This window comes from Sphingomonas aquatilis, from assembly GCF_014196115.1.
Lineage (GTDB): Bacteria > Pseudomonadota > Alphaproteobacteria > Sphingomonadales > Sphingomonadaceae > Sphingomonas > Sphingomonas aquatilis.
The window spans coordinates 284,470-341,025 of the sequence record NZ_JACIDB010000003.1; the positions used below are offsets into that span (position 1 = coordinate 284,470).

Here is a 56,556-nt window from a genome sequence, read left to right on the forward strand (position 1 = left end):
ACCGAATCGAAGCAGACGGTGCCGCACATCTACCTGACGGTGGATATTCAGCTCGATGCGCTGCTGAAGCTGCGCGGCGAGCTGAACGCCAGCCTCGAAAGCCGCGGCGTCAAGCTGTCGGTCAACGACATGCTGGTGAAGGCGCTGGCCCAGGCGCTGATCGCGGTGCCCAAGTGCAACGTCATGTTCACGCCCGACCAGCTGATCAGCTTCAAGCGCGCCGACATCTCGGTCGCGGTGTCGACCCCGTCGGGCCTGATCACGCCGATCGTCGTCGGCGCGGACACCAAGAGCCTGTCGGCGATCTCCACGGAAGTGAAGGACCTCGCCGCGCGCGCCAAGGACAACAAGCTGAAGCCCGAGGAATTCCAGGGCGGCACCGCGTCGATCAGCAACATGGGCATGTTCGGCATCAAGCAGTTCGAAGCGGTCATCAACCCGCCGCAGGGCATGATCATGGCGATCGGCGCGGGCGAGAAGCGTCCGTATATCGTCAACGGCGAACTGGCGGTCGCGACCGTCATGTCGGCGACCGGCAGCTTCGATCACCGTGCGATCGACGGGGCCGATGGCGCCGAGCTGATGAAGGTGTTCAAGGAACTGGTCGAGCGTCCGCTCGGCATGCTCGCCTGACCGGGAAACGCCTGCGATGACGCGTCTGGTTTTCCTGTCCCGCCTGCCGATCTCGCGCGCGGCGATGGAGGTGATCTCCATCGCAGCGGGCCTGATCGCGGCCGTGGCGATGACCTGGGCCGCCGCCTGGTCCTATCCGCTGGGCCGTGATGTGATCTGGTGGTGCGGCGCCGCCGCGATGGTGGCGACGGTGCTGATGGGCATCGGCCCGCTGCGCCGTGCCCGCGCTGCCGATCGGGTAAGCGCATGAACGGCCTGCCGGACGGATCGCCGACGATCCGCGTCACCGCCATGCCTGCCGACGCCAATCCCTATGGCGACATCTTCGGTGGCTGGCTGATGGGACAGATGGACTTGGCCGCCGGCTCGGTCGCCTCGCGCCATGCCGGCGGCCGGGCGGTGACGATTGCCTGCGACGCGATGAAGTTTCACGCGCCGGTGCTCGTCGGCGATGAGGTGTCGGTCTATGCCCGCCTCGTCGCGGTCGGCAACACGTCGATGACGATCGAGGTCGAAGCCTGGCGCCGCGCCCGCCACGCCAACGACGCGTGCAAGGTGACGCAAGCCCGCTTCGTCTTCGTCGCTACGGACACCAACCGCCAGCCCCGGCGCGTCGCGCCGTTGCCGGCGTGATATTCTGATCTCTTCTCTCCCCAAACTCCTTTCCCCAGGGAACGACCATGGCTGACACCTACGATCTCATCGTCCTCGGCTCCGGCCCCGGCGGCTATGTCTCGGCGATCCGCGCGAGCCAGCTGGGCATGAAGGTCGCGATCGTCGAGCGTGAACGCCTCGGCGGCATCTGCCTCAACTGGGGCTGCATCCCGACCAAGGCGCTGCTGCGCACGTCGGAGGTCTATCATTATATGACCCATGCCGACGCCTATGGGCTGAAGGCGGACAATGTCGGTTTCGACCTCGCAAAGATCGTCGATCGCAGCCGCAAGGTGGCGGGGCAGCTCAATGCCGGCGTCAAAGGCCTGATGAAGAAGAACAAGGTCACGGTGGTCGAGGGCTTCGGCACGCTGACCGGCAAGGGCAAGCTGAGCGTCAAACAGGGCGACAAGACCGTCGAGCTGGAAGCCAAGCACATCATGGTCGCCACCGGCGCCCGTGCGCGCGACCTGCCGTTCGCCAAGGCCGACGGCAAGCGCATCTGGACCTATCGCCACGCGATGGTGCCCGAAGTGATGCCGACCAAGCTGCTGGTCATCGGATCGGGCGCGATCGGCGTCGAGTTCGCCAGCTTCTACAACGACATGGGCGCCGACGTGACGATCGTCGAGATGCTCGACCGTATCCTGCCGGTCGAGGATGCCGAAGTCAGCGAATTCATGACCAAGGCGCTGACCAAGCAGGGGATCAAGATCCTCACCAAGTCGGGCCTCGAAAAGCTGGAGCCGGGCGCCAACGGCGTCACCGCCGCGATCAAGGACGCGGACGGCAAGGTCACCAGCACGGAATTCAGCCATGCGATCGTCGCGATCGGCATCGTGCCGAACACCGAGAATATCGGGCTGGAGGCGCTGGGCGTCGAGACGGAGCGCGGTCACATCAAGGTCGACGGTTACGGCCGCACCAACGTCGAGGGCATCTACGCGATCGGCGACGTCACCGGTGCGCCCTGGCTGGCACACAAGGCGAGCCACGAAGGCATCGTCTGCGTCGAGAAGATCGCCGGCGGCTCGCCGCATCCGTTCGAGACGTGGAACATCCCGGGCTGCACCTACAGCCGCCCGCAGGTCGCCAGCGTCGGTCTGACCGAGGCGAAGGCCAAGGATGCGGGCCATGACGTGAAGGTCGGCAAGTTCCCCTTCATCGGCAACGGCAAGGCGATCGCGCTGGGCGAGGCGGAAGGCTTCATCAAGACGGTGTTCGACGCCAAGACCGGCGAGCTGCTGGGTGCGCACATGGTGGGCGCGGAAGTGACCGAGCTGATCCAGGGCTATGTCATCGCGCGCCAGCTGGAAACGACCGAGCACGAGCTGATGGAAACGGTGTTCGCGCACCCGACGCTGAGCGAAATGATGCACGAAAGCACGCTCAGCGCCTACGGCCGCGCGCTGCACTTCTAGGGCGGTAAGACCCCGAGATTTCCCGTCATTGCGAGCGCAGGCGAAGCAGTCCGGAGCCGTACCACGACGCCCTGGATTGCTTCGCGTGCGCTCGCAATGACGACGTCCGTCGATTAATCGCGCTCTGATGGACACGAGGCAATGATCAGGGCGTCCAACGCGCATACCGACCGCGTCACCGCCGCGCGCGTCGCGCTTGCGGTCGCGATCCTGTTCGGCGGCAGCCTCGCGTTGTTCTGGCCGGGCTACGTCTCGTACGACAGCCTCGCCCAATATCGGCAGGCGCTCAGCGGCCGGTATGACGACTGGCACCCGCCGGCGATGGCGCATCTATGGGCACTGTTCGGCGCCCATGGCCCCGCACCAATGCTGGTGCTTCAGATGCTGTGCTATTGGGGTGGCTTCGGCGCACTGGCGGTGACGCTGACCGCGCAGGGGCGGCGGCTGGCGGCGCTCGCGATCCTGGGGTTGGCGTGCTGGCCGGCGCTGCTCGGCTGGCAGGCGGTGGTGCTGAAGGATCTGCAGATGCTCGCGGCGCTGCTGGCGGCGACCGGGCTGGTCGCGACGTGGCGGCTGCGCGGGGTGCGCGTGCCCGCGGCGGCATGGGCGGCGGCGGGGTGTCTGGCGGGCTATGCGATGCTGGTCCGCGCCAATGCGGTATTCGCCGTCGTGCCGCTGGCGGCGATGGTGGCGATCCCGCCGCGCAGGACGGTCTGGCGGCTGGCGGCGATCGCGGTGGCCGTGCCGCTGGTGCTGGCGGCGGCGGGGCCGATCAATCATCGGTTGCTCGACGCGGGCGCGAGCGGGGTGGAGCGGACGCAGGCGATGTACGACCTGTCCGGGATTGCGGTCGCGACCGACGACACGGACACCGGTCTGACGCGGCCCGAGATCGCGACGCTGCGGGCCAGGGCCTGCGTGCGCCCGTTCTTCTGGGACCCGCTGGGCGACGGCGGGCGGTGCGGGGCGGAGACGGCCAAGCTGCGCGCAAAGTCGGTCGGGGCGCTTTACGGCACGCTGGCGCGGGTCGTGCTGCATCATCCGCTCGCCTATGCCGCGCATCGGCTGGCCCATCTGAATGCGACCGATCGCTGGCTGGTGCCGCTGCATTGGTATGGCGCGGCACCGCCCGTGGCGAACGAGCCCAACCCCTATGATTTCCGCGCGCCGGGCAAGGCGGCGGGGCGGTGGCAGCAGTTGGCCGGCGTGCTCGTCGAAGCGCCATTCGGCTGGCCGGTGCTCTGGGCGGTGCTCGCCGTCATCGGGCTGGCCGCGACATGGCGGGCGGAGGAGGCGGCGGGCGGCCTCGCGGCGGCCCTGTTCGCCTCGGCGGTCGGGCAGGAGGCGAGCTTTGCCGTGATCAGCATCGCATCGGACCTGCGCTATCATCTATGGGCGATGACCGCGACGGCGATCGGCTGGGTGGTGCTGGGCCGCATGCCACGGGGCCGCTGGGCATGGGGCGCGGTGATCGTCGTGCTCGTCGGCGGGATCGCGGCGCGCCTCTGGCTGCCGCAGGCGGCGCAGACCTATAGCGGGATGCTCGGCTGACCGCGTGCAACTGGGGCAGCGGGCGATCGTTGGCGGCGCGCAAGGAGAACGATGCGATGGCCGAGGATCACGAACAGATTTACAAGGATTTCAAGGACGTGGTGAACATGGCGCCGGCCGAACTCGAACACTTCCTCGACACCGACGAGAGTAAGCGCGTCGGCTGGAAGGGCGAGGACGGCGAGGGGTCGGGCGAGAGCGTTGGCCACAAATCGGGCAAGCGGATCGTGGCGATCAAGCGCAAGGCCAAGGCGGACCTGACCGACGACGATTATGCCCATATGAAGAAGGTGGTCGCCTATGTCCGCCGCCATCTGGCGCAGGGCGGACCCGACAAGGACAAGGCGCACAGCGACTGGCGCTATTCGCTGATGAACTGGGGGCACGACCCCGAGAAATAGGGTCAGGCGGCGGCCGAGGCGTTCCAGCTGCGCGCGACGAGTGCGCGGGCGTCTTCGACGCTGAGCGGCCGGCTGAAGAAGAAGCCCTGCACCTTGGTGCAGCCCAGCTCTTGGACGAGACGGTGCTCCTCTTCGGTCTCGACGCCTTCCGCCGTGGTCGCCATGCCCAGGCTCTGGGCGAGGGCGACGACGGCGCGGATGATCGCCACCGCTTCCTTCACGCCACTCGACGCGCCCTGCACGAAGCTGCGGTCGATCTTGATCGACGAGAAGCGCGTGCGCGACAGATAGCCGAGGCTCGAATAGCCGGTGCCGAAATCGTCCAGGCTCAGGCGGATACCTAGCGACAGCAGCTGTTCCAGAACCTTCGTCGTGCCGAGCCCTTCGTGCAGGAACACGCTTTCGGTGACCTCCAGCTCCAGCCGTTCGGGGGGCAGGCGCGAATTGGCGAGCGCGGACGCGACGACCGAGACGAACTGCGGGTTCTGCAGCTGGTCCGGCGACACGTTGACCGCGATGCGGACGGTGGATGGCCATTGCGCGGCTTCGGCGCAGGCGGTCCGCACGACCCATTCGCCGATCGGCCCGATCAGGCGCGATTCCTCGGCCAGGGGCACGAATTTCTCGGGCGAGATCAGCCCCAGCTCGGGGTGGCGCCAGCGCAGCAGCGCCTCGAAGCCGGTCAGTCGCCCGTTCCCGGCATCGACCACGGGCTGGTATTGCAGGTGTAGCTCGTTGCGCTCCACCGCCTGGCGCAGCGCCATTTCGAGCACGCGGCGCTCCTCCGCCTGGACGTGCAGTTCGGGTTCGTAGGCGTGGTAGACGCCGCGGCCCGCGTCCTTGGCGCGATAGAGGGCAAGGTCGGCAGAGCGGATCAGCATCTCCGCCGTCCGCCCGTCGCGCGGACCGATCGCCAGGCCTACCGACGCGCCGATATAGAGCGTGTGCGCGTCGATCTCATAGGGCTGCGACAGCGTGTCGATGATGCGGCGGGCGAGCGCCTCGACCGCGTCGATCCGCGTGGCGTCGCGCACCACGACGGCGAATTCGTCACCGCCCAGCCGCCCGCAGACGGTCGAGGCGTCCATCAATTGCGCGAGCCGTGCCGACACGCGGGCGAGCAGCCGGTCACCGATCGGATGGCCGAGCGTATCGTTGACCGCCTTGAACCGGTCGAGATCAATCATCATGAAGCTGCAGCGTTGACCGTTGCGCTCCGCCTCCGCCATCGCCTGGGCCAGCGTTTCGTTGATCATCAGGCGGTTGGGCAGGCCGGTGAGTGTGTCGAAGCGCGCCATTCGGGCGATGCGATCGGCGCTCATACATTGTTCGGTGACGTCGGACCCGACGCCGCGGAAACCGCAGAAGCTGCCCTTTTCGTCGAATCGCGGGCTGGCCGAGACCTGCCACCATCGCTGCTCGCCATTCACCTCGACCGGGATACGCAGGTCGCGGAAGCTCTCGCGCGCCTTCATCTTGGCGGCCAACTCGCGCAGGGCGTCGGAAAAGTGGCCCGTGTCCCATGCCGGCCCGGCGAGGACGCGCAGGAAGGACTGGCCGTTGATCGCGATCGGATCGAGGCCGCAGGCATAAGCGAAGCGTGGCGAGGCCTTGACGATCTGTTTGCCCGCGTCGGTTTCCCACAGCCAGTCGGCGGCGGTCTCTTCGAATTCGCGCAGCAGCAGGCTGACGGTGTCGTTCCGTTCGGCGAGCGCGATCTGGACCGCGCGGATCACCACCAGCGCGCGCGCGCGATGGAGGCAGATGACGATCAGCATGACGGTGAACAGCGCCGTCGCCGCGGCGCCGGTTGGGCTGCCGTCCAACGCGGTACGCAGCGACACCGCGGCGCCCAATCCGCCCAGGAAGGCGATCGTCGCCAGCGCCAGTGGTGCCATCGCCATCGCGCCCGCGGTCATCAGCAGCGCGAGGATCATCCAGAGCGCGTAGGTGCCGTGCGAGCCGGGATCGACGCGAAAGGCGAAGACGGGAACCGCCCAGACGACGGCAAGCGCCACGCCTTCCCACAGCGTGGTGCGGACGTCGCGGGCGCTGGCATAGCCGCCGTCGCGGTGATGCGTGCTCAGGCGGCGGATCGCCACGGCGACCGCCACGATGCCAACCAGCGCGGCCCAGCCGATCAGATACGTCAGGGGCTCGTTACCCGCGAACAGGGGAACGACCAAGGCCGCGCCGATCAGATTCGCGGCGAGCAGGAACAGCGCCAGATGGCGCCCCGCATCGAGCTGTTTGGATCGGATCCGCGCCCATTGCGCGGCATCGGCGCCGTCGGTCAGGCCCAGCAATTGGGCGAATCCGATCGTTTCGGAATCGAGGGTTTGGAGCGGCGCGACTGTCACGCCTGATACGGTAAGGTGTTGAACGTTTACGGATGGTTAGGGCGGCGCCGGTTCGCCGCCCCAATGACCGAATTATGCGGCGATCGGATAGGGTTTGATGTCGCCGCTGAGATACAGGTTGCGCGCCTTCGCCCGGCTGAGCTTGCCCGAGCTGGTGCGCGGCAGCGTGCGCGGCGGGATCAGCTCGATCACGCAGTTCATGCCGGTGACCGACCGGACTCGCTCGCGGATTTCATCGCGCAGGCGTAGCCGCTCGGCATCGTCGCTGCTGCGGCACTGGACGAGGACGGCGGGGGTCTCCTCACCGCCGGGCGTCGTGATCGCGAAGGCGGCGATGTCGCCCGACTTGAAGCCCGGGAGCTGCTCGACCGCCCATTCGATGTCCTGCGGCCAGTGGTTCTTGCCGTTGACGATGATCATGTCCTTGGCGCGGCCGACGATATAGATGTAGCCGTCCGACATATAGGCCATGTCACCGGTATCCAGCCAACCGTCGACCATGCAGGCGTCGGTCGCCTCCTGATCCCGGAAATAACCGACCATGACGCTGGGGCCCTTGCACCACAATTTGCCGATCGCACCGTCGGGCAGGGGCGTGCCGTCCTCTTCGCGAATCTCGACCGTCATGTCGCGCACCGGCTTCCCGCAGTTGACGATGGCGCGGAAGCGCTGCGGGCGCGGGCCGTCGTTGGCGGCGAGCGAATCGCCCCCGCCCGACAGCTGCGTTTCCTCGACCAGCTCGACGCGGATGCCTTCGCCCGGCGGCATCAGCGACACGGCCAGCGTCGCCTCGGCAAGGCCGTAGCTGGGCAGAAAGGCGCTCGCCTTGAAGCCCGCATCGGCAAAGGCATCGACGAACGCCTGCATCACATCGGGGCGGATCATGTCGGCGCCATTGCCCGCGACGCGCCAGCGCGACAGGTCGAAGCGCTCGGCCGCCTTGGTCTGCGACGACATGCGGCGCGCGCAGATGTCGTAGCCGAAGGTCGGCGAATAGGACAAAGCGGTGCCGTCATGGCGCGAGATCATGTCGAGCCAGGCGAGCGGGCGGCGCGCGAAATCCTCGGTCTTCAGGTAATCGGTCGACACCTGGTTGGCGATCGGCGACAGGAAGCAGCCGACCAGGCCCATGTCGTGATACCAGGGCAGCCAGCTGATGCAGCGGTCGGTGCCGTCGATCTGCATGCCGTGGCTGTGCGCAGCCAGGTTGTTGAGCAGCGCATGGTGCGTGATCGCGACGCCGTGCGGGAAGCGCGTCGAGCCGCTGGAATATTGCAGGTACGCGATCTGCTCGCCATGCGCCTGCGGCAGCACGGCCTCCGGTGCCTCGCGGGTCGCGAATTCGGACCAGTCGATGCCGTCCGTGCCCGCCAGCTGCGCGGCCTCTGCCGCCATTGCGCTGAGTTCAGGCGGGAAGATCAGCATCTTGGGGTCACAGCTGGCCAGCTGGACGCGCAGCTGCTCGATATACGAATCGCGGCCGCCGAAGCTGGTCGGCAGCGGCAGCGGCACTGGCCAGGCGCCGGCGTAGATGGTGCCGAAGAACAGAGCGGCGAATTCCGGCCCGGTTTCGGCGACCAGCGCGATACGATCTTCGGGCTGCACCCCCGCCGCGATCAGGCGATAGGCGGCGGCGATCGCGTCGCTGCGCAGCTCGGCGAAGGGATAGGGGCGCGCCAGCGTGCCGCGCGCGTCATGGAAATTCAGTCCGCGCACCCCGGTGGCGGCATAGTCCAGCGCCTCGCCCAAGGTGGCGAAATCGGCGAAGCGGCGCGGCAGCGCGTCGAGCGTCGGGGTAGGGGCCGGTCGGGGAGTCGGCGAAGCCGCAGACTGATCGGTCATCGAAATTCCTGTTCACGCGCCGCTATCACGCGGCTGTCATATCCTGGCGCTTTAACGCGCGATCAACGTTCTCATTCCGTTGCCACTGTGGCAACAACATGGCCATGCCCGCCGAACGTCGCCCTCCGCGCCCGCTGGACGCCGCCGCGCTCGACCGACTGGCGCTGCGCTACGTCGAACGGTTTGCGACGACGCAGGGCAAACTGGCGGATTACCTGCGGCGCAAGGTGCGCGAAAGGGGCTGGGAGGGCGAGCCCGCCGATCCGGCAGCGATCGCCGCGCGCATGGCGGCGCTGGGCTATGTCGACGACCGGCTCTTCGCCGAAAGCAAGGCGGCGGCGCTGGCGCGGCGCGGGCTGGGCGCACGACGGGTCGGCGCGGCGCTGCGTCAGGCGCATGTCGCGGACGTCGCGGAGGATCTGGCGCCCGACATCGCCGCGCGGGCACTGACCGCCGCGCTCACCTTTGCGCGGCGACGGCGCGTCGGACCGTTCGGGCCGGAGGTGGCGGATCGCGCGATCCGTGACCGGCAGCTGGCCGCGATGCTGCGCGCCGGCCATCCGCTCGATCTGTCCCGACGCATCCTGACGGCGCGCGACCTGTCCGATCTGGGACTCGAATCGGACGATGAGGCTGCGGTTCAAGCCTTTTTCTTGCCCTGAGCGGCCTAAAAACCCGCAAAGGCTTTCGTTTCATAATTGCGGCTGCGACGAACCGTGCTAGCGTGTCGGCGACAGGGGTGCAGTGATGCGTGGCGAGCCGCAACGGGAGTGCGACGAGCGAGGCGGCGGGCAGATGCCCGGCGACCGTGATCGTGCGTTCGGGCGACCGGTGGAATCCGAGGATACGATCGACACCGTCGCGCCGGACGCGACGACCCGCGCCGCCGCCGCAGACGAAGGCCCCATCGCGATCGGCGGCGTCGTCAAATGGTTCGACGCGACGCGCGGCTTCGGCTTCGCGGTGGCGGACGATCCGGCCTATGGCGACGTGCTGATCCATTTTTCGGTGTTGCAGTCGCACGGCCGGCGCAGCCTGCCCGAAGGGGCGCGGGTGGAGACGCTGTCGGTGCAGCGCGGTCGCGGCTATCAGGCGCGCGAAGTGATCGGCATCGATCTGACCAATGCGATCGAGGATGCGCCCCGGCCGCCGCGCAATCCCGATCGCGTCGATCCGCTCAGCCTGATCGATGCGGCCGGCGCGTTCGAAGGCGCGGTGGTGAAATGGTTCAACCGGCTGAAGGGCTATGGTTTCCTGGTCCGCGATGCGGATGGGGCGGACGTGTTCGTCCATATGGAAACGCTGCGTCGTGCGGGGCTGGCGGTGGTCGAACCCGGCCAGCGGTTGCGCGCGCGGATCGTCGCGGGCAACAAGGGGCCTCTGGCGGTCAGCGTCGAAGAGGATTGAGCCGATGATCGGAACGAAGGCGCTGGTGGCGATCGTCGCGGCGCTGGGGCTGGGCGCGACCGGGGTCGCGGTGCAGACCGGTGTCTTCTCGCACGATACGGCGGCGAAGGATGCGGCCAAGACGCTGTTGCCGATCACGATCGCCAGCGCCAACGACACGCATAATTTTACGGTGGAACGCGCGGTGACGCCCGCCGAGCAGGAACGCGGGCTGATGTACCGCACCGACCTGAAGCCCGATGGCGGCATGCTGTTCTGGCCCTATCCGCCGGAGGGCGGCGGTCCGCGTCAGGCGAGCTTCTGGATGAAGAACACGCCGACGCCGCTCGACATCCTGTTCATCCGCGCCGACGGCACGATCGCGACGATCGCCGAAAATACCGTGCCCTTCTCCGAAACGCCCGTCCTGTCGCGTGAGCCGGTGGCGGCAGTGCTGGAACTGGTCGGCGGCCGCGCGGCGGACCTCGGCATCGCCGAAGGCGACAAGGTGACCTGGGCGAAGTAGCGGGCTTTCTATCGGTCGAGTGAAAATGAGCGCCTGTTCAGGTGCTCTATCGTCTCGCCAAATCGGTCTTATTAATCTCGAGCAGCAAAAGCCTGCTTATCAAAAATTCCTTCGAATCTAATGCGAGCGCCGGATTTCGGTAAGTACTTCAGCATATGGTAATCGGTCAACAGGGACTCGAGATCTGCCGAGCGGGGTGACAGAGCGTTGTATGCGAGAGACACAAGTTCGCTATTAGTCAATTGTGATCGTAGCAATCTGGTGTACGATGCCTTCTCTTGATCCCTCAGAATAGAATCGTGTCTGACTTTGTTTAAAATTGAGTAGACCAACCGATAATATGGTGCGAATGTGCGCTCGGTATTCATGGTCATGGTTTTTTCATACGCTGCGACAATCTCGTCTCGTGACGCCGTGGGCGGGTTCGTAACAGCCTGTCTGATATGAAAAAGGTGTTCAAGAGTAAAACCGGTAAGCGCATCAATGCCCACCTTTGTTTCTAATCGATGCTGCTTTGTCTTGGGGTTTTGCGCTGCCGATATAAATTGCTTCGAGTGTTTGAAAACAAGTTCGCCCCGCAACTCGCGCATCAATTTTAGCAATTCGAAGAACGTGGCTTCGAAGCGTTGCCTGTGAGCATCTTCGGCTTGAAGGGCCAATGCTCGCTGTTGCTCTGCAAGTGCTGCTTGTTGAAGGACTAGTGTCCGAACGACAAAGAGTGCGCCTGCAAGAGACACAAGCCCATTAAAAGCACCAAATGTATCGCCCCAGCTGCCAGCTGTGCCGACTCCCTCGATCGATTTTCCCGCAAAAAACCTAGCAATTTCTAAGCTGTAGTCCGCGTAGAGACCCCATCCGAAAACGAGGGCCAGCAGCAGGATGATCCAGAATTTTGCGCTCATTGCCCTATTTTCGATATTGTTGCCGGTAAATATGCAACCCGCTAAGTTAGAAATCTATACGAATATTGATTCCCGTCCGTGATGCGGTGGTGCGTCAATCTCCCTAGCTCGAATGTCGTCAGGACAGTTTCAAGATTACCATATCACCTGTTGATGGCTCGCTCGCGTGCGGGTAAGCGCTGAGCCACTATGGGCATCAACCTCAATCCCTTCACCTGGTGGACCGGCGCGTCGTGGGGCACGATGCTCTATGGCCTGCGTGGCATGGCGCAGATGGGCACCGACCAGCTCGGCAACGTCTATTACGAAGGCGGCAAGGACGGCAGCGGCCGCAAGCGGCGCTGGGTGATATATGAGGGTGCGAACGATGCCAGCCGGGTGCCGCCCGAATGGTTCAGCTGGCTCCACCATCACATCGACGACGTGCCCGATCGGGCGCTGCCGCCGGTGCGTGCGTGGCAGAAGCCGCCGATCCCCAACATGACTGGCACGCCGCTCGCCTATCGTCCCTCGGGCTCGTTGGAAAAGGGCGGCAAGCGCGCCGCCGCGACCGGCGATTACGAGGCGTGGACGCCCGAAGGGTGAGCCCACGGATCGGCCGCTGGCTGGCCGCCGGCGTCCTGCTGGTCGCGATCGCGGTGGCCGGCGTCTTCGGCTATCGCGCCTGGCATGGCAGTAACGGCCCGGCGAACCGGACGGTCGCGACGCAAGACCTGCCCGCCGATCCCGCCAAGGGCGACGGGATCGAGACGATCGCCGCCTCCGACACGACGCTACCCACCGGCGGCACGCCGATGGCCGAGCGGGTCGCCGTCGTCGGCCTGCTCAACAAGCGCAACGGCGTCAGCCGCGACCTGACGCTGAAGCCGGGGCAGGCGGTGCGCATCGGCGATGCGATCGTGCGCCTGCGTGCCTGCGAAAAGACTGCGCCCTGGGAGCAGGATCCGCTGACCGGCGCCTTCGTCCAGCTCGACGTGCGCGGCACCGACCGGCACTGGCGTCGCGCCTTTTCCGGTTGGTTGTTCAAGGAACGGCCGGCGCTGAACGTCGTCCAGCACCCCGTCTATGACGTGTGGACCAAGAGCTGCACGATGTCCTGGCCGGAAACCGGCCCCGACACGGTGTCGGCGGCGAGTGGCGGCGCGGCGCGCTCCAGCGCGAAGAAATCGGGCGGTGCGGACGCCGATGCGAGCGAGGGCGACGATGCGGCGCCCGCTGACGAGCCGGTCGCCCCGTCGAGCGCGCCGGCCAGCAACGCGCAATAATCGCTCCGGTCGATCTCCACCGCGCCCAATGAGGCGAGGTGGGGCGTCTGGAACTGGCAGTCGAGCAGGGTGAAGCCGCCGGCCTTCAGACGAGCGACGAGCCAAGCGAGCGCGACCTTCGACGCATCGGTGCGGCGGCTGACCATCGATTCGCCGAAAAAGGCTCGGCCCAGCGCCAGGCCGTACAGGCCGCCGACCAGATCGTCGCCGTCCCAGCATTCGATCGAATGCGCATAGCCCATGCGGTGCAGCGTCACGAACACCTGCTCGATGCCGCTGTTGATCCAGGTTTCCGGGCGATCGTCGGCGCTCTCGGCGCACAGCTGGATCATCCGCTCGAAGGCGGTGTCGGCGGTGACGCGAAAGCGGTCACGCGCGATCGTTTTGCGCAGCGACGCGGAGAGGTGGAAGCCATCGATTGGCAGGATCGCACGGGTGCGCGGTTCGACCCAATAGACGCTGTCGGCGTCGCGGTGATCCGCCATCGGGAAGACGCCCATGGCATAGGCGCCGAGCACGAGTTTCGGGTCGAGCGTCTCCATCGCCGGCCAAGGTGGCGGTGCCAGGGGGCGATGGCAAGGTGGGCCGCTCCGGCCGGACGACCGTCAAGCCCGTACGATCTAGATCCGGGCGACCCGCATCGCGCGTCGGATCAGCGCGCCACCCGCTTTTCGATCGCGCGCCACAGCTCGGCGAAGGCGGTCGCGGCGGCGCTGCGCGGCGCATAGGTGGCGACGGGCGCGCGGTGATCTGCCATCGCCTCGACCGCACTCGCCATCGGGATCGTGGGCCAGTCGGGCTGCGCGGCGAGCGCGGCGGCGTGCAGGCGGCGGCGGCGGTCGACCATCATGTGGACGGGCAGCACCGGCACCTTGCCGCCGAGATGGCGCACCACTTCCTCTGCGGCGCGCTGCGCGAGGGCGGAGGGGATGATCGGCATGACGATCAGGTCGGCGGCGCGGATCACCTGTTCGCTGGTTTCGGTGAGCCCCGGCGGACAATCGAGCAGGACGTGATCGTAACTGCCGAGGTCGGCGACCAGCTTGTCGAGCCGCCTTTTCTTGCCGAGATCGTGCAGGAGCACGTCGAGGTCGCGCAATGATGCGTCGGCGGGGATCAGATCGAGCTTCGCGATCTCGGTCGGCCGGGCGTGGCGCGCGACCTTCGTATCCTTCGTGAACAACGCACGTGCCTGATCACCAGCAGGATCGCGGCCCAGCACCCAGCTGCTCGCCGCCTGGGGATCGAGGTCCCACAAGGCGGTGCGTCGCTTCGACAGGGTGGCGGCGCAATAGGCCAGATTGACGGCCAGCGTGGTTTTGCCGACGCCGCCCTTCGAACTGTAGATCGCGATCGTTGCCATGGGGCGGGATCGTACCGTTCTGGACCCGATGGGGCAATGCGCGATCCGCGTCATGAGGAAAGCTGGGGGCTGGCCCGAGCAAAGGTGCTTTGTCGGGCGCGATGCCGCCCGATACGGGCCGGACGCAAGACGCGGCGGCATCGGGTGGCGATGCGCTGCGTCACCATCCGGATCGGGAGTTCGATATGCTGCGCCGTGCCGTCCTTGGGTCTGCGATCCTGCTTGCCGCGTCGCTTGCATCGTCGACGGGTGGGCGGGCATCCACGCCGGTGCGCAAGACCGTGCCGATCGTTTCGCGGCCCGGCGTGTGGCAGGCGCCGGTGGGTGGGCGACAGGAGCTATTATGGGCGGCCACCGTCCCGCTCGCCAAGCCGGACAGCGGCAATGCGCCGGAGGAAACCGGCAACGGTTCGGCGATCGTCGGCGGGCGGATGTGGCATTGGGCGGGATCGATCACGCGGCCGACGATGACGGTGTTCCGGCCGCAGGGGCGCAACACGGGCACGGCCATGCTGGTGCTGCCGGGCGGCGGCTTCACCGTCGTCGCGATGGACCTGGAGGGGACCGAAATCTGCGATTGGGCGGTGCGGCAGGGGATCACCTGCGCGGTGCTGAAATACCGGGTGCCGCAAGCATGGCCGGTGGTGAACGGCCGGCGGCAGCGGCCCAAGGTGCTGCTGGGGCTGGAGGATGCGCAGCGCGCGATGGGGCTGCTGCGCGTGCGGGCGGCGCGCTATGGCATCGATCCGCATCGCATTGGCGTCATCGGCTTTTCGGCCGGCGCCTATCTGGCCGCGGCGATGAGCAATACCGAGGCGCGGACCTATCCCATCGCCGACGCCGCCGATCGGCAATCGCCGCGCCCCGACTTTGCGGTGATCGCCTATACCGCGCGCATGCTCGACGACAGCAAGGGCCGCAACAGCCTGGAATTGCAGCCATGGGTGACGATCAGCCCCAAGGCGCCGCCGACCTTCATCCTGCATGCGATGAACGATTCTACCGACCCGATCCGCCAGCCCATGGCCTATGCCCTGGCGCTGACCGACGCGGGCGTGCCGGTCGACATGCGCCTGTACGCCAAAGGCGGCCACGCCTTCGGAATGCGTCCGAGCGCCGACCCGGTGACGCGCGAATGGCCGGGGGCGCTCAAGCAGTGGCTGCGCGATATCGGCATGCTGTGACCGGTCCGGCCGCGGATCAATCCTAGAACCGGCTCGCCAGTGTCACGCGCACGTTGCGCGGCGCACCGGGAACGGTCCACACGTTCGCGTACGAACTGGCGATATAATAGGTGTCGAACAGGTTATCGACGTCCGCCCGCACGCTGAGCCGCGGCGTGACGGCATAGCTCAGCGTCGCGCGCGCGATCGTATAGGCGGGCAGGCGGTAGCTGGTGCCGAACGGATCGCCGGCGCGCGTGCCCACATACGTGATCCCTCCGCCCACGCCCAGACGGCCGACCGTCTTTAGCGCGAACAGGCTGCCCGCATGGCGCGGCACGTTCGACAGCGGCTTGCCGATCAGCGTGCGGTCCTGATCGTTGCGGATCGTCGCGTCGACATAGGTATAGGCGGCGGTGACGTAGAGATCGTCGGGGCGGACATAGGTGAGTTCCGCCTCCACGCCGCGCGACCGCTGCCGGCCGATCTGGCTTTTGACGAATGGATCGACCGAATTGGGGTTGAGGACGTTGCGCTTCTCCATGTCGAACACGGCGGCGGTGCCGGTCAGGCGGCGCTGGAACAGGCTGACCTTGACCCCCGCCTCGGTCGAATGGCTGCGTTCGGCATCGAACGTCGCCGTGCCGTCGGACGGGTTGAGCCGCAGCGAATCGCCCCGGCTGGCGTAAAGCGATACGCCCTCCCGGATTTGCCACGAGACTGCCGCACGCGGCGTGACGCCAGCATCGCGCGTGTCGAGTTCGCGGGCGGTCAGCCGGTTGAAGACGTCCTCGCGAAAGCTGTTCCATCGTGCGCCGAGCAGCAAGGTGAGGGGCCCGCGCCGGATGACGTCCTGCACGTAGAGGCTTTCGCTGCGAAACGATGCGGTGCGGCTGAGCGAGGCGGGCGGGGTCGGAAGCGGCTGGCCGTAGACGGGGGCGAACAGATCGATCAGCAGGATCGGCCGCGTGGTCGTGCCGCGTGCGCGATCGAGCCGGAAGTCGAGCGCATGCCGCACGCGATCGACGCCGACGCGCAGGTCGTGATCGAGCCCGAGCAGGCGAAGCCGCCCGGTCAGTTCGGCACGCAACGACAGGTCGTTCCATGCAAAGTCATGGTAGCGTCGGTCGCGTCCGGCGGTGCGCCCGTCGCTTTGCAGACCGCGGGCGCCGAAATCGACCATCGTGCCGAAGCCACGCAGCGACCCGTCGCGCTGGCTGCCGCCCAGCTCCAGGCCGATACCCGATCCCAGATCGGCGAACAGGCTCGCCTGTTGCCACAGGATACGCTGCGTGATGCGGCCGTCCGCCGGCTCGCCGAGGAAGGTGGTGCGATCCATCGCGCGGGCGTTGCCGCCAATGCCGACCACGCCGCGATCGAGCACCGACCGGTTGCGCATATATTCGGCTTGATACAGCAGGCGCAGCCCCGGCGCGGGCGTCCAGGCGATCGAGGGCGCGATCAGGCGGCGCGATCCGCCGACATGGTCGCGGAAGCTGTCATGGTCTTCCATGACGCCGATCAGGCGGACGGACAGGCCATCGGCGATCGGGCCGCCGACGTCGCCCGTCACGCGCCGCTGATCCCAGCTGCCGACCATCGCGCTGACGGCGGCATGCGCGTGATCGAGCGGCGCCTTGGTGACGATGTTGATCGATCCGCCCGGCTCGCCGCGGCCGGACAAGGCGGCGCTCGCGCCCTTCATCACCTCGACGCGTTCGATCGTCGCGCTGTCGACCGGCGGATTATAGCCGAGGTTGCTGCCGAAGCGGTTGATCAGGATATCAGGGCCGGTGTTCTCGTCGCCCGCGAAGCCGCGGATCGCATATTTGTCCCACAGGCCGCCGAAATCGTTCTGGCGGGTGACGCCGCCCGCATAATCCAGCGCATCCTGCAAACGCGTGGCGTTGAGCGGCGTCAGGTCGTCCCCGTCCAGCACGCGCACCGATTGCGGGTAGCGGAGCAGCGGCGTGCGGCTGCCGATGATGCTGGCGTTGGCCGAGCGCGCAGTGACGATGATGTCGGCAGGGGTCTCGGGCGAGGGCGCATCGCCGTCGGTGGTCTGCGCCATGGCCGGCGCCGCAAGCCCGAAGGCGATGGCAAGAACGGACACGGCGACGCGCCGGTCGTGTGCAAGGATCACGCAGCAAATTCCTGGAATCGGCCGGACAGTTCCGGTCTCGACGGCCAGCTACTGAACTTGCGGATCGTTCGCAATAGCAATGTGGGAAGGGTGGCCGTGCGCCGCGCATAAGAAAAGGGCCGGCGGATCGCTCCGCCGGCCCTTGTGAAAAGTCGGTCCGTCGTGGCTTACGACTTGCAGGTCTGCGAGGCCTTGCCCGGCTGCGACACGGTGATGTTCGACGCATTGCCGGTCAGCTTCCAACCACCCTCAGCGGTCAGCGGCTCGCCGGCCTTTTCGGCGGTCAGGCGGGTCGGCGTGCCGGTCTGCGACGTCTTGACGAGGGCGAGCTTGTCGCCGTCGAACAGCGTCACGTACAGCAGGCTGTTGTCCTTGCAGCGGAAGGTCTTTTCCGCCTTGATCGCGGGCGGCAGTTCCACCGGCGCGCGGTTGGCGAGCTGGTTGGCCATCGGATCCGGATTCGAATCCAGCACGTCCGGCTGCGCGGGCTTGGAGTTGCAGGCGGCCAGCGCGAGAAGCGCGGCGGTGGCGGCGAACAGGGGGAGGCTCTTCATAGCGAGGGCACGCTTTGCGCATGCGAAGGGGGAGCGTCAAGGCGATCCGTCGGTTTTGGTCGTTCGGTTGATCGCGCGGCTTTGCGCTTCCCAAGTGCAGCTTTGCTTGTCGCAGGCCCGGCCACGCGCCATCTAGCGGGCATGCATACGACCCCAGACACGCTTGCCCTGATCGGCAACACGCCCCTCGTCCGGCTGAAGGGGCCGAGCGAGGCGAGCGGCTGCGACATCTTCGGCAAATGCGAATTCGCCAATCCCGGCGCGAGCGTGAAAGATCGCGCGGCGCTGGGCATCGTCGAGGATGCGGAGGCGCGCGGCGTGCTGCATCCCGGCGGGACTATCGTCGAAGGCACGGCGGGCAATACCGGCATCGGTCTGGCGCTGGTCGCCAATGCCAAGGGCTATCGCACGATCATCGTGATGCCCGAAACGCAAAGCCGCGAGAAGATGGACACGCTGGGTGCGCTGGGGGCCGAGCTGGTGCTGGTGCCGGCGGCGCCCTATTCCAGCCCCTGCCACTTCGTCCACACCAGCCGCCGCATCGCGGAGGAACGCGACAATGCGATCTGGGCGAACCAGTTTGACAATGTTGCCAATCGCCGCGCGCACATCGTCGGCACGGCGGAAGAGATCTGGCAGCAGATGGACGGGCGGATCGACGGCTTCACCTGCGCGGCGGGCACCGGCGGCACGATCGCGGGCGTCGGCCTGGGGCTGAAGGCGAAGGACGAAAGCATCTGCATCGCGCTCAGCGATCCGCACGGCGCGGCGCTATACGACTATTACGCGCACGGCGAATTGCGCAGCGAGGGATCGTCGGTCGCCGAGGGGATCGGGCAGGGGCGGATCACCGCCAATCTGGAAGGCGCGCCGATCGACACGCAGTTCCGCATCTCCGACCAGGAGGGCTATCACTGGGTTCGCCGCCTGCTCGACGAGGAAGGGCTGTGCCTGGGTCTGTCGTCGGGCATCAACGTCGCGGGCGCGGTGCGGCTGGCGGAGCATTTGGGGCCGGGTAAACGGATCGCGACGATCCTGTGCGACACGGGCTTTCGTTATCTGTCGACGCTGCATGATCCGGCTTGGCGGGCGGAGAAGGGGTTGGCGTAACACTACTCCCCCGTCACCCCGGACGTGTTCCGGGGTCCACCCATCCGCGCGGGGGCGGCCTGCGCCTCGAGCCACTCCCCTAGCCGCGGAGTGGACCCCGGAACGAGTCCGGGGTGACGGGAGAATGGGCGGAAAGCGCCCCCGACTCGCCGCCCAATCGACAAGTGCCCGACAAAGCGGTACAGCCGCACGACAAGATGAGAGCCGTGCGAGACACTCAACAGACGATGCAACGGATCAAGGTCGGCGTGATCGGCCTTGTCGCCGTCGTCATGCTCATCGCGATCGCCACCGCGATTCTGGGGTCGGCAACGCGCGAAAAGCCCATCGCCACCGCCGGATCCGCCCAGGCCGACGTCGTCGCGAATATCGCCATGACCAATGCCGGCGCCGCAGCGGCGGCCGATGCCTCGGGCGAACCACTCGCCGAACTCGGCGTCGCGCCGGCCACGGGCAACGCGCAAGCCGCACGATGATCCATTTTCGGGGAAAACCGGGGACGGCGCCCCGCGCCGGCGGAATCGCACGCCCGTACGGGTGGTTGGCGGCTGTGGCATCCATGCCACCATGGGGGTCTTTCCCGCCCATTTAGCCGCCGTCAGGGGGCTTTTCCCCGCTCATCCCCAAAAATCCCGTTGCATCCCCGGTTGGCTGTTGGTAGCGACAGTTAACAACGGGGCAGGCATCATCGTTTGCGTTTGGGCGCAGATGTATGGGAGGCGGTGAAAATCCGACTTTCCAGACGATGAGCCGTGCGCGTCAGGGTGCGAGACGGGCGTGTTGGAAAGGGGCGACTATCAGGGAAGTGGACTCGCTCTTGTCGATGACAAGGGACGCGTCGCCATCCCCAATGCGCTCCGCCACACGCTGGCCGCCAACGCGCCGCGCGCCGACGGCAAGGACGGCGGCACCGTCATCATCGCTGCGCATGAGGATCAGCCCTGCCTGATCGCCTATGATCCCGCTTATATCGCCGAACTGAAGCGCGAACTAAACGAGCGCGTCGCCCTGTCGCGCGGCGCCGACGGCAAGATCGACCACAATATCAAGCGCGGCGGCGCGAACGGCGAGGCGGTGCCCTTCGACGGCTCCGGCCGGTTCATCATGCCCGGATTTCCGCGCTTCTACGCCAATATCGGCGCGCACGCCTTCTTCTGGGGCACGCTCGACTATATCGAGATCTGGGACCCCAAGACGCTGCTTTCGACGCCGGGCATCGCGCCCCAGATGGTCGCCGCCTGTCGCTATTACTGCCAGGACAAGGGGGTGCCGCTTGACTGACGCGCCCCACATCCCCGTGCTGCTCGACGAAGTGGTCGCCGCACTCGCCCCCGCCCCGGGCGAGGTGATGGTCGATGCCACCTTCGGCGCGGGCGGCTACACGCGCGCGATCCTGAAGACCGGTGCCACCGTCATCGCCTTCGATCGCGACCCCGACGCGATTCGGGAAGGACGGGCGGCTGGTATCGAGGGGTTGACGCTGGTCCACAGCGACTTTTCCGCGATGGAGGCGGCGATCGATGCGCCCGTCGATGGCCTGGCGATGGATATCGGCGTGTCGTCGATGCAGCTCGATCAGGCGGAGCGCGGCTTTTCGTTCCAGTCTGACGGACCGCTCGACATGCGGATGGCGCAGGATGGCCCCAGCGCGGCGGATTTCCTCAACACCGCCGACGAGGATGCGATCGCCGACGTGCTGTACCAGTATGGCGACGAGCCCAAGTCGCGCCGCGTCGCGCGCGCGATCGTCGCCGCGCGGCCGCTGACCCGTACGGGCGAACTGGCGGCCGTCGTGCGCAAGGCACTGGGCCACCGGCCGCACGACAAGAAGGATCCGGCGACGCGGACCTTCCAGGCGATCCGTATCCATGTGAACCGAGAATTGGGCGAGCTGGCCGACGGCCTCGCCGCCGCCGAGCGGCTGCTCAAGCCTGGCGGCCGGCTGGCGGTAGTGACGTTCCACAGCCTGGAGGATCGCATGGTCAAGCGCTTCCTGCGTGAACGCTCGGGCAACACGCCCGGCGGCTCGCGGCATCTGCCGCAGGCGGGCGCGACGCGGGCACCCAGTTTCGCGACCGTCGGCCGCGGCATCCGTGCCGGCGAGGCGGAACTCGCGCGCAATCCGCGCGCACGATCGGCAACATTGCGGACCGCCATCCGGACGGCCGCCCCTGCATGGAATGAAGAGGTGACGGCATGACGGCGGCGTATCGGTTGAAGGGGATCGGATGGTTCGGTGGCTGTGTCGCCATCGTCCTCGGTTTCTACCTGGTCTCGCTGCAGGTCGCGACCGAGCGCAAGAAGCTCGAGAGCATGGATCGCAAGATCGATGCCGCGCAGCGCGATATCCGTGCGCTGGAGACGGAGTTCGAAACGCGTGCCAACCTCGCCCAGCTCGAAAAGTGGAACGGTGAGACGCTGTCGCTCGCCGCGCCGACCGCGGGCCAGTTCGTGACGGACGAGGCGGCGCTCGCCAGCCTCGACGTCAATCAGGTGGGCGTGCCCACGGATGGCAAGTCCGGGATGCAAATGGCGTCGCTGGTCGTGCCGTCGCAGCCGGGCGTCAGCGCCGCCGCGCCCGCCGCCACGCCGGCCCCCGCCGTGGTGCAGGTCGCCGCCGCCATGCCCAAGGCGCAGCGCGCGGTGATCAAGGTCGCCGCCATCGAAAAGAGCGCGCCGATGCTCGCGAAGCTGAACGAGGCGGCCCGCGCCAAGGCGGCGGTGGCGAAGGTGCGGCCCGAAGCGGTCGCGATGCTCGACAAGAAGCTGCTGTCTGACAGCACGCTGGGCGATATCCTTAGCAGCGCGCGCGCCGAGGCCCGCAAACGTTGACCGTCATCGTCGCCCGTCCGGCTCAGGCCCAGCATCGCAGCGCCGGCCAGCGTCACGCGCTGGTCGCGACGTCGCATATGCGGCTGATGATGCTGATGATGCTGTTCGCGGCGGCGGTGGTCCTGATCATCGGCCGGCTGGCGATGCTCGGCATCCTGTCGGGCGGCGAGGCGGCGGCGCGGACGGCGGCACTGGCGGCGCGCGGCGATATCGTCGATCGCAACGGCGCGCCGCTCGCCCGGACGATCGATGCGTGGACGATCGCGGTCCACCCGAACAAGATCATCGGCGACAAGATGGAGATCGCCGCCCGGCTCGCGGCGCTGATGCCCGATCGCGGCGACCAGGCGTGGTTCTATCACCAGCTCACCCGCAATATCAGCTTCGTCTACCTCCAGCGCCGCGCCAGCCCGGCGCTGGTCGAGCAGGTGAATGCAATCGGCGAGCCGGCTTTGGTTTTCGCGCGCGAAACACAGCGCCTGTACCCGCAGTCGACGATGGCGGCGCATGCGCTCGGCTTCCTGTCGACCGACGGCCACGGCATGAGCGGCATGGAGCGCGTGCTCGACGAGCGCCTGCTCGATCCGGCGCAAGCGGGCAAGCCGGTCGCGCTGGCGATCGACGCGCGCGTGCAGGCGGCGATGGAAAGCGAGCTCGGCCGCGCGATGGGCACCTTCTCCGCGCGCGGGGCGGGTGGCATCGTGATGGACGTCCATACCGGCGAAGTGCTCGCGATGGTGTCGCTGCCGACGTTCAACCCCAATCGCGTCGGCATGGCGGGCAGCGAGGAGCTGCGCAACCTCACCACGCAGAGCGTGTTCGAGCTGGGCTCGACCTTCAAGCCGATCACCGTCGCGACCGCGATCGACACCGGCACGATCACGATGAACCGCAAGTTCGACGCGACGCATCCGCTGAAGGTCGGCGGCTTCACCATCCATGACGAGCGCGGCGATCCGCAGCGCTGGCTGTCGATGCCCGAAACGCTGATCTATTCGTCCAACATCGCCACCGCGCGCATCGCCGACGAGGTGGGTCCGCAGAAGATGCAGACGATGTTCCGCAAGCTGGGCTTCGACACCCGGCCCGACATCGAATTGCGCGAAAAGGGCCGGCCGCTGTGGCCGCGGTACTGGGCGCGGACGACGACGATGACGACGGCCTATGGTCACGGCATCGCGGTGACGCCGCTGCATCTCGCCAGCGCTTATGCGGCTCTGGTCAACGGCGGCATCTGGCGCCCGGCGACGCTGATGAAGATCGCGCCCGGCCAAGCCCCCGCCGGCCGCCGCGTCATCAGCGAGGCGACCAGCTACAAGATGCGCCAGATGCTGCGGCTGATCGTCATGCGCGGCACGGGCCGCAAGGGCGACGCGCCCGGCTATCGCGTCGGCGGCAAGACCGGCACCGCCGAGGCGGCGGTCGCGGGCGGCTACGACCATTCGCGCAACGTCGCGACCTTCGCTGCGGCCTTTCCGATGGACGCGCCGAAATATGTCGTGCTCGCGATGCTTGATTCGCCGCAGGGCACGAAGGAAACGGGCGGGTGGAAGACCGCCGCCTGGAACGCCGCGCCCGTCGTCGGCCGCACGATCGCGCGCGTCGGATCGATGTTGGGTGTGGTGCCCGATGCGCAGCGCGATATCGACGTCGCTGACATGATGCCGCTGATCTGGCAGGAGACGCCGCCGAAGCAGGCGAACGGCAATTGACGAGCCGACTATTGAGGAGCGCGACATGAAGCTGGGGACGCTCACCGGCGGGAGTGAAGAGGCGGTGGTCACCGGCTTTGCGATCGACCATCGCAAGGTCGCGCCGGGCACAGTCTTCGGCGCGTTTCAGGGCGCGCGGGTGAATGGCGAAGAGTATATCGCCGACGCGGTGCGGTCGGGTGCGATCGCCGTCGTGACGCGGCCGGGCGTGCCGGTGGAGGGGGCGGTGGCAATCCCGTCCGACAGCCCGCGCGAACGCTTCGCGCAGCTTGCCGCGCAGTTCTTCGCGCCGTTTCCCGATGTCGCGGTGGCCGTGACCGGCACCAACGGCAAGACCTCCACCGTCGAAATGACGCGGCAATTGTGGCGGATGGCGGGCGAGCATGCCGCCTCGATCGGGACGCTGGGCGTCACCACCGCCGACGAGCGCGTGACGACTGGGCTGACGACGCCGGACGTCGTCACCTTCCTCTCCAACGTCGCCGGGCTGGCGCGCGAGGGCGTGACGCATGTCGCCTTCGAGGCGTCGAGCCACGGCCTGACGCAGTATCGCACCGAGGGGCTGCGCGTCGCCGCGGCGGCCTTCACCAACCTCAGCCGCGACCACCTCGACTATCATGGCGACATGGGCGCCTATCTCACCGCCAAGCTGCGGCTGTTTTCCGAAGTGCTCAGCCCCGATGGCGCCGCGGTCGTCTGGGCGGACGACGTCGAATCGGCGCGGGTGATCGATCTCGCCCAGGCGCGCGGCAACCGGCTTGTGACGGTCGGCGAACGCGGTAGCACGCTGCGCCTGGTCGAGCGCGATCCGACCTTGCTGGGGCAGGGGCTGGTGATCGAGGCGGAGGGCACGATACATCGCGTCACGCTGCCGCTGATCGGCGGCTATCAGGCGGCGAACGCGCTCGTCGCGGCGGGACTGGTCATCGCGACCGGCGGCGACGTGACGCAGACGATCGCCAACCTTGCCCGCCTGCAACCCGTACGCGGGCGGCTGGAGCGTGCGGCGATCGCGCGCGGCGGCGCGCCTGTCTATGTCGACTATGCCCACACACCCGACGCGCTGGAGGCGGCGATCGCCGCGCTGAAGCCGCATGCTGGCGGCCGGTTGATTGTGGTCTTCGGTGCGGGCGGCGACCGCGACGCGGGCAAGCGCGAGACGATGGGGCAGGTCGCGCAGATGCAGGCGGACCTCGCCATTGTCACCGACGACAATCCCCGCACCGAGGACGCCGCTGCGATCCGCGCCGCGATCCTGAAGGGCGCGCCCGACGCCCGCGAGATCGGCGACCGCCGCGAAGCCATCGCCACCGCGATCCGCGAAGCCGGCCCGCAGGATATCGTGCTGATTGCCGGCAAGGGCCACGAACAGGGACAGATCGTCGGCGACCTAGTGCTGCCGTTCGACGACGTCAGCGTGGCCCGGGAGTATGCGGCGTGAGGGGCGTGTACTCTTCGTCACCCCGGACTAGTTCCGGGGTCCACTCCGCGGCGAGGGGGATGGCTGGAGGCTCTTGCCCGCCCCTCGCGGACTGGTGGACCCCGGAACTAGTCCGGGGTGACGAAGGAGTTGGGCGATGATGCGTCCCCTCTGGACCGCCACCGAACTCGCCGCTGCCACGTCGGGCACCGCCTCCACCGACTTCGCCGTCACCGGCGTCGCATTCGACAGCCGTGAGGTCGGCCCGGGCGACCTGTTCATCGCGCTCACCGGCGACAGCACCGACGGCCACCGCTTCCTCGATCAGGCCTTCGCGCAAGGGGCCGCCGGCGCGATCGTCTCCGCCGACACGCCCCATCCGCACGTCCGCGTCGCCGATACCTTCGCGGCCCTGAACGACCTCGGCCGCGCCGCCCGCGCCCGCATGAGCGGCGCGGTGATCGGCGTCACCGGCTCGGTGGGGAAGACCAGCGCCAAGGAGGCGCTGTTCGCCGCGCTCGACCGCTCGCTGACCGGCGCGGTGCATCGCTCGGTCAAGAGCTACAACAACCACACCGGCGTGCCGCTCAGCCTCGCGCGCATGCCGCGCGACACGAAAGTCGGCGTGTTCGAGATGGGCATGAACCACGCGGGCGAGCTGTCGCAGCTCACCCGCCTGGTGCGCCCACACATCGCGATCGTCACCGCCATCGCGCCTGCCCACACCGAATTCTTCGCCGACGAGAGCGCCATCGCCGATGCCAAGGGCGAGATCTTCCAGGGTCTTGAGCCGGGCGGCGTCGCCATCGTCCCCTATGACAGCCCGCACCGCGACCGGCTGATGGCGGCCGCCGCGCCCTGTGCTGCGCGCACCGTCACCTTCGGCCTGACCAAGGGCGCCGACGTCCACGCGGTCGAGGCGATGCGTCTGCCCTCGGGCGGGTCGTTCGTCACCGCGAAGGTCGGCGCCCGCGAGCTGTCGTTCACCTTGTCGCAGCCGGGTATGCACTGGGTGTCGAACGCGCTGGCCGTGCTGGCGGCGGTCGATACCGCCGGCGCCGACCTCGCCCGTGCCGGCCTCGCGCTTGCCGAGATGGGCGGGCTCGCCGGGCGGGGCCTGCGACGCACCACGCGCGTCGGTGAGGGCGAGATGCTGGTCATCGACGAAAGCTACAACGCCAACCCCGCCTCGATGCGCGCGACGCTGGCGGTGCTGGCGGAGGAGCCCGGCCGGCACGTTGCGGTGCTGGGTGAGATGCGCGAGCTCGGCGACGATTCCACCGCCTATCATGCCGCCCTCGCCGAACCGATCCTGGCCGCGCGCGTCGAAACGGCGCTGCTCGTCGGCGAAGCGATGGCGCCGCTGGCGCAGGCCCTTGAGGGACGCGTCGACATCATGCATGTGCCGGATGCTGCGACGGCGCTCGACCGGCTGAAGAACCTGGTCCGGGCAGGAGACGCGGTACTCGTCAAAGGGTCTAATGGTGTCGGCCTGTCGCGCCTGGTCGCGGGGCTGGAGGCAGGTGTTGCGATCGCAGATCGCATGGGGGGCGGAACGTAAATGCTGTACTGGATCGCCGAGCACCTGGGCTTCACCGGACTGCTGAACCTTATCCGCTACCAGTCCTTCCGGACGGGCGCGGCGGTGGCGACCGCGCTGTTCATCGGCCTGATCATCGGGCCGCGCTTCATCGGCTGGTTGCGCGTCCGCCAGGGCAAGGGGCAGCCGATCCGCGCCGACGGCCCGCAGACGCACCTCGCCAAGCGGGGCACGCCGACGATGGGCGGACTGATGATCCTGACCAGCATGGCGCTGGCGATCCTGATCTGGATGGACCTCAGCAACCCCTATGTCTGGGCCTGTCTGTTCGTGACGCTCGGCTTCGGCGCGATCGGCTTCCTCGACGATTACGACAAGGTTAGGAAGGCGAGCACCGCCGGCGTGTCGGGCAAGACGCGGCTGCTGCTCGAATTCGCCATCGCCGGCATCGCATCGTGGATCATCATGCAGCAGAACGGCCCGCACCTGTATCTGCCGTTCACCGACCGACTGTACCTCGACCTCGGTTATGCCTTCCCGCTGTTCGCCGCCTTCACCATCGTCGCCTTCGGCAATGCGGTGAACCTGACTGACGGGCTCGACGGCCTGGCGACGATGCCGGTCATCATCGCATCCGTCGCGTTTATGCTGATCGTGTATCTGGCGGGCAACGTGAAGTTCGCCACCTACCTCGGCATTCCGCACGTTCCCGGCGCGGGCGAACTCGCGATCTTCTGCGGCGCGGTGGTCGGCGCTGGCTTGGCCTTCCTGTGGTTCAACGCACCGCCCGCTGCGGTATTCATGGGCGATACCGGCAGCCTCGCGCTGGGCGGCGCACTCGGCACGATCGCGGTCGTCGCGCACCATGAGATCGTGCTGGGCATCATCGGCGGCCTGTTCGTCGTCGAGGCGCTGTCGGTCATCATCCAGGTGTTCTTCTACAAGCGCACCGGCAAGCGCGTGTTCCGCATGGCGCCGATCCACCATCATTTCGAACAATTGGGCTGGAGCGAGCCGACCGTTGTCATCCGCTTCTGGATCATCAGCCTGGTGCTGGCCCTCGCCGGCCTGTCCACGCTGAAGCTGCGGTGAGGACGATGCCGGTCGCCCCAAACACACCGTCACCCCTGACTCGTTCCGGGGTCCACCGGGCCGCACGGGATTGCTTTGAGGCTCTAGCCATCCCCCTCGCCGCAGAGTGGACCCCGGACCAAGTCCGGGGTGACGACGCGTCTTTGGCAGACGCGGCATGATCCTCTCCACCGCCTGGAAGGGCCAACGCTACGCCGTCCTCGGCCTCGCCCGCTCCGGCATGGCGACCGTCCGCGCGCTCGCCGCAGCCGGCGCCTATGTCGTGGCGTGGGACAGCGACCCCGCCGCTCGCGAACGGGCGCAAGCGATCGACGGCGTCATCGTCCACGATCCCGCCGCCCTCGACCTCACCGGCGCGGCCGGGCTGGTCGTCTCGCCCGGCGTGCCGCTCAACACCCACCCGCTGGTCGCCCAGGCGCGCGCCGCGGGCGTGCCGGTGATCGGCGACATCGAACTGTTCGCCCAGGCGCGCGCCGAACTGCCGCCGCACAAGGTCGTCGGCATCACCGGCACCAACGGCAAGTCGACCACGACCGCGCTGGTCCATCATATTCTGAAGACCGCGGGCGTCCCGACACTGATGGGCGGCAACATCGGCCTGCCGATCCTCGAGCAGGAGCCGCTGCCGGACGGCGGCGTCTACGTCCTCGAACTGTCGAGCTACCAGATCGACCTGACGCAGACGCTCGACTGCGATGTGGCGGTGCTACTCAATATCACCCCAGATCACCTCGACCGCTATGAGGGCTTCGAGGGCTATGCGGGGTCCAAGGCGCGGCTGTTCGAGATGCAGTCAGCGGGGCATCTCGCGGTTGTTGGCATCGACGATGACGCCACGCGGAACATTGCCGGCGTGCTTCGCGATCGGGGCGATCTGATCGAAGTGTCGACCGCTGAATACAACGGCGCGGTGTTCGGACCCGCATTGCGCGGTCCACACAATGCGCAGAACGTCGCCGCCGCACGTATCGTCGCGGCGAGGCTCGACGTGCCCGCCGGCGAACTGTCCGCAGCGCTCGAAACCTTCACCGGCCTGCCACACCGCATGGAGCGCGTCGCCGAGCGCAACGGCGTCGCCTTCATCGACGACAGCAAGGCGACCAACCCCGAAAGCACCGCGCCCGCGCTCGGCGCATTCGAGCGCATCCACTGGATTCTCGGTGGCAAGCGTAAGGGCGACGATCTCGACGCCTGCGCGCCGTTCCTCAGCCACGTCGTCGCGGCCTATACGATCGGCGAGGCGGCCGAGCTGTTCGCCGACATCCTGACGCCAAAGCTCCCCCATGTCGAACGCAGCGGCGACCTTGCCACCGCCGTTCGCGCCGCCGCCGCTGCGGCCAAGCCCGGAGAGGTCGTGCTGTTGTCGCCGGCCTGTGCTAGTTTCGACCAGTTCCGCGATTACGAGGCGCGGGGCGCTGCGTTCCGCGCGGCTGTCGAGGCTCTAGCATGACGGGCGCCAGCATGACCGACGACAAGCGCGACACCCTGATCGCCAAGGTGAAGCGCTCGGGCGGCCGCGGCGACCGATCGCCGCTCGGCACCTGGTTCTGGGACATCGACCGGATGCTCCTGCTGCTCACCCTGTTCCTGATCGCGATCGGGCTGGTGGCGGTGGCGGCAGCGAGCCCTGCCACCGCTGTCCGCTATTCGGGCGAGCATCACAAATTCACTGCGCTCTATTACTTCTGGCGCCAGCTGATCTGGGTCGGCATCTCGCTGCCCGTGCTGTTCGGCGTATCGATGCTGCCGGTGCCGCTCGCCCGCCGGCTCGCACTGATCGGCGCTGCGGTGCTGATCGTCTGCCTCGCGCTCACGCCCTTCGTCGGCAACAGCATCAACGGCGCGCGGCGCTGGATCGGCTATGGCTTCGCCTCGTTCCAGCCGTCCGAGTTTCTGAAACCGCTCTTCATCGTCACGGTCGCCTGGCTGCTGTCGCTGAAGGCGAAGGACCCGACGCTGCCGACCGTGCTCATCACCGGCGCGATGACCGGGCTGATCGCGCTGCTGCTGATGATGCAGCCCGATTTCGGGCAGACGGTGATCTTCTGCACCGTATGGATGGCACTGCTGATGATCGCCGGCACGCCGATGCGCGTGCTGGGCGGAATCATCGCGATGGTGCCGGTCGGCCTCGTCTGCGCGTACATGTTCTACAGCACCGCCCGCAACCGCATCGACGCCTTCCTGTTCCCGAGCGTCGAGGGCGAGGGCGCGAGCGATCACTTCCAAACCAACGCCGCGCACGCGACCATTACCAGCGGCGGCTGGACCGGCACCGGCCCCGGCGGCGGCACCGTGAAGTTCGGCCTGCCCGAAGCGCACACCGATTACATCTATTCGGTGATCGGCGAGGAATTCGGCCTGATAGCCTGCGCGATCATCGCGCTCGTCTTCCTGGCGATCGTCGTGCGCGTGTTCGTCAAGCTGCTGGACGAGCAGGACGAATTCAAGCTGCTCGCCGCCAGTGGCCTCGCCGTGCAGTTCGGCGCGCAGGCGTTGGTATCGATGGCGGTCAACACCGGCCTCGCGCCGTCCAAGGGTATGACGCTGCCGTTCATCAGCTATGGCGGGTCGTCGATGATCGCGCTGTCGATCGGCATGGGGTTGCTGCTTGCCTTCACCCGGCGCAATCCGTTCCTGACGCGCAGTCCGTATGTGGTGAGATGGGGTTCGAATTGAGCAAGCATTACGTCCTGGCAGCCGGTGGCACGGGCGGTCACATGGTCCCCGCCGCGGCGTTGGCGGAGGAGCTGACCCGGCGCGGCCACCGCGTCGCGCTGGTCAGCGATGCGCGCGGCGTGCGCTTCCCCGGCCTGTTCGAGAACGTCCAAACGCACGTCCTGCCCGCGGGCCGCTTCCAGGTGAAGAAGCCGCAGGGCTGGGCAAGCGCGGTGCGCGAGATGCTGCGCGGCAGGGCGATGGCCCGCGAATTGTACCGCACGTTCAAGCCCGCCGCGGTGATCGGCTTCGGCGGCTATCCCGCGTTCCCGGCGCTGCTCGCAGCCTTCGCGGAGAAGATTCCGACTGCCGTCCACGAACAGAATGCCGTCCTCGGCCGCGTCAACCGCGTCGTCGCCGGCAAGGTCGATGCGATCGCGACCTCGTACAAGACGACCGAACGGCTGGCGGCGAAGCACGAACACAAGGTCCACCTCGTCGGCAATCCGGTGCGCGACGCGGTGCTCGCTTTGCGTGCGAAACCCTATCCGCTGCTGGAAGAGGACGGCATCTTCCGCGTCCTCGTCACCGGCGGCAGCCAGGGCGCGAGCATCCTCAGCCAGGTCGTGCCCGACGGCCTCGCGATGCTGCCCGTCACCTTCCGCCGCCGTCTGCAGGTGACGCATCAGGCGCGGATCGAGGATATCGACGCGGTGCGCGCGCAATATGCCGAGCATCAGATCCCGGCCGAACTCGCCACCTATCTGCCCGACATGCCTGAGCAATTGGCCTGGGCGCACCTCGTCATCGCCCGCGCCGGTGCTTCGACGATCGCGGAGCTGACCGCGGCGGGGCGGCCCGCGATCCTCGTGCCGCTGCCCGGCGCAACCGACGACCACCAGACCGCGAACGCGCGCGAGATCACCAAGGCGGGCGGCGCGCGCACCATCCCGCAGCCCGAATTCACCGCCGTGGAGCTTGCCAAGCAGATGCAGAAACTGGGCCTCGACCCCGCGGCACTGGAAAATGCCGCCGCGCGCGCGAAGAGCGTCGGCCGCCCGACCGCGGTCAGCGACCTCGCCGATCTGGTCGAAAGCCTCGACGCGCCGCTCTCGCGCCTCCCCGTCGGCGTGCCAGTGAAGGCGAAGGCGGTGACCGCATGATCCGCGGCGTCGCAACCGACATCGGACCGATCCACTTCGTCGGCATCGGCGGCATCGGCATGTCCGGTATTGCCGAGGTGATGAAGAACCTCGGCTATACCGTGCAGGGCTCCGACGTCGCCGAAGGCTATGTCGTGCAGGGTCTGCGCGACAAGGGCATCGCGGTGACGATCGGCCATGCCGCCGAGAACGTGGCGGACGCCGCCGTTGTCGTCACCTCCACCGCGATCACCCGCACCAATCCGGAGGTCGAGGCGGCGCTGGAACGGCGCATCCCCGTCGTCCGCCGCGCCGAGATGCTCGCCGAGCTGATGCGCCTCAAGTCGACCGTCGCGGTGGCCGGCACGCATGGCAAGACGACGACGACCAGCATGGTCGCGGCGCTGCTCGATGCGGGCGGCGTCGACCCCACCGTCATCAACGGCGGCATCATCAACAGCTACGGCAGCAACGCACGCCTCGGCGCGAGCGACTGGATGGTGGTCGAGGCCGACGAGAGCGACGGCAGCTTCCTGCGCCTCGACGGCACGATCGCGGTCGTCACCAACATCGATCCCGAACACCTCGACCATTACGGCAGCTTCGACGGCGTGAAGGACGCCTTCGTCGAATTCGTCGAAAACGTGCCCTTCTACGGCGCGGCGCTTCTGTGCCTCGACCACCCGGAGGTCCAGAACATCCTGCCGCGCGTGCGCGACCGGCGCGTCGTGACCTACGGCTTCTCCGCACAGGCCGACGTCCGCGGCGTCAACGTCACCCCGGTGCCGGGCGGTAACCGCTTCGAATGCATCGTGCGCGAGCGGGACGGCACCAGCCGCTCGATCGAGAATATCGAGCTGCCGATGCCCGGCCGCCACAACGTCCAGAACGCGCTCGCGGCGATCGGCGTGGCGCTGGAACTCGGCATTCCCGACGAGACGATCCAGCGCGGCTTTTCCGCGTTCGGGGGCGTCAAGCGCCGCTTCACGCACGTCGGCGAGGTGGCGATGGAGGACGGCAACGTCACGATCATCGACGATTACGGCCACCACCCGGTCGAAATCCGTGCCGTGCTCGCCGCCGCCCGCGAGGGCGCGGAGGGCCGCGTCATCGCCGTCGTCCAGCCGCACCGCTATTCCCGCCTCGGTAGCCTGATGGAAGAGTTCCAGACCGCGTTCAACGACGCCGACCGCGTGCTCGTGACTCCAGTCTATGCCGCGGGCGAGGCGCCCGTCGAGGGCGTCGATGCGCAGGCCTTGGTCGAGGGATTGAAGCGCCGCGGCCACCGCTCCGCCGCGACCGTCGCGGATGCCGATGCGCTCGCCGACGAACTCGCCGCGACCGTGCAGCCCAACGACATGGTCGTCTGCCTGGGTGCGGGCGACATCACCAAATGGGCGGCGGGCCTCGCCGCCGCGATCGGAGCGCGGCGATGACCGACTGGTTCGATGCAGGCCTGAAGCTCCAGAAGCAGATGCTCGACGCGCAGCGCCAGGCGCTGGAAGCCGGCGGCCACGCGGTCGATGCCGGCGCCGCGATGGTCGAGGCGCAGGAGGCGACGCGCAAGGCGGCCGAGGCGAACCTCGCCGCCTTCCAGGCGTGGACGCGAATCTGGGGCGTCGGGCCTTGGTGACCGCACTGCCCCCGGTCCGTGGACGCCTGACGCAGGGCGCCGCGCTGGCGCCGCTCGTCTGGTTCAAGGCGGGGGGCAAGGCCCAGTGGCTGTTCGAGCCGAAGGACGCCGACGACCTGTGCGAATTCCTCGCCGCACTCGACCCGGCGGTGCCAGTGATGGCGCTGGGGCTGGGGTCGAACCTGATCGTCCGCGACGGCGGCGTGCCGGGCGTGGTGGTGCGGCTCGGCAAGGCCTTCGCGCAAGTCGAGCGGCTCGACGACGTCACCCTGCGCTGTGGCGGGGGAGCGAGCGGTATCCTCGTCTCTTCGACCGCGCGCGATGCGGGCATCGGCGGCGTCGAATTCCTGCGCTCGATCCCCGGCACGGTCGGCGGCTTCGTGCGGATGAACGGCGGCGCCTATGGCCGCGAGGTCAAGGACGTGCTGGTCGAGGCGGACGTCGTGTTGCGCTCCGGCGAACGCGTGACGCTGGGCCTCGCCGATCTTGGCTACACCTATCGTCACAGCGCGCTGCCCGACGGCGCGGTCGTCGTATCCGCGACCTTCCGTGGGGAACCCGCCGAGCCGGCAATGATCCAGGCGGAAATGGACCGCATCGCCGCCGCGCGCGAGGCATCGCAGCCGCTCCGGTCGAAGACCGGTGGCTCGACGTTCAAGAACCCCGACGGGCACAAGGCATGGGCGCTGGTCGATGCCGCCGGCTGCCGGGGCTTGCGGCGTGGTGACGCTCAGGTATCTGAGAAACATTGTAATTTCCTGCTCAACCTCGGCTCGGCGAGCAGCGCCGATATCGAGGGCTTGGGCGAAGAGGTGCGGGACAAGGTGAAGGCGCAGTCGGGCGTGACGTTGGAATGGGAAATTCAGCGCGTGGGAGTGGCGGCGTGAGCGGCGCGATCCAGTTCCTCCCCCGCCAGGGGGAGGGGGACCGCTCGGCGTCAGCCGAGTGGTGGGGGGGGAGGACGGCAGTGTCCTCTCCGCTGTTCCGTGTCCTCCCCCTCCGTCATGCTGCGCATGCCACCTCCCCCTTGCGGGGGAGGAATTGATGCACATCGCGGTCCTCATGGGCGGCTGGTCCGCCGAACGCCCCGTATCGCTCCTGTCGGGCAACGGTTGCGCCGATGCGCTCGAGGCGAACGGCCACCGCGTCACCCGCATCGACATGGGCCGCGACGTCGCCGCGCGCCTTGCCGCGGCGCAGCCCGATCTCGTCTTCAATGCGCTGCACGGATCGCCCGGCGAGGACGGCAGCGTGCAGGGCATGCTCGACCTGATGGGCATCCCCTATACGCATTCGGGTCTCGCCACCTCGGTCATCGCGATCGACAAGGTGCTGACCAAGCAGGTACTCGTCCCCGCCGGCATCCCCATGCCCGGCGGCCGCATCGTCAAGTCCGCCGACATCCACGAGCGCGATCCGTTGCAGCGCCCCTATGTCCTGAAACCCATCAACGAAGGTTCGTCGGTCGGCGTCGCGATCGTCACCGATGACGGCAATTACGGCAATCCGATCGGCCGCGACGTGGCTGGCCCTTGGGCCGAGTTCGACGAACTGCTCGCCGAACCCTATGTCCGCGGCCGCGAGCTGACGACCGCCGTGCTGGGGGAACGCGCGCTCGGCGTCACCGAATTGAAGCCCAAGAACGGCTGGTACGATTTCGACGCCAAATACACCGATGGCCTGACCGAACACGTCTGCCCCGCCGACATCCCCGACGAGATCGCCGACGCCTGCAAGCGGCTCGCGCTGGAGGCGCATCGCCTGCTGGGGTGCAAGGGCGCCAGCCGCTCCGACTTCCGCTGGGACGACGAGCGCGGGGTCGACGGCCTGTTCCTGCTCGAGGTCAACACGCAGCCCGGCATGACGCCCTTGAGCCTCGTCCCCGAACAGGCGCGCCACATCGGCATGAGCTACGAACAGCTCGTCCAGGCGATCGTCGACGAGGCGCTCGCCGACGCGAAGGCTGCCGCGGGATGAGCCGCACGATCAAGCGCGGCCCGCCGCCCAAGCGCCCCGCTGCCCGGCGCAAACAGCCCGTCCGCAAGGTCGGGCTGTTCGAGCGTGCGATCGCCGCGCTGCCGGTCAGCGAGGAGACGATCCGCAAGGCGGCGACCTGGACGATCACCGGCGGCGGCATCGCCGTGGCGCTTGCCGCGCTGACCTGGATCGGCATTCCCGGCATGATCGGCACCGCCATCGCCGAAGGCGCGGGGCAGGCGGGCTTTCGCGTCGAGCAGATCGAGGTCACCGGCCTGAAGCGCATGGACCGGATGAGCGTCTATGCCGTCGCGCTCGACCAGCAGAGCCGCGCGATGCCGCTCGTCGATCTGGAGGCGGTGCGCCAGAAGCTGCTGCGCTATGGCTGGATCGCCGACGCGCATGTCTCGCGCCGGCTACCCGACACGCTGCTGATCGACATCGTCGAGCGCAGCCCGGCGGCGGTGTGGCAGGACAACGGCCAGCTGACGTTGATCGACAAGGACGGCGTGCTGCTGGAACCGGTGAAGCCCGATGCGATCCCTGATTTGCCGCTGGTGATCGGCCCCGGCGCGGACCGTCAGGAGGCAGGCTATCAGGCGCTGCTCGCCGCGGCTCCCGCGCTCAAGCCCCGCGTCAAGGCGGCGACCTGGATCGGCAACCGCCGCTGGGACCTGACCTTCGACAGCGGCGAGACGCTGGCGCTGCCCGAAGACGGCGCGCCCGCAGCCTTGCTCAAATTCGCCGAGCTCGACGGCGCGCGGCCCCTTTTGGGGCGCGGCTGGATGCGGTTCGACATGCGCGATCCGAGCAAGCTCGTCGCGCGCAAGCCCGGCGCCAGCATGGCGCATGACGTGCCCGATCCCAGTGAGATCGCGGCACCGGCGGGTACACAGACCGATACCGGTGCGGGAAACGCCGGCGATCGACACGCGGCAGACGCGCACACGGGGGCCGAGGGATAATGGCGAAAGTAGCACCGGAAGGACTCATCACCGCGCTCGACATCGGCTCGTCCAAGGTGTCGGCGATGATCGCGCAAAAGGGTGACGGCGGCGAGTTGATCGTGCTCGGCACCGGCCAGCGCGAAAGCCGCGGCGTCAAGCGCGGCTATATCGCCGACATGGGCGCCACCGAAGCCGCGGTGCGCGAGGCGGTGGAGCAGGCCGAACGCATCGCCGGCATCAATATCGAGAACGTCTGGGTCGGCTTCTCCGCCGGCGGTCTCGTCAGCGACGTCGCCGAGGTCGAGTTCGAACTGGGCGGCCATCGCGTCGAACAGCAGGATATCGACGCCTTGCTCGCGGCGGGGCGCAATTCGATCGATCCGCAAGGCCGGATGGTGCTGCACGCGCAGCCCGCGCTCTACACGCTCGACGGCCTCACGGGCGTTAAGAAGCCGCTGGGGCTTCATGCCGATCGCCTGGGTGTCCACATCCACGTCGTCGCCGCAGACGGCTCGCCGGTGCGCAACCTCGATCTGTGCGTCCGCTCGGCGCATCTGGAAGTGAAGTCGATCATCGCCGCGCCCGTGGCGACCGGTCTTGCCTGCCTCAGCGACGAAGAGCGCGAACTGGGCGTCGCGCTGGTCGAGATGGGGGCGGGGATCACCAACGTCTCGCTGTTCGCGGGCGGCATGCTGGTCGGCCTGTGCTCGATCCCGATGGGTGGCCAGGACATTACCGACGATATCGCCAGCGCCTTCGGCACCCGCCGTGCGCAGGCCGAGCGGATGAAGTGCTTCCACGGATCGGCCAATGCTAGCCCGCGTGACAATCATGAGATGATCCCGGTGATGCCGATCGCCGCCGAAGACGACGTCCATGGCGGCATGCAGATCACCAAGGCGCAGCTGATCGGCGTTGTCCGCCAGCGGCTGGAGCATCAGATGGACGAGATCCGCAAGTCGCTCGCCCAGCTCAAGTTCGAAGGGCCCGTGGGGCGGCAGGTCGTGCTGACCGGCGGCGGTGCGGAGCTGAAGGGCATCGCCGATTATGCGCAGCAGGCGCTTGGCCGCTCGGTGCGTATCGGCCGGCCGCGCGGGCTGACCGCGCTGCCGGAGGCGCATGGCGGGCCGGCGTTCGCGACGCTGGCGGGCCTTGCCTTCTACGCAGCATCCGATCCGATTGATCTGCGCGGGGTGGCACCCCAGCAAACCACCGTTCATCGCCAGCGTGGCATGGGCATGGTCCGCAAGCTGATTCAGGCGGCGCGGGCAAATTATTAAGCGCCGATGACCTTTCGCGCTGTTTTCCTATGGAAGAGCGTGAATCGTTGAGGCAAAAGGTTAATCAGGGTCCCGGCGCGCAATTCCGGACAGGGGCGGAGAAAGTTTAGGCCATGAGCATCGAATTCATCACTCCCGAGGTCGACGAACTGACCCCCCGTATCGCCGTGATCGGCGTGGGCGGCGCGGGTGGCAACGCCATCGCCAACATGATGCGTGCCGACGTGCAGGGCGTCGACTTCCTGGTCGCGAACACCGACGCGCAGGCGCTGAAGTCGTCGATCGCGCCGCAGCGCATCCAGCTGGGTGCGAAGATCACGCAAGGGTTGGGCGCCGGCTCGCGGCCGGAAATCGGCCGTGCCGCGGCGGAAGAGACGATCGACGATCTCGCCAAGCGTCTGGAAGGCGCGCACATGTGCTTCATCGCCGCCGGCATGGGCGGCGGGACCGGCACCGGCGCCGCGCCCGTCATCGCCAAGGCCGCGCGCGACATGGGCATCCTGACCGTCGGCGTCGTCACCAAGCCGTTCAGCTTCGAAGGCAACCGTCGCGCCAAGAGCGCCGATGGCGGCATCGAGGAACTGCAGAAGTATGTCGATACGCTGATCGTCATCCCCAACCAGAACCTCTTCCTGATCGCCAACGCGAACACGACCTTCAAGGAAGCGTTCGAGATGGCGGACGAGGTGCTGCAGCAGGGTGTGCGCGGCATCACCGACCTCATGGTCATGCCCGGCCTGATCAACCTCGACTTCGCCGACGTCCGCAGCGTGATGCAGGAAATGGGCAAGGCGATGATGGGCACCGGCGAAGCGTCCGGCGACAACCGCGCGCTCGAGGCGGCGCAAAAGGCGATCGCCAATCCGCTCCTCGACGGCGTGTCGATGCAGGGTGCCAAGGGCGTCATCATCTCGATCACCGGCGGCGACGACATGCGCCTGCTCGAAGTCGACGAGGCGGCGAACCACATTCGCGATCTGGTCGATCCCGACGCGAACATCATCTGGGGCTCGGCGTTCAACCCGGAACTCGAAGGCCGCATCCGCGTGTCGGTCGTCGCGACCGGCATCGATTCGGACGCCAAGCCCGGCCTCGCCGCCCCCGCGGCCGAACCGACCAAGTCGTTCAGCTTCGGCATGGGCCGCAAGACCGACGACAGCACCTCCTTCCGTCCCAGCGCGACCACGTCGGCGCCGGTGAGCGCGCCGGAACCCGCGCCGGCCCCGGCTGCCGCGCCGTCGCCGTCGGTGTCGTTCACCGCGCCGACGGCCGCCCAGCCGGCCCCGCAGGCCGCGCCGCTCGATCTCCAGCCGACGCAGGCGGTACAGCCCTCCGCGCCTGCCGCCGCGGACGACGAACTGGTACTGGGCGCCGAAACGATGGTCCCGCCGACGCCCAAGACCTATGGCGAAGAGCCTGCCGCGCCGGCTCAGGCTCCCGCCGGCCGCCGCTCGTGGATCGCGCCCGGCAGCGACGCGGCCCCCGCGGACGCTGCCCCGCAGCCGCGCGTGAAGTTGGGCGGCACGCTGTTCGAACGCATGTCGAACGCCGCCCGCGGCCCGGCGCGCGACGACAGCGACGGCGATTCGAAGGAACCGCTCGACCTGCCGCGCTTCCTGCACCGCCAGAACAACCAGTAATTGGATCGGGGCGACCGCTCGCCCCATCCAACCCGTCACCCCGGAGCAAGTCCGGGGTGACGTGGTACTTGGGGCAAGCCGCGCCGGTTCCCAAACTGACGGTTCGCAGGGCTTCCGACCCGCTCCATCAATCATGCACGCCACCGGCAGATGAAGTAAGGGCATCGTCCGGACTGCCACGTCCTAAGGCCCTGTAACCGATTGGCGCGTACCGCTCGCCCCTTTCCTCCGTCACCCCGGACTTGTTCCGGGGTCCACCGGGCCGCAAGGGCAACGCTGGAGCCTCCAGCCATCCCTCGCCGCACAGTGGACCCCGGACCAAGTCCGGGGTGACGTGGTGCTTGAGGCAAACGTCATGGCCTCCCGACCGGCTATGCGTGCGCCCCAGGCAATGCCGGTCCCAAGCGCGCGCCTTCCACACCCCCGCCACCGCGTCCCATTCCGAACCACCCAACCCGCATTCGTCGCCGGCGCGTCTCGCTTCACCGCGCCGCCGGGCGCCGGACATTGCCGGTTCAGCCGGTTCCGGCTTTAGCGTGATGGTATCTCATGCGTGTCATCGTCCCCGCTTTGTTGGCGTCCGCGGCCCTGCTGCTGGCATCCGTCCCGGCCGCATCCTTGGCGCAGGAGGTCGTGCAGCCGCTGCCCGGCACCACCGACGCGGATCGGCTCGCCGAACAGATGCGGGCGCTCGCCGCCAATCCTCGCGATCTGAACGCGCTGGTCGCGGCGGCCGACCTGTCGCTGTCGCTGGGCGACCTAAGCGGCGCGGCGTCGCTGTATGCGCGCGCCGAAAAGGTCTCGCCGAACGATCCCCGCATCAAGGCCGGCGAGGGCGCGATCCTGGTCCGGTCGGAACGGCCCGGCGAGGCGTTGCGCTATTTCGCGCAGGCCGAGGCGGCGGGATATGATGTGCGCCGTTATGCCGGCGATCGCGGCCTCGCCTACGATCTGATCGGCCAGCCGGAGCGGGCGCAGCGCGATTATCGGCTGGCGATGCAGGCCGGCGCGAATGACGAGGTCATCCAGCGTTACGCTTTGTCGCTCGGCATCGTCGGCCAGCGCGACGCGGCGTTGCAGCTGCTCGATCCCCTGGTCCGCAAGCAGGATCGCAGCGCATGGCGGACGCGCGCCTTCGTCCTGGCGATGACCGGCGACCAGCCCGGCGCGGAAAAGATCGTCACGACGATGCTGCCGCAGGGCATGGCGCAGGGGCTGCTGCCCTTCTTCCAGCGCCTGCCGGCGCTGTCGCCTGCCGATCGCGCCTTCGCCGTCCATTTCGGGGAGGTCCACGCCTCGCCCGAACGGATCGCCGACGCCCGCCTCGCGCCCGTCCTGCCGCAGCTCGCGCCTGAACGGCCGCCGGTGGCGCTGGCGGCCGTTCGGACGCCGACGCGTCCCATCGATCGCGAAACGCGCCGCGGACGGACTACACGCGAGACCAAGCAGCCGACTGTCGCGCTGGCGGCCAACACGCCGCCCGTCGCCACGCCCGCCGGCGCTCCGTCCTACCAGGCGGTGACCGCGGCCCTCGCGCGCGTTCAGCCGGTGCCCGCCGCCACCAGTCCCGCCCCCGTGACGCAGGCAAGCACGACGGCGATGGTGCAGCCCTTGCCGTCGCGCGCGCCTGCCGCGCCGGTGGCGACCCCGACCACCGCCTCCGCCGCGAATGTCGCGATCGCCAGCGCGATTACGCGCCCGGTGGTCACGCCCACACCGGCCACGGCAAACCCGGTGGCCGCCACCGCAACGCCGCAACAGCCCGTCGTCACGGCAGCGGCGGCCACGCCAACGCCCATGACGGCCAATCCGGCGACGGCGACTCCCACTCGGCCGGCAGCCGTCAGCACGACGGTGGCATCCACGCCAGCGACCGCGGTCGTGCAGCCGCTCCCCGCGACCCGCCCGGCCGAGGTCGCGACCGCGACACCCATCGTGTCCGTACCCCCGGCCAAGCCCGACAGCGATTCGGTGCTCGCACGCATCGTCGCCAGCCTCTCGATCCCCGCGTCCGAACTCGGCGTGACCGAGCCGGTCCGCGCCGCACCCGTTCCCGCCACCGCCGACGACTCCGCCGCCCGCGTGCTCGCCGAGGCGAAGGCCAAGGAGGAACGCGACGCCGCCGCCGAAAAGGCGCTCGCGCTGAAGGCCGCCGCCGACAAGCGCGCTGCCGACCGCAAGGCGCTTGCCGACAAGAAGGCGCTCGCCGCCAAGAAGCTCGCCGACGAGAAAGCCGCCGCCGCCAAGAAGGAAGCGGCCGAGAAGAAGCTGGCCGAAGCGAAGGAAGCCGCCGAGGCCAAGAAGCTCGCCCGCGCCAATCCGTCGCGCATCTGGGTACAGGTGGCGGGCGGCGCGAACGAGGACGATCTGCCGAAGGCCTGGGCGGCGGCCAAGGCCAAGGCACCCGCGCTCGCCGGCAAGAGCGGCTGGAAGACGCCGCTGCGCGCCACCAACCGCGTGCTGACCGGCCCTTTCAAGACCGATGCAGAGGCGCGCAGCTTCGTCAACCAGCTGACCAAGCAGGGGATCGGCGCCTTTACCTTCACTAGCGACGCGGGACAGGTGGTGGAGCGGCTGTCGGCGAAGTAAGGCCGGCGGCATGACCGCCATCGCCCCCTGGGCTTCCCATCCCGCCGCCAGCCGTGGCCGCCTCCATCCCGAAGGGGAGGGGACGGCGCGCGGCCCCCGCGACGATTTCCAGCGCGACCGCGACCGCATCATCCATTCGATCAGCTTCCGCCGCCTGCGCCACAAGACGCAGGTGTTCATGGCCCCGGATGGCGATCATTTCCGCGTCCGCCTGACGCACAGCCTGGAGGTCGCGCAGATCGGCCGCACGATCGCGCGCGTGCTCGGCCTCAACGAGGATCTGACCGAGGCGTTATGCCTCGCACATGACATCGGCCACCCGCCCTTCGGCCATGCCGGTGAGGATGCGCTGAAGGCGGCGCTCGCCGACGCGGGCGGCTTCGATCACAACGGCCACACGCTGCGCACGCTGACGCATATCGAACGGCCCTATCCACGCTTCGACGGACTCAATCTGACGTGGGAGATGCTGGAGGGGCTGGCCAAGCACAATGGCCCTGTCCGCCATCCCGGTTGGGCGCTGCGCGAGGCGGACGACGCTTTCCCGCTCGACCTGACCAGCCACGCCAGCCTGGAAGCGCAGGTCGCGGCGATCGCCGACGATATCGCTTACGACAACCACGACATCGACGACGGCCTGCGCGCCGGGCTGCTGACGCTCGATCAGCTGCTCGCGGTGCCGATCGTCGCGCGCGGCTGGGATGCGGCGCGTGCGCGCTTCCCCGACATCGCGCCGCGCCGGCTGGCGCATGAACTGGTGCGCAGCCAGATCGGCACGATGGTCAACGACCTGATCGAGGAAACGCGCCGGCGCATCGGCGCGTCGGGCGTCGCCACTGTCGACGACGTGCGCGCGGCGGGCCAGGCGCTATGCGGCTTTTCGCCCGCGATGCGCGAGCAGGAGCGCGATCTCAAACGTTTCATGTACGCCAATCTCTATCACCACCCGCGCCAGCTCGCGGCGGCGGACGCCGCGCATGGCATCGTCCGCGGCCTGTTCGCCGCCTATCGCGACGATCCGGCCACGATGAGCCCCGAATGGGCCGCCGACGTGCCGACGGAAGAGCCCGCCCGCAGTCGCCACATCGCCGACTTCATCGCCGGCATGACCGACCGCTACGCCATCGCGCGCTACCGCGAGCTGGTCGGTGACATCGACCTGCCCGAAGGGTTCTGAGGCGCAGGCCGGGCACCCCATCCGTCACCTAGATCCGTCATCCCAGCGCAGGCTGGGATCTCCCGGTGACGGCGCGATGCAAGAGCCGCGAAAGACCCCAGCCTGCGCTGGGGTGACGTCCGTGCGCGCGCAGTACACCCGTCCCACCAATCGGCACACTTCTGCGACAAACCTCGATTATGCCCACTCTTACGAGGTGGAGTGAGTCGTGATGTCGGACGCTGCCGTAGCGATGAACCGGTTCGGCTTGGGGGCCACGCGGGGGCAGGAGCCGCCACGCAATCCCAAGCGCTGGCTGCTCGACCAGGTCGACGCCTATCAGCCCGCTACGCCCGTGCTGGCCACCGCCCCGACCAGCGCCGCGGTGGCGGAGGATATCGCCGCTTATCAAGCCGAACAGCGGGCGATCCGTCAGGCCGCTATGGCCAAGCAGGGCGCTCCCGCCGCCGCGGTGGTGGCGACGCCGCCACCCGGTCCGGCGATGACGCCGCTGACCGCCAACATGGCGGCCACCGTCATGGCTCCCCCATCGCCCGCGCAGGAAAAACGCAGCGCGCAGCAGGTCGCGCGACAGGATGCCCGGCGGCTCGCGCAGGACGATTACACCAACCTCGTCGGCCTGCGCACCGCCTCCGCGCTCACCACGCAGACGCCCTTCGCCGAACGGCTGGTGCATTTCTGGTCGAACCATTTCGCCACCTCGGCCGACAAGCTCGAACTGATCGGCCTTGCCGGCACGCTGGAGAATGAGGCGATCCGCCCGCACGTCATGGGCCGCTTCGCCGACATGCTGTTCGCGGTCGAGCGGCATCCGGCGATGCTGATCTACCTCGATCAGGCGGTGTCGATCGGCCCCGACAGCCCTCTTGGGCTGCGTGCCAAGGGCCGCCGCCGTTCCGGCCTCAACGAAAACCTCGCGCGCGAGATCATGGAGCTGCACACGCTCGGCGTGCGCACCGGTTATACCCAGGCGGACGTGACCGAATTCGCGCGCGCGATGACCGGCTGGACGGTTGGCGGGATCGGCGGCGGCCCGGCGGCGCGCTTCGTCGCCGATCGGCCGGTGGGTAGCTTCGCCTTCGTGCCGCAGGTGCATCAACCGGGCATTCGGACGATCATGGGCAAGGCGTACGGGCAGGACGGCGAGGCGCAGGCGTCGGCGGTGTTGACCGATTTGTCGGTGCATCCTGCGACCGCACGCCATATCGCGACCAAGCTTGCCCGCCATTTCGCCGGTGACAATCCGCCCCCCGCGATGGTCGCGCGGCTCGAAAAGGCGTTCCTGTCGTCGCGCGGCGATCTGCCTACGGTCTATCGCGCACTGATCGCCTCGCCCGAAGCCTGGGCGCCGGCCCCGGCCAAGTTCAAGACGCCGTGGGAATGGAGCGTCTCCAGCTATCGCGCGCTCGGGGCCGCGGAGGTGCCGGCGAAGGCGATGCAGGGCCTGCTCGACCAATTGGGCCAGCCGATGTGGAAGCCGGGTCAGCCGATCGGTTACGACGATACCGCCGCCAGCTGGGCGGCGCCCGATGCGGTGCTGCGCCGGGTGGAGGCGGCACAGCGCTTCGCCTCTAAGGCGCCGCCCTCGATCGACGCCCGCGCGCTCGCGCCGCAGCTGTTTCCCGCCGCGCTGTCGCCGATGACCGCCCAGGCGCTGTCCCGTGCCGAAAGCCCGACGCAGGCGCTCGCGCTGCTGCTCGTCTCGCCCGAAATGATGCGGAGGTAATCCCATGGACCGTCGTGCCTTCCTCGCCCGCAGCGGCCTCGGCTTGCTCGGCACCTTCGCCCCCCGAATCGCCTTCGCCAAAGCGGCAACGGCCAAGCGCTTCGTCTTCATCATCCAGCGCGGCGCCGCTGATGGCCTGGGCACGATCGGCGCAGTCGGCGATCCGGCCTTCGTCGGCGCGCGCGGCGATCTCGCCGCCGATGTCGCCAACGGCACGAAGCTCGACGCGATGTTCGCGCTCCATCCGGCGATGACGACCGCGGCGGCGCTGTACGGCAAGGGGCAGGCGCTGTTCGCGCACGCCGTCGCCTCGCCCTACCGTGATCGGTCGCATTTCGACGGGCAGAACGTGTTGGAGACGGGCGGCACCGGCGCCTACCAGCTGAAGGACGGCTGGATGAACCGGCTGCTCGGGATCGTGCCGACCGACGATGCCAAGGCGATCGCCGTCGCCGCCACCGTGCCGATGGCATTGCGCGGCGCGCGCGAGGTGGCCAGCTACGCGCCATCGTCGCTCCCCGATGCGTCGGGTGACCTGATGGCGCGGGTGACGCAGCTCTATCGCGGCGACGACCAGCTCCACCGCCTGTGGGGCGAGGCGATGCAGACGCGCGCGCTGACCGACGATCTGGCCAAGGACAATGGCCGCAACGCCGCCGCCACCGGCGCGCTCGCCGCGCGGCTGCTCGCCCCCGCCAATGGCGCGCGGATCGCGACGATCGAAACCGGCGGGTGGGACACGCATGCCGGCCAGCGCGGCCGGCTGGCGCAGCAGTTGAAGGGGCTCGATGCGATGCTCGCCGCGCTCCAGACGGGACTCGGTCCGGTGTGGGATGACACGTTGGTCCTCGTCGCGACCGAATTCGGCCGCACCGTCGCGGTCAACGGCACCGGCGGCACCGATCATGGCACCGGCACCGCCACGATGCTGTTCGGCGGCGCGGTAAAGGGCGGCCGCGTCCTCGCCGACTGGCCCGGCCTCGCCACCGCCAACCTGTACGAAGCGCGCGACCTGAAACCGACCACGCAGCTCGATGCGCTGATCGGCGGCGCGGTGGCGGATCACTTCGCCGTCGATCCCGCCCGCGCGATGACCGCGCTCTTCCCGGCAAGCCAGCGCACCGCGGCGATCGGCGGATTGCTGCGCGTTTGATCGAGTGTGGGAGGGTGTGTGGCGTAACCCGCTAAGTACGAAGTTTAATCGAGCGGCTCTGTCCTGCAGGGCAAGTTTCTGCCTCATCGCCCACGCCGTCACCCGAGCGCAGGCTATGGTCTCACACGGCTCGTTCTCACTGTCTCGCAACCGCAAACGATAACCCCGGATCGTTTCGCCCAAGGTGTTCCTGTTGTCTATGTTCGGGCGATTTGAACCCACCCCCGTCTTGCGGTAGAGCGCGGCGCTTTCGCCGAACGGACGCTCATGACGCTTTACACCCGCTTTGCCGCGCATGTCGCCGCGGCCCTCGATACCCTGGTCGCCGCCGGCACGCTGCCCGCCGATCTCGACCGCCGCAACGTGACGGTCGAGCCGCCGCGCGACGTGACGCATGGCGACCTCGCCACCAACGCCGCGATGGTGCTTGCGAAGCCCGCGAAGACCAACCCGCGTGCGCTCGCCGAAGCGCTGGCGGCCGAACTTGGCACGCTGGACGAAGTGGCGGAAGCGACCGTCGCCGGCCCCGGCTTCATCAACCTGCGCCTGACCGACGCGGCGTGGCGCGACGAACTGACCCAGATCGCGGCGGCGGGCGACGATTACGGCCGCTCGACCAGCGGCAAGGGCGTGCGCGTCAACGTCGAATATGTCTCGGCCAACCCGACTGGCCCGATGCACATGGGCCATTGCCGCGGCGCGGTGGTCGGCGATGCGCTCGCCAGCCTGCTCGAATTCGCCGGCCACGATGTGATCCGCGAATATTACGTCAACGACGCCGGCGGCCAGGTCGACGTGCTCGCCCGCTCGGCGCACCTGCGCTACCGCGAGGCGCTGGGCGAAGACGTCGGCGCGATCCCCGAAGGCCTCTATCCGGGCGACTATCTGGTCCCGGTCGGCAAGGCGCTCGCCGACGAATTTGGTGACCGCTATGCGTCGGCGCCGGAAGGCGAATGGCTCGCGCTGTTCCGCACCCGCGCGGTCGCGGCAATGCTGGTCATGATCAAGGAGGATCTCGCCCTCCTCGGTATCCACCACGACCTGTTCTCGTCGGAGGCGGAATTGCAGGCGGCGGGCAAGCCCGAAGCCGCCGAAGCATGGCTGCGCGATCACGACCTGGTTTACGACGGCGTGCTCGAAGCCCCCAAGGGCGAAACCCCCGAGGATTGGGAGCCTGTCGAGCTGCCCCTGTTCCGCTCGACGCAATTCGGCGACGATCAGGATCGCCCGATCAAGAAGTCGAACGGCCAGTGGACGTACTTCGGCGCCGACCTCGCCTATCATTTCCAGAAGAGCCAGTCGGCCGACCAGCTGATCGACATCTGGGGCGCCGATCATGCCGGCACCGTCAAGCGCATCCAGGCCGCGGTCGCCGCGCTGACCGAGGGCGAGACGCGCTTCGACGTCAAGCTTGTCCAGATGGTCCGCCTGCTGCGCGGCGGCGAGCCGGTGAAGATGTCGAAGCGCGCCGGCAATTTCGTGACGCTCGCCGACGTCGTGCGCGAAGTCGGCAAGGACGTCGTCCGCTTCACGATGCTGACCCGGCGGTCGGACGCGCAGATGGACTTCGACTTCGCCAAGGTGGTCGAGGCGTCGAAGGACAATCCGGTCTTCTACGTCCAATACGCCCACGCCCGCGTCGCCTCGCTCCATCGCCGCGCCGACGAAGCGGGGATCGCGGCCGAGGGTGCCGACCTGTCCCGGCTTGATACGGAAGAGCTGGCGCTGGTGAAGCTGGCGGCGCAATTCCCGCGTATCGTCGAAACCGCCGCGACGGCACGCGAGCCGCACAGAATCGCCTTTTATCTGTATGACTTAGCTGCTTCGTTCCATGCCCTGTGGAACGTCGGCAACGACCGTCCTGAGCGGCGTTTCCTGGTGGTCGAGGATCATGATGCCACGCGTGCGCGTCTCGCCTTGGCGAGCGCCATTGCACAGATTATTCGTAATGGCCTCAGCATCATGGGTGTTGTCGCGGTTTCGGAGATGAAGTGATGACGGACGGTCTGGACCTGCGCGACGAGGAGCGGCTGCCCTGGCTCGAAACGGTCGAGCCGGACGAGGAGCGCGGCGCACCTATCGGCAAGGTGCTCGCATTGGTCGTACTGGGCTTGGCCGTACTCGCCGCGATCATCTTCGGCATCTACAAGTTGCAGAACCGCGCCACCCCCGACGGCGATCTGATCGCCGCGCAGGAGGGTGATTATAAGGTCAAGCCCGACGATCCCGGCGGCCTGAAGGTGAAGGGCGAGGGCAATGCCGCCATCGCGACCAGCGCCGGCAAGGCGGGCAACGGGTCGATCGACTTGAGCGCGGTGCCCGAAAAGCCGATCGACGGGCATCGTGTCGCGCCGACCGCCAAGCCCAGCGGTACGGGCGGTGCCAATGCGGTGGCGCAGGTGCCGGCTTCGGGCGGTCGCCTTGTCGCGGCACAGCCGGTGAGCGCGCAGCGTAGCGCGGCGGCGGGCCCGGCGGCCAGCGGCTCGCTGGTCCAGCTCGGCGCCTATCCCAGCGAGGCGGCGGCGAACACGGCATGGACCGGCTTTTCCAAGCGGTTCAGCTATCTCGCGCCGCTCGGCAAATCGGTCCAGTCGGTCGCGATCGGCGGCCGCACGCTATACCGCCTGCGCGTGAATGCGGGCAGCGCCAATCAGGCGGCGGACATCTGCGGCCGCCTGCGCGTCGCCGGCGAAAGCTGTTTCGTCGCCAGCTGAGGCGTGATGCGGTGGCGCGGCGCTCGCATATTGGCGGCGTCCGCGCTAACCGGTCCGGCATGAAGCCCGTCATCTTTGGCATCGCCGGCCTAGAGCTCTCCCCCGACGAACGCGCCTTTTTCACCGAGGCGGAGCCCGCCGGCTACATCCTGTTCAAGCGCAACATCGCGACCCGCGAACAGGTGCGGGCGCTGACTGATTCGCTGCGGGCGCTGTCGGGCAACGATCGCCTGCCGATCCTGATCGATCAGGAAGGCGGCCGTGTCGCGCGGATGGGGCCGCCCGAATGGCCGTCGTTCCCTGCCGGTCCGGCCTTCGCCAAATTGTACGACGTTGCACCCATGTCGGCGATCCAGGCGATGCGCGCCAACGGGCAGGCGTTGGGCCTGATGCTGGCAGAAGTCGGCATCACCGTCGATTGCGCGCCCATTCTCGACATCGCTCAGCCCGATACGACCGAGGCGATCAGTTGCCGGACCTATGGCGCCGAGCCGATGCAGGTCGCCGCCTTGGGGCGTGCGATGCTGGAGGGGCTGGCGGCCGGTGGGGTCGTCGGCGTCGTGAAGCATATGCCGGGCCATGGCCGCGCGGTGGTGGACAGCCACCATCTGCTCCCCACAGTCAGCGCGTCGGCCGAGGCACTGGAGGCGGACCTCGAACCGTTCCGCACGCTGCGTCATGCGCCGATGGGCATGACCTCCCACATCGTGTTCGAGGCTTGGGATGCCGAGCGCCCGGCGACGCTCTCCCCGACCATCGTCAACGATGTGATCCGCGGGATGATCGGCTTCGACGGACTGCTCATGACCGACGACATCGACATGAAGGCGCTGTCGGGCACCGCAGGCGAAAAGGCGGCAGGCGCGATCGCGGCGGGATGCGACCTCGTTCTCGACTGCTGGGCGCGGATGGACGAGATGATCGAGATTGCCGGGCGGCTGGGGTCGATCAACGACGCGTCACGCGCGCGGCTGGACACGGCGATGGCGAGCGTCGGTGCGCCCGAGGGCGAATTCACGGAGCTGGTCGCACGACGCGACGCCTTCCTCGCGCTGGCCTGACGGCGGATCGGTGGCGCAACCCGAACAGCTGACGCTCGACCTCGAGGGCTGGGAAGGGCCGCTCGATCTGCTGCTGACGCTGGCGCGATCGCAAAAGGTCGATCTACGCAGCATTTCGATCCTGGCGCTGGTCGAGCAATATCTGCGCTACATCCACCAACGGCAGTCGGTGCAGCTGGAAGTCGCGGCGGATTACCTCGTGATGGCGGCATGGCTGGCGTATCTGAAATCCGCGCTGCTCCTGCCGCGCCAGGCGGAGGACGAAGCGGACCCCGAGGAACTGGCGCTGCGGCTGCAACTACGCCTCGAACGGCTGCAGGCGATGCGCGAGGCGGGCGCGCGACTGATGGCGCGCGACCGGCTGGGCCGTGACGTTTTCGTGCGTGCCGCGCCGGAGGGGCTGCGAACGATCCGCCATGCGCAATGGCAGGCGGAAATCTATGACCTGATCGCAGCCTACGGCCGGGTCAGTGCGCGAACGCGGCCCGTGATGCATGTCGTCGCCGATCGCGAGGTGATGACGCTCGAGGCGGCGCTGGAGCGCGTGGCGCGCCTCGTCGGCGAGCGGCTCGACTGGTCGATGCTCGAGAGTTTCCTGCCGGAAGGGTCGGGGCGGTTGCGCAAGTCGGCGCTCGCCTCGTCGTTCCTGGCCGCGCTGGAGCTCGCCAAGCAGGGGCGCGTCGAACTCCGCCAGCAGGCCGCGTTCGCGACGCTCTACGTCCGGGCGCTGACATGACGCCACCGGACGATGGCGCGCGGGCGGTGGAGGCGTTGCTGTTCGCCGCCGCCGAACCGTTGGGAATCGATACGATCCGTGCGCATGTCGGCGGCATCGACGTGCGCGCGGCGCTGGCCCGGCTGGAGCAGGACTATGCGGGGCGGGGCATTACGCTGGTCCACCGCGGTGGGCGCTGGCATTTCCAGACCGCGCCCGATCTGGCGCACCTGCTTCGCCGCGACCGCGACGAGTCGCGCCGCCTCAGCCGTGCAGCGACCGAGACGCTGGCGATCATCGCCTATCACGAGCCCGTCACGCGCGCCGAGATCGAGGCGATCCGCGGCGTGCAGACCGCCAAGGGCACGCTCGACGTGCTGATGGAGGCAGGCTGGGTGCGCCCCGCGGGTCGCCGCGAGGTGCCGGGGCGACCGCTGATGTTCGCGACGACGCCCGGTTTCCTCGCGCATTTCGGGCTTTCCAGCCGACGTGATCTGCCGGGCATCGACGACCTGCGCGCCGCCGGCTTGCTCGACCCCGTCGATCTTGCACTGGAGGAAGCTTTGGAGGTGGCAAAGGACGATGAGAGCGACTAGATAGTTGGGCATTCTAGGAGATATGCCATGGGCAGCTTCAGCCCGATCCATCTGCTCGTCCTCGCCGTCGTCGCGATCCTGCTGCTCGGTGGCGGGCGGTTCTCGAACCTGATGGGCGACGTCGCCAAGGGTGTGAAGAACTTCAAGAAGGGCATGGCAGAGGACGACGACGCGGCCGCCAAGCCTGCCGCGCGCATCGAGGCGCAGAAGACTGCCGACCCCGCGTTCGATCGCGACGGTAACCGCATCCGCGACGAACAGCGTTGATCCGCGTCGCCCGATAGTATCCGGCGTCCATGTTCAACATCGATTCGAGCGAGTTCCTGCTGGTCGCGATCGTGGCGCTTGTCGTGATCGGGCCGAAGGACCTGCCAAAGGCGATGCGCGTCGTCGGCTATTGGGTCGGCAAGGCGCGCGGCGTCTCGCGCCAATTTCGGCAGGGCTTCGACAATATGGTCCGTGAGGCGGAACTGGCCGAGATGGAAAAGCGCTGGGCCGCCGAAAATGCGCGGATCATGGCGGAGCATCCGATGACCTCGGATGCAGAGTCCGAGGCGGCCGCGGGTGTCTCGCCCGCGCCGACGCCTGCCGGGCAGCATGAGGTCCAGCATGACGAGGCAGAGCCGGTTATGGTGGAAAAGCCGGTGGTTGCCCCGGCGCCCGAGCATAAACCCGCCCCACAGTCCGACGTTACGCCGTCATGAGTGACGTGGAAGACGAGATCGACGCCAGCCGCGCGCCCCTGCTCGATCACCTGATCGAACTGCGCCGTCGCCTGCTCTATTGCATCGTCGCGATCGTGCTGGCCTTCGGCGTCAGCTATTTCTTTGCCGAGAACATTTTCGCCTTCCTCGTCCAGCCGCTGCTGGCCGTGGGGCAGAAGACGCTGATCTATACGCAGATCTTCGAAGCGTTCTTCGTCAAGGTAAAGGTCGCCTTCTTCGCGGCAATGATGATCGCCTTTCCGGTGATCGCCAATCAGTTGTGGCAGTTCGTCGCGCCGGGCCTGTACCGTAAGGAAAAGCGCGCGTTGCTGCCGTTCCTGCTCGCGACACCAGTGCTGTTTATCGCCGGCGCGGCGCTCGCTTATTATATGGCGATCCCGATGGCGCTGCATTTCCTGCTGGGCTTCCAGGGAAACATCGGCGGCGTGCAGCAGGAGGCATTGCCGGGCATCGGCTACTACCTGTCGTTCGTGATGCAGTTTCTGTTCGCCTTCGGTCTCGCCTTCCTGCTGCCGGTGTTGCTGATGCTGCTGGAGCGCGCGGGTATCGTGACGCGCAAGCAGCTGATCGGCGCGCGCCGCTATGCCATCGTTGCGGCAACGGCGATCGCGGCGGTGCTGACGCCGCCCGACCTGATGAGCCAGGTGTTGCTCGCGGTGCCGCTGATCCTGCTCTATGAACTCGCCATCATCGGTATCTGGTTCACCGAGCGTCGCCGCAGCAAGGATACCGGCACCGATATCGTCGAGGCATAGGAAAAGGGCCTCCGCTCATCGAGGAGCGAAGACCCTGCGCAGCCGGGTGAGGCTGAGCCCGAAGGCTTACTTGGACTTGTCGGCCGTCTTGGCGACCGTCTGGCCCGCCGAGCTGACGTCCTTGCCGACGCCTTCCACCGTGTTGCACGCGCTGACCATGAGCGCGCCCGCGACGACGGCGAAACCGAAAACCTTGCGCATAAAACCTCCTGAACGTGATGGCCCGAGAACAATGATCGGTCGGGCCATTCGTTCCGGCTCCGCAACTGAGCGGGCAGGGAGACGAAAGTTTTCCGGCTGGAAATGAGTAAGGCCCGAAAGCATCACCGGGGGGGGGGAGGGTGGATGCTTCCGGGCCTATGTCGTGGATCGCGAGAGCGGGGGGCATAAGGTCGCGATCCGCAGTGCATAACCCGGCCGACGGACCACGGTTCCACGCCGGGTGGCGAATTTTTACGAATCTTTATCGTCGATAAGCCGTCAATCGCGGCCCATCACGGCGATCGCGATTTCATAGGCGCCGGTCATCGGATCGTGGTGCAGGGGCGCGCGCAGCTGCCGCGAAAGGCCCTCGATCACGCGGCCGTAGCGGGTCGACAGCAACGTCTCTAGGCGTTCGCTTTCCACGAAGGCGCGCGAGACGACGCGCAGCTTTGCTTTCTTATCGTCCTCGCCGGGTTTGACTGCGACCCGGACCTGGGCGGCGGCATCGCAATTCATCGCCAATTCAATCGTCTCGGTGACGAGGAAGGCAACGGCGACGGCGACGTCCTGGTTCACAAGATAGGGATCGACATCCAGTACGATCGACAGGCTGGTGGCCCCTTCCGGTGCGGTCGCGCGGATATTGGAGGCGAGTTCGCCGATCACCGATCGCAGGTTGAGGCCGCGATTGTCCTCCATCTCGGCGAAATGGTTGCGGTGGACCACTGCGAGCGCATCGACGCGGCGCTGGATGGAGGCATAGGCTGCTGTCGCATCAGGACTGGGTGCGCCGCGGGCGTGAAAGTTGATCAGGCTGGAAATGACCTGAAGATTATTCTTCACGCGATGGTGAACTTCGCGCGTCAGCTTGGTCTGACGCACCACCGCCTCCGCCAGGCCGGCCTCGTGCAGCGCGACCGTGCGGCTGATCGCGCGGAAGGTGTCGCCCAATTCGCGGATCTCTTGGGCGGGGAGGGGGCCTAGCTTGCCCGGATCGATGACCTCACCAGGCGTGTAGGCAGCGACACTTGCGCGGAGCACGCGCAGCGGCCGGATCAGCAGCCGGTCGACGATGAACCACGACAAGCCTGCCGCAGCGGCCCACATCAGCAGGGGCAGCATCAGTGCCACGAGGAAGGACGAGGTGATCGGTGCGCTGCGGATGCTGGTGCGCAACGCCAGGCCGCCGAGGCCCAGATCGGTCTGTACCGTCTCGACCCGGTCGAACGCCCCAAGGTCAGGAATGCGCGAGAGGGTCAGCGTTTCGTCGTCATGCACCAGCGCGCTCGCGAGCGGCATCGCCCGCGTGCCGGGGGCCGCAAGTTGCGTCAGAAAGGCTTTGGGGAAGAAGACGCGCGCCGAGGGACCATGGCGCAAGCCCGGCAGTGACAGGATCAGGCCGCGATCGGGTATGATCGCCGCGCCGACCGGGGTGCTGGTATCCAGCGCGACATTGGCATCGAACGGTTCGCCGCACAGCAACCGGCCATTGCGATCGACGATCGAGAAGCGCGTGCCGATCGTCGATTGCTGCGCGAACACTCCCTGCGCACGGGCGCAGCTGGGCGCGTCACCGGCGTCGGCCTGCAGTGCGGTGACGGCGACGCGCAAGGCGGTCATGTCGCCGACAAGCTCGATGGCGATACTGCGCGCACTTTCGTTGGCGGCGATGCGCAGCCGGGCGCGCGCCTCTGCGTCCGCGGTCCGGCCGGTCTGCAATGTCGCACCGATCGCAATCAAAGCGAGCAGCAGCAGCGCGACGCTGAGCGTGATGAAGAGCTTGGCGCCAGTCGGCAGGCGCGACAGCATGGACATGGGGGCCATCGCCGTACGGCGCGGTAGAGAGGCTGCGTCGGGTTGGGAGGCCATGCCCCCTGCTAGGCGAGCTTGTTCAGCAGGTCGAGCATTTCGTCCGGCACCTGTTCCTCGATCGTCTTTTGATAGGCCGAGCGCAGGGCCGCGCCCATGTCGCGATCCTTGCTCTGAACCTTGGCAGGAGACTTCTTGGAAGACGCCTTCTTGTCCTTGTTGCCGGGCAAATCCAACATGTCCCCCTGGTGACCCGGCTGAACCCGGGCAGTCGACGCTACACGAACGGCCCCGCTTTGCAGGTGCGGTCTGGCCGTTCAAGTGGCGATGAAACCAAAGTCGCGTTCGTTGGTTCCATTGCAGCGCGAAAATTCCGCAGGTCCGAGGGGGCGGGTGGGTTCTTCGACAAACACCGTTGTAAAGGTACGGGCGCCCGCTCAGATGGGGTGCCCGTTCAGTATCTCAGGGAGTGAACACGACCCATGTCGCTTGGACAGCAACTCGCACCGCACCTTCCTTTCCTGCGGCGCTACGGCCGGGCCCTGACCGGCAGTCAGAATCAAGGCGACAAATACGTCCGTGCGACGCTGGAGGCGATCGTTGCGGCGCCGGACCAGTTCCCGCGCGACGTCGATCCGCGGCTTGGCCTGTATCGCATGTTCCAGGGTATCTGGGCGTCGGCCAATGCCGATGGTGAAGCGCAGACGTCGCAGAGCGATGCCGAGGGCACCGAAGCGGTGGCGCGCGCGCGCCTCGCTCGCATGACGCCGCTGTCGCGACAGGCGCTGCTGCTGACCGCGATGGAAGGCTTCTCGCCCGAGGACGCCGCCTATTTGATCGAAGTCGACACCAGCGAGGTGGAAACTCTGGTCGCCGAGGCGCTGGCCGAGATCGAGAAGCAGACGCGTGCGCGCGTGCTGATCATCGAGGATGAGCCGATCATCGCGATGGATATCGAGACGATCGTGCGTGATCTGGGCCATGAGGTGACCGGCGTTGCCGTCACCCGCGACGAAGCCGTTGCGCTGGCGATGGAGGATCGCCCCGGTCTGGTGCTGGCGGACATCCAGCTGGCCGACGACAGCTCGGGCATCGACGCGGTGAAGGATATCCTCGCCGAATTCGAAGTGCCGGTGATCTTCATCACGGCCTTCCCTGAGCGTCTGCTGACCGGCGAGCGGCCCGAGCCGACGTTCCTCATCACCAAGCCGTTCCAGCGGTCGACGGTGAAGGCGGCGATCAGTCAGGCGCTGTTCTTCGACGAAGCGACGGTGCCGACGGCGGTTGCGTGACGGCGTAGCGGGCGTGGTCGGGCTCTGTCCCGCCCGCCCGTGAGGCATTGACGAAAAGTTACGGACCCAAAACGGGTTTCGGGGGTTTGATGATCATGGCTGATCCGAACGAACCAGTGCATGTCACCGCAACCGAGGCCCGTGCGGGCGCGACTCCGGGAGTTGCCCGCTATGTGCTCGGCATTTCGCTGGTGCTCGTCATCGCCATATTCGCCTTTCTGATCTTGCGCTGACCGCAAGGCTTTTCGGCCGCACGACTGGTATTTGCCGGAAGAGACACCTATTTTCGCCAGACAGGCGGCGATGTTGTTCCCGGCTTCGAACGGATTTGCATGACCCAGCCCGCTACGCGTGATGACCAGTATGACGATGACGACGATGCGGTGGTCGAGCCGGTCGAACACGTTGCGCTGTCGGATCCCGAGTTCAAGAAACAGCTGGCGCAGGTCATCCCGCATCTGCGCGCCTTCGGTCGCTCGTTGTCGGGCAGCCGCGATCTCGCCGACGATCTTGTTCAGGAAACGCTGCTGAAGGCATGGGCGGCGCGTCAGCGCTTCCAGGCCGGTACGAATATGCGTGCCTGGACCTTCATCATCCTGCGCAATCTATATCTGTCGCAGATGCGGCGTGCGCGCTTCAAGGGCGAGTGGGACGATCTGGTCGCCGACCGCATTCTGGCGGCTCCGGCAAGCCAGGATCGTCACGTCGAACTGGGCGACATGCAGCGCGCCTTGCTCCACCTGCCGCAGCCGCAGCGCGAGGCGTTGATCCTCGTTGGCGCCGGCGGTTTCGCTTATGAAGAAGCCGCCGAAATCTGTCAGGTCGCGGTCGGCACCATCAAGAGCCGCGTCGCGCGTGGGCGTGTGGCGCTGGAAACGATCCTGAACGATGGC

The 56,556-nt window shown here is 67.8% G+C and carries 55 protein-coding genes and 1 pseudogene (2 of these 56 cut by a window edge); 46 read left to right on the forward strand and 10 right to left on the reverse strand.

Annotated features, from left to right (window positions below; genetic code table 11):
• From GGR47_RS09915 to GGR47_RS09940, 6 genes are all read left to right on the forward strand, one after another.
• Positions 1–633: the end of a pyruvate dehydrogenase complex dihydrolipoamide acetyltransferase gene (locus tag GGR47_RS09915; protein ID WP_183949532.1), read on the forward strand. Its footprint begins 708 nt before the window's first position; the window shows 633 of its 1,341 coding nt (coding positions 709–1,341); the start codon falls outside the window, past its left edge; its stop codon occupies positions 631–633.
• 16 nt (positions 634–649) lie between these two features.
• On the forward strand, positions 650–883 hold the full coding sequence (locus GGR47_RS09920) for a hypothetical protein (protein WP_147036154.1): 234 nt from the start codon (positions 650–652) through the stop codon (positions 881–883).
• Positions 880–1,266, forward strand: a complete 387-nt coding sequence (locus GGR47_RS09925) for an acyl-CoA thioesterase (RefSeq protein ID WP_147036153.1) — start codon at positions 880–882, stop codon at positions 1,264–1,266. Before GGR47_RS09920 ends, GGR47_RS09925 begins: the two co-directional genes overlap by 4 nt.
• Before the next feature lie 47 nt (positions 1,267–1,313).
• Positions 1,314–2,708, forward strand: a complete 1,395-nt coding sequence (lpdA, locus tag GGR47_RS09930; RefSeq protein ID WP_147036152.1) for a dihydrolipoyl dehydrogenase — start codon at positions 1,314–1,316, stop codon at positions 2,706–2,708.
• Between the two features lie 141 nt (positions 2,709–2,849).
• Positions 2,850–4,259 carry a hypothetical protein gene (locus GGR47_RS09935; RefSeq protein ID WP_147036151.1) on the forward strand — a complete coding sequence of 470 codons (1,410 nt, stop codon included), beginning with the start codon at positions 2,850–2,852 and terminating at the stop codon, positions 4,257–4,259.
• A 56-nt stretch (positions 4,260–4,315) separates the two neighbouring features.
• Positions 4,316–4,660, forward strand: a complete 345-nt coding sequence (locus GGR47_RS09940; RefSeq protein WP_167509739.1) for a DUF3140 domain-containing protein — start codon at positions 4,316–4,318, stop codon at positions 4,658–4,660.
• Positions 4,661–4,662: 2 nt separating this feature from the next.
• On the opposite strand, the gene GGR47_RS09945 is transcribed toward GGR47_RS09940, so the two are convergent.
• Together GGR47_RS09945 and GGR47_RS09950 are read right to left on the reverse strand one after the other, a co-directional pair.
• Positions 4,663–7,020: a putative bifunctional diguanylate cyclase/phosphodiesterase gene (locus GGR47_RS09945; RefSeq protein ID WP_147036149.1), complete on the reverse strand. Its 2,358-nt coding sequence runs from the start codon at positions 7,018–7,020 to the stop codon at positions 4,663–4,665.
• Positions 7,021–7,092: 72 nt separating this feature from the next.
• Complete coding sequence (locus tag GGR47_RS09950) at positions 7,093–8,862, reverse strand: fatty acyl-AMP ligase (RefSeq protein ID WP_147036148.1); 1,770 nt, start codon at positions 8,860–8,862, stop codon at positions 7,093–7,095.
• 98 nt (positions 8,863–8,960) lie between these two features.
• Here GGR47_RS09950 and GGR47_RS09955 point away from each other — a divergent pair, with 98 nt between their 5' ends.
• The 3 genes from GGR47_RS09955 (at position 8,961) to GGR47_RS09965 (ending at position 10,774) form a co-directional block, all read left to right on the forward strand.
• Complete coding sequence (locus tag GGR47_RS09955; RefSeq protein ID WP_147036147.1) at positions 8,961–9,524, forward strand: regulatory protein RecX; 564 nt, start codon at positions 8,961–8,963, stop codon at positions 9,522–9,524.
• Between the two features lie 85 nt (positions 9,525–9,609).
• Positions 9,610–10,269, forward strand: coding sequence for a cold-shock protein (locus tag GGR47_RS09960; protein ID WP_221204718.1), 660 nt, complete (start codon positions 9,610–9,612; stop codon positions 10,267–10,269).
• A gap of 4 nt (positions 10,270–10,273) precedes the next feature.
• A complete protein-coding gene (locus GGR47_RS09965; protein ID WP_244305049.1) occupies positions 10,274–10,774 on the forward strand; it encodes a DUF192 domain-containing protein in 501 nt (166 codons plus the stop codon).
• Between the two features lie 71 nt (positions 10,775–10,845).
• Here GGR47_RS09965 and GGR47_RS09970 read toward each other — a convergent pair whose 3' ends face one another.
• A complete protein-coding gene (locus tag GGR47_RS09970; protein WP_147036146.1) occupies positions 10,846–11,676 on the reverse strand; it encodes a putative phage abortive infection protein in 831 nt (276 codons plus the stop codon).
• Positions 11,677–11,865: 189 nt separating this feature from the next.
• Between GGR47_RS09970 and GGR47_RS09975 the strand changes: the two genes are divergently transcribed.
• Together GGR47_RS09975 and GGR47_RS09980 are read left to right on the forward strand one after the other, a co-directional pair.
• The gene (locus GGR47_RS09975) at positions 11,866–12,261 is read left to right on the forward strand and encodes an NADH:ubiquinone oxidoreductase subunit NDUFA12 (RefSeq protein ID WP_043060321.1); all 396 of its coding nucleotides are present in this window, start codon (positions 11,866–11,868) and stop codon (positions 12,259–12,261) included.
• Between the two features lie 209 nt (positions 12,262–12,470).
• Positions 12,471–12,704, forward strand: a pseudogene (locus tag GGR47_RS09980) (DUF2155 domain-containing protein); the annotation flags it as partial.
• A gap of 35 nt (positions 12,705–12,739) precedes the next feature.
• Here GGR47_RS09980 and aat read toward each other — a convergent pair.
• Positions 12,740–13,483, reverse strand: a complete 744-nt coding sequence (gene aat, locus GGR47_RS09985; RefSeq protein ID WP_017979599.1) for a leucyl/phenylalanyl-tRNA--protein transferase — start codon at positions 13,481–13,483, stop codon at positions 12,740–12,742.
• 110 nt (positions 13,484–13,593) lie between these two features.
• Positions 13,594–14,304 (reverse strand): ParA family protein, encoded by a 711-nt coding sequence (locus GGR47_RS09990; protein WP_147036145.1) that lies wholly within the window; start codon positions 14,302–14,304, stop codon positions 13,594–13,596.
• Between the two features lie 101 nt (positions 14,305–14,405).
• On the opposite strand from GGR47_RS09990, the gene GGR47_RS09995 reads away from it, so the two are divergent.
• A complete protein-coding gene (locus GGR47_RS09995) occupies positions 14,406–15,488 on the forward strand; it encodes an alpha/beta hydrolase (protein ID WP_244305047.1) in 1,083 nt (360 codons plus the stop codon).
• 22 nt (positions 15,489–15,510) lie between these two features.
• Here GGR47_RS09995 and GGR47_RS10000 read toward each other — a convergent pair whose 3' ends face one another.
• Together GGR47_RS10000 and GGR47_RS10005 are read right to left on the reverse strand one after the other, a co-directional pair.
• The gene (locus tag GGR47_RS10000) at positions 15,511–17,610 is read right to left on the reverse strand and encodes a TonB-dependent siderophore receptor (protein WP_147036144.1); all 2,100 of its coding nucleotides are present in this window, start codon (positions 17,608–17,610) and stop codon (positions 15,511–15,513) included.
• A gap of 167 nt (positions 17,611–17,777) precedes the next feature.
• Positions 17,778–18,164 (reverse strand): hypothetical protein, encoded by a 387-nt coding sequence (locus GGR47_RS10005; protein ID WP_017979595.1) that lies wholly within the window; start codon positions 18,162–18,164, stop codon positions 17,778–17,780.
• A gap of 141 nt (positions 18,165–18,305) precedes the next feature.
• Here GGR47_RS10005 and GGR47_RS10010 point away from each other — a divergent pair, with 141 nt between their 5' ends.
• The 31 genes from GGR47_RS10010 (at position 18,306) to tatC (ending at position 52,358) form a co-directional block, all read left to right on the forward strand.
• Entirely contained in the window at positions 18,306–19,274 is a 969-nt protein-coding gene (locus tag GGR47_RS10010) for a cysteine synthase A (RefSeq protein ID WP_147036143.1), read from the forward strand.
• A gap of 206 nt (positions 19,275–19,480) precedes the next feature.
• Positions 19,481–19,750: a hypothetical protein gene (locus GGR47_RS10015; protein WP_371859736.1), complete on the forward strand. Its 270-nt coding sequence runs from the start codon at positions 19,481–19,483 to the stop codon at positions 19,748–19,750.
• Positions 19,751–20,051: 301 nt separating this feature from the next.
• Positions 20,052–20,555, forward strand: a complete 504-nt coding sequence (locus tag GGR47_RS10020; RefSeq protein WP_024310403.1) for a division/cell wall cluster transcriptional repressor MraZ — start codon at positions 20,052–20,054, stop codon at positions 20,553–20,555.
• A complete protein-coding gene (gene rsmH, locus GGR47_RS10025) occupies positions 20,548–21,474 on the forward strand; it encodes a 16S rRNA (cytosine(1402)-N(4))-methyltransferase RsmH (protein WP_147036142.1) in 927 nt (308 codons plus the stop codon). The genes GGR47_RS10020 and rsmH overlap by 8 nt, the downstream gene beginning before the upstream one ends.
• On the forward strand, positions 21,471–22,106 hold the full coding sequence (locus tag GGR47_RS10030) for a hypothetical protein (RefSeq protein ID WP_063685825.1): 636 nt from the start codon (positions 21,471–21,473) through the stop codon (positions 22,104–22,106). Before rsmH ends, GGR47_RS10030 begins: the two co-directional genes overlap by 4 nt.
• Positions 22,103–23,818: a peptidoglycan D,D-transpeptidase FtsI family protein gene (locus GGR47_RS10035; RefSeq protein ID WP_017979589.1), complete on the forward strand. Its 1,716-nt coding sequence runs from the start codon at positions 22,103–22,105 to the stop codon at positions 23,816–23,818. The genes GGR47_RS10030 and GGR47_RS10035 overlap by 4 nt, the downstream gene beginning before the upstream one ends.
• 25 nt (positions 23,819–23,843) lie before the next feature.
• Complete coding sequence (locus GGR47_RS10040; protein ID WP_147036141.1) at positions 23,844–25,259, forward strand: UDP-N-acetylmuramoyl-L-alanyl-D-glutamate--2,6-diaminopimelate ligase; 1,416 nt, start codon at positions 23,844–23,846, stop codon at positions 25,257–25,259.
• A gap of 136 nt (positions 25,260–25,395) precedes the next feature.
• Positions 25,396–26,799, forward strand: a complete 1,404-nt coding sequence (locus GGR47_RS10045; protein WP_147036140.1) for a UDP-N-acetylmuramoyl-tripeptide--D-alanyl-D-alanine ligase — start codon at positions 25,396–25,398, stop codon at positions 26,797–26,799.
• Positions 26,800–27,870, forward strand: coding sequence for a phospho-N-acetylmuramoyl-pentapeptide-transferase (mraY, locus tag GGR47_RS10050; RefSeq protein ID WP_017979586.1), 1,071 nt, complete (start codon positions 26,800–26,802; stop codon positions 27,868–27,870).
• A gap of 157 nt (positions 27,871–28,027) precedes the next feature.
• Complete coding sequence (gene murD / locus GGR47_RS10055) at positions 28,028–29,320, forward strand: UDP-N-acetylmuramoyl-L-alanine--D-glutamate ligase (RefSeq protein WP_147037091.1); 1,293 nt, start codon at positions 28,028–28,030, stop codon at positions 29,318–29,320.
• Between the two features lie 11 nt (positions 29,321–29,331).
• Positions 29,332–30,549, forward strand: coding sequence for an FtsW/RodA/SpoVE family cell cycle protein (locus GGR47_RS10060; protein ID WP_020486562.1), 1,218 nt, complete (start codon positions 29,332–29,334; stop codon positions 30,547–30,549).
• On the forward strand, positions 30,534–31,691 hold the full coding sequence (gene murG / locus GGR47_RS10065) for an undecaprenyldiphospho-muramoylpentapeptide beta-N-acetylglucosaminyltransferase (RefSeq protein ID WP_147037093.1): 1,158 nt from the start codon (positions 30,534–30,536) through the stop codon (positions 31,689–31,691). The genes GGR47_RS10060 and murG overlap by 16 nt, the downstream gene beginning before the upstream one ends.
• Positions 31,691–33,106 carry a UDP-N-acetylmuramate--L-alanine ligase gene (murC, locus tag GGR47_RS10070; RefSeq protein ID WP_183949541.1) on the forward strand — a complete coding sequence of 472 codons (1,416 nt, stop codon included), beginning with the start codon at positions 31,691–31,693 and terminating at the stop codon, positions 33,104–33,106. Before murG ends, murC begins: the two co-directional genes overlap by 1 nt.
• Positions 33,103–33,303, forward strand: a complete 201-nt coding sequence (locus GGR47_RS10075) for a hypothetical protein (RefSeq protein WP_244305253.1) — start codon at positions 33,103–33,105, stop codon at positions 33,301–33,303. Before murC ends, GGR47_RS10075 begins: the two co-directional genes overlap by 4 nt.
• On the forward strand, positions 33,300–34,190 hold the full coding sequence (murB, locus tag GGR47_RS10080) for a UDP-N-acetylmuramate dehydrogenase (protein ID WP_183949533.1): 891 nt from the start codon (positions 33,300–33,302) through the stop codon (positions 34,188–34,190). The genes GGR47_RS10075 and murB overlap by 4 nt, the downstream gene beginning before the upstream one ends.
• A gap of 157 nt (positions 34,191–34,347) precedes the next feature.
• Entirely contained in the window at positions 34,348–35,280 is a 933-nt protein-coding gene (locus GGR47_RS10085; protein WP_063685813.1) for a D-alanine--D-alanine ligase, read from the forward strand.
• A complete protein-coding gene (locus tag GGR47_RS10090) occupies positions 35,277–36,245 on the forward strand; it encodes a cell division protein FtsQ/DivIB (protein ID WP_147037096.1) in 969 nt (322 codons plus the stop codon). The genes GGR47_RS10085 and GGR47_RS10090 overlap by 4 nt, the downstream gene beginning before the upstream one ends.
• Complete coding sequence (ftsA, locus tag GGR47_RS10095) at positions 36,245–37,507, forward strand: cell division protein FtsA (protein WP_017979577.1); 1,263 nt, start codon at positions 36,245–36,247, stop codon at positions 37,505–37,507. The genes GGR47_RS10090 and ftsA overlap by 1 nt, the downstream gene beginning before the upstream one ends.
• 113 nt (positions 37,508–37,620) lie before the next feature.
• Complete coding sequence (ftsZ, locus tag GGR47_RS10100) at positions 37,621–39,147, forward strand: cell division protein FtsZ (RefSeq protein WP_183949534.1); 1,527 nt, start codon at positions 37,621–37,623, stop codon at positions 39,145–39,147.
• A gap of 549 nt (positions 39,148–39,696) precedes the next feature.
• The gene (locus GGR47_RS10105) at positions 39,697–41,736 is read left to right on the forward strand and encodes a tetratricopeptide repeat protein (RefSeq protein ID WP_147036682.1); all 2,040 of its coding nucleotides are present in this window, start codon (positions 39,697–39,699) and stop codon (positions 41,734–41,736) included.
• Between the two features lie 10 nt (positions 41,737–41,746).
• The gene (locus GGR47_RS10110; RefSeq protein WP_147036683.1) at positions 41,747–42,913 is read left to right on the forward strand and encodes a deoxyguanosinetriphosphate triphosphohydrolase; all 1,167 of its coding nucleotides are present in this window, start codon (positions 41,747–41,749) and stop codon (positions 42,911–42,913) included.
• A 211-nt stretch (positions 42,914–43,124) separates the two neighbouring features.
• Complete coding sequence (locus GGR47_RS10115) at positions 43,125–44,639, forward strand: DUF1800 domain-containing protein (protein ID WP_244305143.1); 1,515 nt, start codon at positions 43,125–43,127, stop codon at positions 44,637–44,639.
• A gap of 4 nt (positions 44,640–44,643) precedes the next feature.
• Positions 44,644–45,792: a DUF1501 domain-containing protein gene (locus tag GGR47_RS10120; RefSeq protein WP_147036684.1), complete on the forward strand. Its 1,149-nt coding sequence runs from the start codon at positions 44,644–44,646 to the stop codon at positions 45,790–45,792.
• Between the two features lie 267 nt (positions 45,793–46,059).
• Entirely contained in the window at positions 46,060–47,787 is a 1,728-nt protein-coding gene (argS, locus tag GGR47_RS10125) for an arginine--tRNA ligase (protein ID WP_147036685.1), read from the forward strand.
• Positions 47,787–48,506, forward strand: a complete 720-nt coding sequence (locus GGR47_RS10130) for an SPOR domain-containing protein (protein ID WP_017979570.1) — start codon at positions 47,787–47,789, stop codon at positions 48,504–48,506. Before argS ends, GGR47_RS10130 begins: the two co-directional genes overlap by 1 nt.
• 59 nt (positions 48,507–48,565) lie before the next feature.
• Positions 48,566–49,567: a glycoside hydrolase family 3 N-terminal domain-containing protein gene (locus GGR47_RS10135; protein ID WP_147036686.1), complete on the forward strand. Its 1,002-nt coding sequence runs from the start codon at positions 48,566–48,568 to the stop codon at positions 49,565–49,567.
• 10 nt (positions 49,568–49,577) lie between these two features.
• Positions 49,578–50,303, forward strand: coding sequence for a segregation and condensation protein A (locus GGR47_RS10140; RefSeq protein WP_147036687.1), 726 nt, complete (start codon positions 49,578–49,580; stop codon positions 50,301–50,303).
• Positions 50,300–50,878 carry an SMC-Scp complex subunit ScpB gene (gene scpB / locus GGR47_RS10145; RefSeq protein ID WP_147036688.1) on the forward strand — a complete coding sequence of 193 codons (579 nt, stop codon included), beginning with the start codon at positions 50,300–50,302 and terminating at the stop codon, positions 50,876–50,878. The genes GGR47_RS10140 and scpB overlap by 4 nt, the downstream gene beginning before the upstream one ends.
• 27 nt (positions 50,879–50,905) lie before the next feature.
• Positions 50,906–51,145, forward strand: a complete 240-nt coding sequence (locus GGR47_RS10150; RefSeq protein WP_017979566.1) for a twin-arginine translocase TatA/TatE family subunit — start codon at positions 50,906–50,908, stop codon at positions 51,143–51,145.
• A gap of 29 nt (positions 51,146–51,174) precedes the next feature.
• Positions 51,175–51,582 (forward strand): Sec-independent protein translocase protein TatB, encoded by a 408-nt coding sequence (tatB, locus tag GGR47_RS10155; RefSeq protein ID WP_017979565.1) that lies wholly within the window; start codon positions 51,175–51,177, stop codon positions 51,580–51,582.
• On the forward strand, positions 51,579–52,358 hold the full coding sequence (gene tatC, locus GGR47_RS10160; protein WP_147036689.1) for a twin-arginine translocase subunit TatC: 780 nt from the start codon (positions 51,579–51,581) through the stop codon (positions 52,356–52,358). Before tatB ends, tatC begins: the two co-directional genes overlap by 4 nt.
• Positions 52,359–52,424: 66 nt before the next feature.
• On the opposite strand, the gene GGR47_RS10165 is transcribed toward tatC, so the two are convergent.
• The 3 genes from GGR47_RS10165 to GGR47_RS10175 form a co-directional block, all read right to left on the reverse strand.
• Complete coding sequence (locus tag GGR47_RS10165) at positions 52,425–52,559, reverse strand: entericidin A/B family lipoprotein (RefSeq protein ID WP_147036690.1); 135 nt, start codon at positions 52,557–52,559, stop codon at positions 52,425–52,427.
• Between the two features lie 279 nt (positions 52,560–52,838).
• Positions 52,839–54,377 carry a sensor histidine kinase gene (locus tag GGR47_RS10170; RefSeq protein ID WP_147036691.1) on the reverse strand — a complete coding sequence of 513 codons (1,539 nt, stop codon included), beginning with the start codon at positions 54,375–54,377 and terminating at the stop codon, positions 52,839–52,841.
• Positions 54,378–54,439: 62 nt separating this feature from the next.
• Positions 54,440–54,610, reverse strand: coding sequence for a NepR family anti-sigma factor (locus tag GGR47_RS10175; protein ID WP_017979561.1), 171 nt, complete (start codon positions 54,608–54,610; stop codon positions 54,440–54,442).
• A 243-nt stretch (positions 54,611–54,853) separates the two neighbouring features.
• Between GGR47_RS10175 and GGR47_RS10180 the strand changes: the two genes are divergently transcribed.
• From GGR47_RS10180 to GGR47_RS10190, 3 genes are all read left to right on the forward strand, one after another.
• Positions 54,854–55,663 carry a response regulator gene (locus GGR47_RS10180; protein ID WP_043060725.1) on the forward strand — a complete coding sequence of 270 codons (810 nt, stop codon included), beginning with the start codon at positions 54,854–54,856 and terminating at the stop codon, positions 55,661–55,663.
• Positions 55,664–55,758: 95 nt separating this feature from the next.
• Positions 55,759–55,896, forward strand: a complete 138-nt coding sequence (locus GGR47_RS10185) for a hypothetical protein (RefSeq protein ID WP_024310409.1) — start codon at positions 55,759–55,761, stop codon at positions 55,894–55,896.
• A 99-nt stretch (positions 55,897–55,995) separates the two neighbouring features.
• A protein-coding gene (locus GGR47_RS10190; protein WP_017979558.1) for a sigma-70 family RNA polymerase sigma factor crosses the window boundary here: on the forward strand, positions 55,996–56,556 show its 5' portion. Its footprint extends 96 nt past the window's final position; 561 of the gene's 657 nt are visible here — the first part of the coding sequence; it begins with the start codon at positions 55,996–55,998; its stop codon lies off the right edge, out of view.

Bases quoted from the DNA above. Each gene is read 5' to 3' on its own strand.
- GGR47_RS10135 (WP_147036686.1), top strand. From the start codon at position 48,566: ATGAAGCCCGTCATCTTTGGCATCGCCGGCCTAGAGCTCTCCCCCGAC.
- GGR47_RS10175 (WP_017979561.1), bottom strand. From the start codon at position 54,610: ATGTTGGATTTGCCCGGCAACAAGGACAAGAAGGCGTCTTCCAAGAAG.
- GGR47_RS09970 (WP_147036146.1), bottom strand. From the start codon at position 11,676: ATGAGCGCAAAATTCTGGATCATCCTGCTGCTGGCCCTCGTTTTCGGA.
- GGR47_RS10060 (WP_020486562.1), top strand. From the start codon at position 29,332: ATGACCGACGACAAGCGCGACACCCTGATCGCCAAGGTGAAGCGCTCG.
- GGR47_RS10105 (WP_147036682.1), top strand. From the start codon at position 39,697: ATGCGTGTCATCGTCCCCGCTTTGTTGGCGTCCGCGGCCCTGCTGCTG.
- GGR47_RS10085 (WP_063685813.1), top strand. From the start codon at position 34,348: ATGCACATCGCGGTCCTCATGGGCGGCTGGTCCGCCGAACGCCCCGTA.
- tatC (WP_147036689.1), top strand. From the start codon at position 51,579: ATGAGTGACGTGGAAGACGAGATCGACGCCAGCCGCGCGCCCCTGCTC.
- GGR47_RS10180 (WP_043060725.1), top strand. From the start codon at position 54,854: ATGTCGCTTGGACAGCAACTCGCACCGCACCTTCCTTTCCTGCGGCGC.
- GGR47_RS09975 (WP_043060321.1), top strand. From the start codon at position 11,866: ATGGGCATCAACCTCAATCCCTTCACCTGGTGGACCGGCGCGTCGTGG.
- GGR47_RS10075 (WP_244305253.1), top strand. From the start codon at position 33,103: ATGACCGACTGGTTCGATGCAGGCCTGAAGCTCCAGAAGCAGATGCTC.
- tatB (WP_017979565.1), top strand. From the start codon at position 51,175: ATGTTCAACATCGATTCGAGCGAGTTCCTGCTGGTCGCGATCGTGGCG.
- ftsZ (WP_183949534.1), top strand. From the start codon at position 37,621: ATGAGCATCGAATTCATCACTCCCGAGGTCGACGAACTGACCCCCCGT.
- GGR47_RS10110 (WP_147036683.1), top strand. From the start codon at position 41,747: ATGACCGCCATCGCCCCCTGGGCTTCCCATCCCGCCGCCAGCCGTGGC.
- GGR47_RS09940 (WP_167509739.1), top strand. From the start codon at position 4,316: ATGGCCGAGGATCACGAACAGATTTACAAGGATTTCAAGGACGTGGTG.
- GGR47_RS10005 (WP_017979595.1), bottom strand. From the start codon at position 18,164: ATGAAGAGCCTCCCCCTGTTCGCCGCCACCGCCGCGCTTCTCGCGCTG.
- GGR47_RS10165 (WP_147036690.1), bottom strand. From the start codon at position 52,559: ATGCGCAAGGTTTTCGGTTTCGCCGTCGTCGCGGGCGCGCTCATGGTC.
- mraY (WP_017979586.1), top strand. From the start codon at position 26,800: ATGCTGTACTGGATCGCCGAGCACCTGGGCTTCACCGGACTGCTGAAC.
- GGR47_RS10130 (WP_017979570.1), top strand. From the start codon at position 47,787: ATGACGGACGGTCTGGACCTGCGCGACGAGGAGCGGCTGCCCTGGCTC.
- GGR47_RS10010 (WP_147036143.1), top strand. From the start codon at position 18,306: ATGCATACGACCCCAGACACGCTTGCCCTGATCGGCAACACGCCCCTC.
- GGR47_RS10040 (WP_147036141.1), top strand. From the start codon at position 23,844: ATGAAGCTGGGGACGCTCACCGGCGGGAGTGAAGAGGCGGTGGTCACC.
- GGR47_RS09925 (WP_147036153.1), top strand. From the start codon at position 880: ATGAACGGCCTGCCGGACGGATCGCCGACGATCCGCGTCACCGCCATG.
- aat (WP_017979599.1), bottom strand. From the start codon at position 13,483: ATGGAGACGCTCGACCCGAAACTCGTGCTCGGCGCCTATGCCATGGGC.
- lpdA (WP_147036152.1), top strand. From the start codon at position 1,314: ATGGCTGACACCTACGATCTCATCGTCCTCGGCTCCGGCCCCGGCGGC.
- GGR47_RS10185 (WP_024310409.1), top strand. From the start codon at position 55,759: ATGGCTGATCCGAACGAACCAGTGCATGTCACCGCAACCGAGGCCCGT.
- GGR47_RS10150 (WP_017979566.1), top strand. From the start codon at position 50,906: ATGGGCAGCTTCAGCCCGATCCATCTGCTCGTCCTCGCCGTCGTCGCG.
- murD (WP_147037091.1), top strand. From the start codon at position 28,028: ATGATCCTCTCCACCGCCTGGAAGGGCCAACGCTACGCCGTCCTCGGC.
- GGR47_RS10045 (WP_147036140.1), top strand. From the start codon at position 25,396: ATGATGCGTCCCCTCTGGACCGCCACCGAACTCGCCGCTGCCACGTCG.
- ftsA (WP_017979577.1), top strand. From the start codon at position 36,245: ATGGCGAAAGTAGCACCGGAAGGACTCATCACCGCGCTCGACATCGGC.
- GGR47_RS09955 (WP_147036147.1), top strand. From the start codon at position 8,961: ATGGCCATGCCCGCCGAACGTCGCCCTCCGCGCCCGCTGGACGCCGCC.
- GGR47_RS09995 (WP_244305047.1), top strand. From the start codon at position 14,406: ATGCCGCCCGATACGGGCCGGACGCAAGACGCGGCGGCATCGGGTGGC.
- GGR47_RS09960 (WP_221204718.1), top strand. From the start codon at position 9,610: ATGCGTGGCGAGCCGCAACGGGAGTGCGACGAGCGAGGCGGCGGGCAG.
- GGR47_RS09920 (WP_147036154.1), top strand. From the start codon at position 650: ATGACGCGTCTGGTTTTCCTGTCCCGCCTGCCGATCTCGCGCGCGGCG.
- GGR47_RS10115 (WP_244305143.1), top strand. From the start codon at position 43,125: ATGTCGGACGCTGCCGTAGCGATGAACCGGTTCGGCTTGGGGGCCACG.
- GGR47_RS09990 (WP_147036145.1), bottom strand. From the start codon at position 14,304: ATGGCAACGATCGCGATCTACAGTTCGAAGGGCGGCGTCGGCAAAACC.
- GGR47_RS10120 (WP_147036684.1), top strand. From the start codon at position 44,644: ATGGACCGTCGTGCCTTCCTCGCCCGCAGCGGCCTCGGCTTGCTCGGC.
- GGR47_RS10030 (WP_063685825.1), top strand. From the start codon at position 21,471: ATGACGGCGGCGTATCGGTTGAAGGGGATCGGATGGTTCGGTGGCTGT.
- GGR47_RS10170 (WP_147036691.1), bottom strand. From the start codon at position 54,377: ATGTCCATGCTGTCGCGCCTGCCGACTGGCGCCAAGCTCTTCATCACG.
- GGR47_RS10090 (WP_147037096.1), top strand. From the start codon at position 35,277: ATGAGCCGCACGATCAAGCGCGGCCCGCCGCCCAAGCGCCCCGCTGCC.
- argS (WP_147036685.1), top strand. From the start codon at position 46,060: ATGACGCTTTACACCCGCTTTGCCGCGCATGTCGCCGCGGCCCTCGAT.
- murG (WP_147037093.1), top strand. From the start codon at position 30,534: ATGGGGTTCGAATTGAGCAAGCATTACGTCCTGGCAGCCGGTGGCACG.
- GGR47_RS09950 (WP_147036148.1), bottom strand. From the start codon at position 8,862: ATGACCGATCAGTCTGCGGCTTCGCCGACTCCCCGACCGGCCCCTACC.
- GGR47_RS09935 (WP_147036151.1), top strand. From the start codon at position 2,850: ATGATCAGGGCGTCCAACGCGCATACCGACCGCGTCACCGCCGCGCGC.
- scpB (WP_147036688.1), top strand. From the start codon at position 50,300: ATGACGCCACCGGACGATGGCGCGCGGGCGGTGGAGGCGTTGCTGTTC.
- GGR47_RS09965 (WP_244305049.1), top strand. From the start codon at position 10,274: ATGATCGGAACGAAGGCGCTGGTGGCGATCGTCGCGGCGCTGGGGCTG.